This is a genomic window from Fredinandcohnia onubensis (assembly GCF_002734285.1).
Lineage (GTDB): Bacteria > Bacillota > Bacilli > Bacillales > Bacillaceae_L > Ferdinandcohnia > Ferdinandcohnia onubensis_A.
Map to the genome: position 1 here is coordinate 37,601 of NZ_NSEA01000013.1, position 57,671 is coordinate 95,271.

Here is a 57,671-nt window from a genome sequence, read left to right on the forward strand (position 1 = left end):
CAGTCAGAATAGGTTCGGGATTCTGACTGAAAGCTTGAAAACATAGATCTCTGAGTCAGAATAAGCCTGGGATTGCGACTAGCATTATAATCAAACGGTTCCCGCAGTCAGAATAGGTGGGGGATTCTGACTAAAGCATGTAAACATGGGGCTCAGAGTCAGAATAAGGCAGGGATTGCGACTAGCTTTATGATCAAACGGCTCTTGCAGTCAGAATAGGTGGGGGATTCTGACTGAAAGCTTGAAATCAGGGGTCTCTGAGTCAGAATAGGTTCGGGATTCTGACTGCAGGCATGAAAACATGGGTCTCAGAGTCAGTTCAGTGCAGAATTCGAGCAGATTGTTTAACACAGCTCAAATATAAAAAAAGCACCTAAACCACAATGGTTAGGTGCTAGTTATTGCTATATTTAACGAACTTCAGAAGGGCTTTTCCCTGTGTATTTTTTAAACTGTCGACTAAAAAAATGCAGATTATCATAGCCCAACGCTTGAGCCACTTCAGTTACCGTCATTCCTGTATAATGCAGGAGATGCTCCGCCCTTTTAATACGAGCTTCCACAATATAGGAGCGCACTGACTTACCAATAATCTCCTTAAACTTCAGCGAAAAATACCTTGGAGAAAAGTTCGCACGAGCAGCCAAGCTTTCAAGCGTATGGCCTTCGCTAGGATGTTGCTGTACGTAATTTGCCACTTCCCTAATCGCTGACAAGAGAGATGTTTGAGCTTGGTCGTTTCGTTCTTCAACCTGATGCTCCTCTCGTAAAAGCTGAATCATCAATTGTTTAAGGATTAGTTTGGCCTCCGTTTCTGCCCCAAATGTTTTGATTAAAAATAATCGAACATATCGTGTTAAGAGAGATTCAAAAGGAATTGCGTCTTGTATGGTGCGATAAGAATTTGGGATTAGGCTTGGTTCATTCTCTAAGTCAAAATGAATGTAGGTGATTGTAAGTGGATTCTGAGGATTCTGGGTGGCAGTCGTCCAATCACCCGGAAGGAATAAAAAGCAACTTCCGCGTTTTATTGAATAATCTTGACCGTTTAAAATCAAATTTCCTTCTCCACTCCAAACATAAAACAAATCATAGTTCGGAATAGGCTCTTTTCGCTTCCATTGCCAGTTTGGTTCACAGGTAATTGTCGCAAGAGATGGTTTCAAGATAAATTGCTCAGGATTAATGCTCAGCATGCCGCTCACCTTCCTCACACGTAAGGTTCCTTCGTATAATATATCTAGGGGCAGATCGAATTTAGACCTATATATGACTCATTTCCCCCTAGAAATATTGTATTACTTCCCAATTAATCTATCTAATATTATTTTTGTATGAAATTAATCTATTTTCGAGATTGTTCAAAGCCCTATAGTGCTTTTTTAAGATTATTAGAAACATTCGTGCGGTGTTCTTGAGTACTTTTACTATTTACAAACCAGATCCCTACCAGTACAAGGAGAATTCCCACCATTGTTAGGATACTTAAGCTTTCATCCAAAAATATGTAACCAGAAATAACACCCACGATGGGTACAAATAATAAAGAAACAGATGCTTTGCTAGCTTCTGTCCGCCTCAATATATGATTCCACATTACAAAAGCTAAGGCAGAGGCAATAACTCCAGAAAACAGAATATAAACAACCGGCATAAAGCCCCAGTGTGATTCTCCATTTTCAAATGAAAGAGTATAAATCAATAACCCCGCCGCTCCAATCGTCATTTGCCAGGTTGTAAACTGGACGGTATCACAATGTTTTAATTTTAGTTTAAAAAGCAAACTAGCTGTAGCCCAAGAAATAGCGGAGCTTAGTGCCAATAATAAAATCCAAATCGATCCTCCAAAATGGATATTCAAAGAAAGGAATAAACCTATTATGCCTATCACAATTCCAATTGTCTTCCTTGCCGTCAACTTTTCACCAGGTATCCACCTATGTGCCATGATTGAAAGAAAAAGCGGCATACTGTAGGTCAGAACAGAAGTAAGACCAGCACTTATGTAGTTTAGCGATATTTGAATAGCAATATTAAAATATGTTGTTTGGAGCAACCCACAAAGAACAAACCACTTGAAATCTGATTTATTCGGTAGTGGGATTTTTCTTATAAAACACAGGCTTAGCAGTGCGATGGAACCTGTTAAAAATCGCAAAGCAGCAAACTCGCCAGGAGGGAAAACGCCATTCCCTAATTTCATGATAACAAAATTAAATCCCCATATTAGACAGAGAATAGCAATATACAAAAGTCGAACCTCCTCTCCTTGTACCTTTTATGAGATTCTTCCCTCTACTCTTCTATTTTAAAATACTCAAGCTCCTCTTCATGTATATCCCCCACGTGCTGGATATCAACGCCACCCCCCCACGAAGCTCCACCTACATGAGTAGCACGAGCATGTTGCCTTACATGTTCGTGATTATAGGGGATCCAACCGAAGTACACATCCTGCATCACAGGAAACATGTTTTCAAAAATAGGCTCAGGTCGCTTTGCCTCTTCCAGTTTTATCGAAGCTTCCATCGCTTTTTGCCATTCTTTCGGAAGGTCTGTCATCCCATATGGTGCCTCTTTAAAATCAAGTATCGTTTTCATTTGCAATTGTGGGTAATAATGATCTATTCCTTCTGTAATATGATAGTTACGTTTTCTCAGTAAATAAAATTCGCCATAACTTACTTGGTCATCAGGGTGAATATTCCAAAAAACCTTATAGGAACCCGGGTCATTATTTTTTAGCTTGATAACCCTTGGCCCACCAGATGTGCTTTCAAACTCCATATGCCACTTATGATTCTTCCACACCCACAGGCTCATGCCATATTTATTTTCTTCTGTGACCACTGGTACAAAAATACGCCGTTCATCCAACTCAATAATGTCAAGAACCTCATATACTTCTGAATACCTTTTATAAGTATCAGTTTTAGCAAAGTCTGTAGGTTTAGCTAGGTAAAAATAATAAATGACGAAAAGAAGAGCAGCTAAACCGATCAAACTTAGGATCTTTCTTCGCTTCATTTACTTTCCACCCCTTCTAAAAAGACTTCTGCGGAGCGAAAATAATATTGTTTTTTAGGTGTTGCGATTAATAAACCTTTTCTATCTTCTTCAATAAATATGGTTGTGACAACCCCGCTTCCCCATTTTTCCTTTACACCCACCGCTTGATATGGAAACCGTTCTTTTCGAGTATTCGTATCCCCGCTCATATACGTTTCCTCATACCATTTATCACTAAAAAACTCAGTTTCTTTCATAGCTGGAAGTAGCTTTTTTAATCGATCTTTTTGTAATGTTACATTCTCTGCGGATGGGTGAGTGTTGATAATTGTTGCATTTTCCAGATTAGATATATAGGTTGATAGGTTACTAGGCGAATAAATAACATGCTGCAGACCTATCGAGGCCAAGGATAAGACTAAAAATAAAAAGTTTGCGAAAAAGCCGAGCCATGCATACTTCCGAAACCTATCCCAACGGCCTTCCTTTGATTTTAGAAAAGAATAAAGAATCCATAAACCTAACGGTAAAATGGGAATCTTAATCAATGTATCAAACAAATTCATATTAAAGGAAAAAGAAAAAAGCCCAATAATTAAAACAAGAATAATCTTCCATAAAGTTGGTTTTACTTCTTGTTTCCTAAAAATCCTAAAGGCTAAAAAACCAATCATGCCCCATCCGATTAATAACGTAAAAACCGAAACGAGGCCAATTTCAAAATCTAACTGAAACGTAATTGTTACCACCCCTAATTCTTTATATCCTCTTATATATTCGTAATGCTACATTGCATTCCCTTTTTAGGTAAAAGAAAATGTGCAAAACCAAGAAGGCTTTGCACATTTTTATTATTTATCTGTAGGAATTTAACAGCCTTCATCTGGGCAAACTGCACCTTGGTCACCTGAGAGGTCTTGGAGTTTTGGTGCTGGATGTTCTTCTTCCCAAACCTGTTGGAGTGCACCAAGGAATGTAGAAGTCGGCTGTGCACCAGAAATCGAATATTTTTGATTGATTACGAAAAATGGAACGCCGGTAACACCGATTTGTTGTGCAATCGCCTCATCAATTCGTACATCATTCGCATATTTCTTTTCGTCCTTTAACACATCTAACGCTTCCTGTCGCTCAATTCCCACAGATTCCGCAAGATCCGCTAGTACATCATTATCACTAATGAGTTTACCTTCTACGAAATACGATTGAAGAAGAAGCTCAGTGAGTTCTTTTTCTTTGCCGACGGTCGCTGCATACTTTGCAAGACGGTGGGCGTCAAAGGTATTTGTGTTTTTCATTTCATCAAAATTATAATTTAAACCGAGTTCAGAGGCTTGCTGACCAAGATTTTCGTTCATTTCCTTAGCTTGTGCCACTGGCATACCATATTTTGAAGCAAGTAATTCATGAATACTTTGACCTGAATACGGTTTTGCATTCGGATCTAGCTCGAAGCTTTTGAATTCCACTTCGACTTGTTCACGATTTGGAAATTGCTCAAGCGCCTGTTCCAAGCGTCGCTTTCCTATATAACAGAATGGACATACATAATCTGACCAAACCTCAATTTTCATTTTTACACCTCATATAGATTATTTTTCACCATGGTAACATATACTTTCGTTAAATGCTCTTGTCACGACCTAAACACTAAATAGTCTCGATGAAGTACTTAACTTTTAATAATGAGTCACTTCCTATGTTTTAATATTCACTATTTCTCCGTCCTCCCCGCCCAAAATACAACTTTTGAACATTTAGTGAATTATATTTGACAATTTTGTGAACAAGATTAATAATATATAGTAGGAGGATGAGGAAAAATGAAATCTACTATGCTTGAGGCTGTTAAGTATTTTGGGGGAACAGTGCTTATTGCCGGTATCATTATTTTTTGTCTTGGATTTTTCGGAAACGGTTCCAGCATATTAACACCAATTGGAATCGGAACGGTCATGGGAGCAATTTTTGTCTTTTTGATGGGGTTATTTTTAATCGCATCTGAAGAAATGTTACTTAAGGCACAAGGCGCAAACAAGATAAAATAAACAATTAACTATTTATAGGCTTAGCCATTCATTTGGCTAAGCTTTTTATTTTGTTTCCGAATTATGTCTAAATACAACAAAAAAGAGTGCCTATAAAAGACACTCTTAGTTTTGTTACATATCCCAGACAAGCAGGAATAATGTACCGAATATTGTAATTAACGCGATAAAAATCATGAAGTATACATTTCCGTAAATTGCCCATTTATCCTTTGATTCACCAGCATGCATGAATACAATTAGTTGCAACAATGCTTGCACAAATGCTGTTACAATCAGAATTGTTAGTCCTGCCGTAAAGGTTAAATCTAGGAAGTACACCGAAAGAGCAATAACCGTAAGAACTAATGAAAATACGAAGCCCATGACTTGTTTTGCTGGAAATAGTTCTCTCATATTACATCATTCCTTTCAAATAGATGAAGCTGAAGATGAAGATCCAGACTACATCTAGGAAGTGCCAATACAATGAAAAGATAAACGATTTACCAGCGGTTTGAGCAGTTAAGCCTCGTTTTCTTATTTGGAGAACAATCATCGTTCCCCAAAACAAACCAAATGTAACGTGAAGTCCATGTGTTCCCAATGTTGTTAACAACATCGCTGTAAACGCGCTTGTTTGTAGTCCAGCTCCGACATGGACATAGTGAACAAATTCATAGATTTCAACACCTAGGAAGGTTAAACCTAGAAGCAATGTTACTACGAAGAAACCTAACATCGCTTTTTGTCTGCCAAGGCGCATCGCATGAACCGCAAGACCGATTGTAAAACTACTCGTTAAAAGTAGAAGTGTTTCGATTAACACAGGTGTAATTTCAAAAATCTCTGCCCCTGATGGACCACTGCCAACGCGGTTCTCTAATGTAAAATATGATGTAAACAAGGTTGCGAAAAGCATGATTTCGGCACCAAGGAAAATCCAGAAACCAAAAATATTTAACTCATTTTCGTGCGTACTATATTCAAGAGGTTGCGAGTGATCTAGTTTCATAACTTAGCACCTCCTAATTTTTCTTCTGTTTCTTTTACTTCTTCAACAGAAATATATCGTCCATGATCTTGTTCAAATGAACGGTATGCCATACAAACAAAGATACCAATTGTTGAAATAATCAACAGTGGCCACATCGCAAATACGAATGAGAAGCCCCATACAAAGAAGATACTACTCATGATAAATGGAACACCACTATTGTTCGGCATGTGAATCTTTTCAACTTTACCTGGGAAGAGCTTGTGCTTTTTCTTCTTATCATCCCAGAATGGCTCACTTGAGTTCACACTTGGTGTTAGTGCAAAGTTGTACTCAGGAACAGGTGTGTGTGTTGCCCACTCTAAAGTACGTGCATCCCATGGGTCGCTTCCAATATCTCTTGGTGAATAACGAATGCTGTAATAAATGTTATACACAATTAAAATGAAGGCAATCGCCATGATTCCAGCACCAATGAATGAAAGCATGTTCAATGCACCAAAACCAGTCGATTCAGAGTATGTGTACATACGACGAGCCTGACCGTCTAACCCAGTAATATACATCGGGAAGAACGCTAGGACAAATCCGATTGATAGTGACCAGAATGCCCACTTTCCGATACGTTCATTTAACATAAAGCCAAACATTTTTGGCCAATAATATGTGAGTGCAGCAAGCATTGCGAATACTACACCAGGAATAATTGTGTTATGGAAATGTGCCACTAAGAACATTGTATTGTGATACTGATAGTCGGCTGCTGACATCGCAAGCATTACCCCGGTTACCCCACCGATTGTGAATAGTGGGATAAATCCAATTGAGTAAAGCATCGGTACTGTCATACGGATTTTACCTTTCCATAAGGTAAACAGCCAGTTAAAGATTTTCACACCTGTTGGTACTGCAATCATCATTGTTGTAATCGAGAAGAAGCTGTTTGATGCTGCCCCTTGCCCCATTGTAAAGAAATGGTGCGCCCAAACTAGACATGAAAGAACTGAGATAATGACCATTGAACCAACCATTGATTTGTAACCATATAGGTTTCTTCCTGAGAAGGTTGAAATGATCTCACTGTAAATACCAAACGCAGGTAGGATTAATATATACACTTCAGGGTGTCCCCATACCCAGAATAGGTTTGCCCAAAGCATATCCATTCCACCGTTTGTACTTGCAAAGAAATGTGTTCCAAAGAGACGATCCATTGTACCCATTGCTAATGCAACTGTTAATACAGGGAAAACTGTTACGATAATTAAGTTAGCAATTAAAGTAGACCATGTGAACATTGGCATTTTCATTAACGTCATACCAGGTGCTCTCATTTTAAGAATCGTGGTAATCATATTGATACCAGTCATCAATGTACCCAGACCCGAAATCTGTAACGAGAGCATATAATAGTTCGTTCCAACTGATTTACTGAACTCATTACCAGCAAGTGGGAAGTATGATGTCCAACCTGCATCAGGTGATCCCCCAATTACAAAGGAGATATTAAATAGCATTGCCCCCATAAAGAAGAGCCAGAAGCTAATCGCATTTAAGCGTGGAAATGCTACGTCGCGCGCACCAATTTGCAGTGGTACAACATAGTTCATGAATCCTATGATAAACGGCATCGCCATGAACATGATCATGACAACACCATGTGTTGTAAAAATTTCATTATAGTGCTGCGCATCTAATAGCTTTGCTTCAGGTGAAGCTAGCTGTGCACGCATCATAATCGCATCTACCCCACCGCGGAACAGCATGATTAATGCGGAGATTAAATACATAATACCAATTCGTTTGTGGTCAACAGTTGTTAACCATTCACGCCAGAGATAACCCCATTTTTTAAAATAGGTTAAGCCGGCGATAATTCCAATTACCGTAAGTCCAATTGCAACCATCGCTGCATAGATGGCGGGACTTGGATGTGGTATGGCAAAACGTTCGAAGAATTCCATCCGTTGTTACTCCTTTCAAATGAAGTATGATTTCGGCGTTCAAGTTATATTTGTTGATTAATGATTGTTATGTTCTGTTTGACCTTCATGCTCTGTATGTTCATCTTCATGAACCTCATGACCTTCTTCAGCATCATCTGATCCATGGTCATGCTCTGGAGGTGGAGCGAATTCTAAGTGCGTTCCGGTGAACGTCATTTGTCCAAGATGCCCTGGTTCTAAAATCTCACCAAACTTTTCTTCAGTGAGAGGTTTCGCAGTTTCTTTAACCTCATCTACCCATTCTTCAAAATCCTTTGGAGATACGGCATTTACACTAAACGCATTTTCCGCAAATCCTTTACCACTAAAGTTTGCGTTTCGCCCCATTAGTTCACCCGTCTCATCGGCTGCAAGATGCAAAGTCGTAATCATGTCGGCCATTGCATACTTTTGTCCACCAAGCTGTGGAATCCAAAAGCTTGTGATTGGACCGTATGAATAAAGTCTGAATTCAAGTGGACGATCGGTTGGGATGTATAGATAATTGACTGTTTCAATATCCTCTTCAGGGTAGCTAAAATGCCATTTCCAATCGGAGGATGAAGCATAGATAACCAATGGTTCTTGCTCTTCATAGCCTTCGGGAGCTGACTCGACAATGTAGTTACTTTGAACCGAAACAACTGAAAGATAGCCCACAATTAAAATTGGAATTCCGATACAAATCGCTTCAACCCAAGGATTTCCTTCTATATGTGGTGGCTCGTAATCCTCTGGCATTTTTGAAGCTCGATATTTAACAAGCATATAAACTAACAATACGAAAACGACAATAACTACAACTGCCATGATTCCAATGGAAAGTAAGATATCATGGGCTTGCCTCTCGGCTTGTGGACCCTTTGGATCAAGAACCATTACTGGTTCACAACCTGCAAGCACTGTGGCAATAGTAATAACCATCGATAAGAAAAACCATTTGATTTTCATAAGTGTACTCCTTTCCGAATGGATGCTCTTTATTCACAACTATGTGGCTTGTGACGAATTTGTGTACAACTTCACAAAGTTGTCAAAAAATTTTTAGCTACTTGTTTTTTTCGTAATATCTTGAAAAATTTGAAGCTAAATTTTATTTCGCAAAATTATTTTTTAAAGCTTATCACTGTGTAAATGATGATAACACGCGAGGTATCAAAAAGTTGTTACAGAAAAGAGAAGGAAGAATTTGTAAAAAGAAATTATCTTAACATAAACGCCTCAAACCTTGATGTGATGCAAATCACAGCACTTTTTTTGAATTTGAACAATTTGTTACAAATTTAAAAACGAAAAAAGTTCTCCTATTTTTAATGGAATTTGAAGGAACCATCCATACTATAAAAAAAGAGTTTCAAAAAGGTGGTGGGGACACTGAAAATATTGTGGGCACTAATGCTTTTCCTTTCTATACAACAATTCCATCCTCAGGATAATCTTTACATAACCTATAAAGGAGAACCGATTGCTACTGTAAATCGAGCTGAATACTCAGTACCATTGATTGGAGTTCCCACCTTGAATTTCAAAAAATATACGGAATTTCTTACCTATTTAGAGGAACAAGTTTACGAAGAGCCAAAAGATGCAAAAATTGGCAAGTCGAATGAAATTATTAAAGAACAAGTGGGAGTGAAATTAAATAAAGATAAATTCTCAAAGTTATTCTATTCTAGTTTTTTTGGTAAGGCAGATTACCTTGAAGTACCGATTCAGCGAATTTATCCGCGTGTAGATAGCGAACTATTATCAACGATTCGGGTAAGGCAGATTGGACAGTATGTCACGCATTTTAACTCTTCCAATAAAGAGCGATCCACGAATATTGCTCTTTCAGCAGCCGCAATCGATAGCTATGTTCTTTTTCAAAATGAAACCTTCTCTTTTAATAAAGTTGTTGGAAAACGAACCGCTGCCAGAGGATATCAGCCTGCGCCTGAAATCATTCGAGGTGAACTAATTGAAGGAATCGGGGGTGGCATATGCCAGACTTCCTCCACCCTCTTCAATGCCGTTGATCGTGCTGGTGTTGAAATTGTTAAGCGCTACTCCCATAGCAAACGTGTCGGCTATGTACCACCTGGGCGCGATGCAACTGTGAGTTGGTATGGACCTGACTTTCTTTTTAAAAATACATACAATCAGCCAATTTTAATTCGTGCAAAGGTTTATGGAGGAACACTTATCGTAACCGTTTATTCATCTGAGGATATCAATTTTACCCCTCGTAAGATTGTACCTAAAACAAAAACGGAATAGATATTGATTATAAAAAACTAATTCTACACCTTTATCAGTCTGGGTGAATATATTGGAAATGGGCTTAAAATAAGATACGAGATGATTTTATAGATGCACCGCGAACCTGCAATATCTGATTTTAGGTAAGGGGGGAGCTCATGGAAAGGGATAAAAGGGCTACCGTTATTGCTGCTGCTGCATCCCAAGACAGTGGAAATATTTCAAACTCAACTCAAGGTAACTTTCAATATAAACCTCCTAATAACAGCGGAACCATCTTAGGCATAATGGGGGGCGTATTAACGATTGCCGGTGACGCCTTAGCAACTATCGGGGCAATCATTCAGCTAAATACAGATACGGCTGCGGACTTTCAATCTCAAGTAGAAAGTTTTCAATCAGATCAAGAGAAGAATAAGATGCAGGAGGATATTGATAGTCTTCAGGAAAAAGTGAAACAGCTTGAAGAAATCATTAAAAAAAATCAAAGTCAAAACACGAACCAAAATCAAAGCCTAAATATGAACTATAGTCAAACTCAAAACATAAACCTTAGTCAAAGTCGAAACATGAACATTAGTCAACGTCAAAAAAACATGAACCATAGTCAAAGTCAAAACATGAACCAAGATCAAAGCCAAAACATGAATCATAGTCAAAGTCAAAACATGAACTATAGTCAAAAACAAAGGAAAAAGAAAAAAAGAGACCAAACATGATTACTTTGGTCTCTCAATTTCAAAAACGTCTCCAATTTTCGCATAATAATTTCCTGCCAAGCGGCTTACCGCCCCTAGTTTTTCTTGATTGATTCTTCCTTTACTATATAGGTCCTCATTGACATGAAACTGGACCACTTTTCCGATTAGTAAATCACAACCAGACATATCCTCCTTGCCACCTAATTCAATTGAGTGCTCTAAAATACATTCAAAACGAATTTTTGATTCCCTAATCCCCGGTACTTTTATATTCTTACTTTCTATTGGAGTTAGCCCGGCACGTTCAATTTCACTTTCATTCGGCGGAAGACTTGCTGCCGTCTTATTGATTTTTTCTACATTACTTTCGTCCACAATATGAACAACAAACTCTTTTCCTTCAATAATATTTCTAGCCGTGTCCTTCATTTCCCCGTCTTTTCTTTGGACCGATATTGAAATCAGGGGCGGATTTGAAGACACTATATTAAAATAACTAAAAGGTGCACCATTTAGCGTTCCTTCCTTTGAAATTGACGTCACAAATGCGATTGGCCTCGGGATGATACTTCCAATTAACAGCTTATAATTATCCCTTTCAGAAGCATTACTCGGATCAATTGAAATCAATTTTTTATCTCTCCTTTAATCAAGACTTCTTACTTCAAACGGTAGTAATACATTTTCTATCTTCTGACGGTGGGGTTCATATTGTGGAGGCAACTTTAGCTCCGAACCCATCTCCTTATACTCTTCATCGATCCCAAAGCCTGGCGGATCTGTTGCAATTTCAAAGAGAAGTTCTCCGTGTTCTCTAAAATAAATCGCATTAAAATAATTTCGATCACGCACGTCTGTAATGCGGTAACCATGATCGGTAATGAATTCCTGCCACTCTAGTTGGTCCTCATCATCCTTTGCTCGCCATGCAATATGGTGGACGGTTCCAACACCCATTTTACCTTTCTCACCAGGTGTGCGTTTTATATCGATGATATTCCCAATGTCCCCTTCAGATTTAAATCGTATAAAGTCTCCTTCAGAACCAATACGCTTAAGACCCATAAATGTTAAAAGCTTTTCTGTTTCTTCAGGCTGTGAGGAAAATAATATAGCACCACCAAAGCCTTTAATTGCTAAATCGGAGGTTATTTCGCCAAATTCCCACTTATTATTTGCTCCATCTTCTCGTTCTACAATTTCAAGCTGCAATCCGTGGATGTCTTTGAATTGTAGAAATTGTTCTCCGAAACGTTCTGTGCTCTGATAGGAAATTTCAAATTTTGATAATCTTGCTTCCCAAAAAGGCAGTGCTCCCTTTGGAACTACGTACGTTGTTACCCCAACTTGGCCATCACCAATTTTTCCTTGATACGCATTTGCCCACGGGAAAAATGTAATAATACTCCCTGGATTTCCAACATCATCGCCAAAATAAAAATGATAAGTACCTGGGTCATCAAAATTGACCGTTTGTTTTATAAGGCGAAGCCCTAATAGACCTGCATAAAAGTCAACATTCTCTTGGGGATGTCCAACAATAGCTGTAATATGATGAATGCCTGCTGTTTTCATAGTAATTATTCTCCTTTACTATTTATCTAACCTATTTTCCAACAAAATATGAAAGAATATTCGATGTGATTATCTTAAAATTATTTATCTTGAATTTAAGATAATTTTATAAAAAATAAGGGGGTGTTGTCAATTCTAATTGTTTCGGATATCGGACAAACTTTTGTATATTTCGGACAAAGGCGACGAAATATCGGACATAGCTTAAAATTTATCGGACCGAATGTAATTATATCGGACATAACCAACAATTTATCGGACATAACTCAGTTTTGAGCTATATATAAAAGCCTTCAGGTTCATTAACCGGAAGGCCAAGTTAGAAAAAAGATTTTAGGAAGCAAGTAGCTTTAGTGCAAATTGTCTACCAAATTCTTTGCAGATTAATTCGTCTTTTTCGTTTGGAGTGAGCTCGACTTTTAACGGTGAACAGATGAGTTCAGCTCCACGTTCTTTTAATTTTTCCGCAAGCAAATCAACCGCACCACCATAATTTGAGTAAAGTTTACTTCCTGAACCGAACACTGCGCTCTTTTTACAATGAAAATCCAGATGATCCAGCTCGTCATAAAAGTCTAAAAATTCATCAGGGAGCTCTCCATCTCCCCAAGTATAGCTTCCAAAGATAATCCCATCGTATTGGACGAGTTCCTCCGGGTCTATTTCAAAGCATTCCTTCACGTCCAACTGGATTCCTTTTTCCTTCATACCTTCTGCAATATACGTTGCCATTAACTCTGTATTTCCAGACATACTTGCGTATACAAGAATGGCATTATTCAACGTTATCACCTTTTCATTAGTTGTTTGCCTTTTTTCTAAGCTTTTCTAGCTGTTTAATGATGATTTTCCTTTGACCCTTAAGTTCAATTAAGCCTTGGTTTTGAAAGGCTGATAGCCTTCGACTAAGTGTTTCCTGTGAGGTTCCAAGATAGGATGCAACGTCGGCTTTGCGAATCGGCAATTGAATCGTCATTGATTCTCCATCCTGACCTTCTATCAACTCAACTAAGTAGCTTGCAACACGTTTTTCTACATCCTGTGAGTTCAATTTTTCAATATGTGATTCTGATTCATGAAGTCTACTAGTGATTTCCTCCAGAATCTTCAATGATATTGTAGGATAGCTTAAGAGTAATTGATGAATGTCCTTTTGGTGGATGGTACAAACCTCAGTATCTTCCATTGCCTCCGCAAAGCTTGTGGTCGTAGACTTTGAAAATAGCGAAAGCTCACCAATGAAGTCACCTTCTTCTACAAATCGGATAATTTGCTCTTTCCCATTTTCAGTGATTCGGTACATTTTTACCAAGCCTTTATGAACAATGAAAAGATGCTCAGAGAGCTCATCTGAATGGAATAAGAGCTCCCCTTTTTTCAGGCGTTTTCTTACCGCGACTTGTGAAATTTCAGCCATTTCATTTTCGTTTAAATGGTTAAAAATCGGAACCCTCGAAATACATGATGTTTTCATGTGGTTACAAGACTGACAAGACATTCATCTTCTCTCCTTTGTCTATAGTTCAGCCACCACCTTCTGTTGATAACCGTGGCTACTGTTTTTTGGTTGTTTTTCTTTGTAATGGACAAGTCTGAGTGCATTCAGAATGACTAGCAAGACACTTGCCTCATGAATAAACATACCAGATGCTAGGAAGACTGTCTTTGTTAAAACACCGATTAATAATATTGTCACAATTGCTACTGCGAAATACATATTTTGCTTCATGTTTTTAACGGTTGCTTTAGCGAGACCTGTTGCTAATGGGAGGCGATCAAGTCTGTCAGACATTAAGACGACATCAGCCGTTTCCATCGCCGCATCTGTTCCCGCTCCACCCATCGCAATTCCCACATGCGCAGCAGCGATTGCTGGGGCATCATTAATTCCATCACCGACCATCGCAACACGGTGTCCATTTTCCTTAAGCTCTTTCAAAATTGACACCTTTTGTTCAGGAAGTAACTCCGCGTAAAAGCCGTCTAACTGCAATTCCTCAGCAACTTTTTCTGCTGTGGCTTTATTATCTCCGGTTAACATAACAACCTTCTTGATTCCGGAGCGCTTCAAGTTTTGAATGGCCTTGACAGCATCTGGGCGAACCTTATCTGCGATTGAGATAACACCTATTACTTCTTGTTGTTGCGCAATTAACACGGCTGTGCGGCCTTTTTTCTCTTCTGCTTCAGCGTATGCAAGGATCTCTTTTGATAGAGTAATTTGATGATCTAGCATTAGTTTTCGGTTTCCGATCAGAACGAGTTTGCCATTCACTTTTGCCTGTAGCCCTTTTCCTTTAAAAATTTCAAAATCCTGTGGAACCGAAGTTATCGCTAGTTTTCTTTTTTTGGCTTCTTTTAAAATAGCTTTTCCTAAATGATGTTCTGAATATTGCTCTGCAGTTGCGGTAAGTTCCAGTAAGTTGAGATCTTCTATCCCGAAGCCTTTTATTGCGGTTACTTCAGGTGTCCCAACTGTTAAGGTACCAGTTTTATCAAACGCGACGATATCAACCTTCGCAAGCTGCTCCATGATTTCTCCACCTTTTATAAGGATGCCGTTTTTCGCTCCGTTTCCAACACCTGCCACGATTGAAACGGGAGCGGAGATAACAAGTGCGCCAGGACAAGAAATGACAAGGAAGGTTAAAGTAAGTTCGATATCCTTTGTAAAAAGATACACGAGGATGGCGAGCACAATAATGAGTGGTGTATAGTACCCTGCAAACTTCTCTAGGTATTTTTGCGTTTTTGCTTTTGTTTCCTGGGCTTCCTCCACGAGTTGGATAATTTTCGCGAAAGTGGTGTCATCACCGGTTCGTGTTGCTTCAAGCTCGAGGTAACCGGAATCAAGAATCGTACCACTGTATACGGTATCGTCCCTTTTCTTTGAAACAGGGACCGCCTCACCTGTAATGGTTGCCTCATTCACACTTGCATTCCCACTTAGGACTTTGCCGTCTACTGGAATTTTTTCACCTGGATGCACAAAGACGATATTCTCTTTTTCTACTTCCTCAGCAGCAACCATGACCTTTTCACCTTTTTTTAGGATTCTAGCTTGCAATGGCGCAAGGTCCAACAACGTTTTTAGAGAAGATCTTGTTTTTTCAAGTGTGCGAGATTCAAGGTAAGCACCTAGTAAAAATAGAAATGTCACTGCAGCTGATTCAATATATTCACCGATAATGACTGCTCCTATTACGGCAATTGTGACAAGGAGCTCGATGCTAATCATTTTTAGACGAAGGGATTGAATCGCCTTCGTCATGATTGGTATGCCGGCAACTAATGTAGCGAGTAATAGGAAGACATCTCTTGCTACTCCTACATCCATCCACCCTAAAATTAAGCCGGCTACCAACAGGAATCCCGTGAGAATAACGACTTGTTTTTTGCGAAACCTATTCATGTTAACCCCCCACCTTTGTTACTGAATTTTGGTAGATAAAACAGGATAGCCGAGTCTGGTAAGTAGTTCTTCATATGCTTTTGGGTTTCCCGCATCTTCCTGGTAAGAAACCTTTACTTTTCCTGAGTTAAATAAAACCTTAACGTCTTCAACTCCTTCTTGTTTTGTTAAAGCTTTTTCGATTTTCTTAATGCAACTTGGGCAACTAAGTTCTTCCATTTGATAAGTAGCTGTTTTCATCTTTTTTTCCTCCTTTTGTTTACATCTTTATTGTAAGCGGAGGAAAGACGAGAAACTTTGACGTGGGTCAAAAATGGGGATGTTTTGGGAATTGATTTTTAAGGGGAGGATGATTTTTACTTAAGGTGCTGATAAATTAGGGAATGTGTCAGAATTGTTGACTCTTTGTTACTCGGCTCACCCCAATTAATAGATTCTCTGTCAGAATCGAGGCCACTTTCTGACTCAAGGTGCTCATAATTTTTGGGGTGTGTCAGAATCAGTGGTTTTTTCCGACTTGGTTCAATGAAATAATAGATTCTCTGTCAGAATCAAGGCCACTTTCTGACTCAAGGTGCTCTTAAATTACGGATTGGGTCACAATCAGCGGCTTTTTGCGACACCGCTCAATCTAATAACAGATTCTCTGTCAGAATCAAGGCTACTTTCTGACTCAAAGTACTCAGTAATCACGGGGTAGGTCATAATCACCAGCTATTAGCGACACCGCTCAATCTAATAACAGATTCTCTGTCAGAATCAAGGCTACATTCTGACTCAAAGTGCCTAGTAATTAATGAGTGTGTCACAATCACCAGCTCATTGCGACTCGATTTATTAATAAAACTTCAAATTTGTCTCTATGAATGGAATTCCAAAACAAGAAAAAGAGGAGGTTCCCCCTCCCCTTAATTTTGTCGTGTATTTTTTGAATATCCATCACGTGCACGGTATTGCTGTGGTGCCCTTGTTGGATAGCGCAACGGGAAACTAAACATATGCACAAGCTTCGTAAATGGTATCGATGCAAATAAAAGAAAAGACAAAATCACATGCAATTTAAATAGTGAAGGAACTCCAAGCATTAATTCAGGCTGTGGATTTAATGTGAATAAACTGCGAAACCACGGCCCGATTGAAATTCTGTATTCATATGCTGCTACTGTCGTGTTGTAGATAACCGTCATATATGTACCTAAACCGGCTATAAGTAGCAATAAAATGATTGTGAAATAACTACCAGCTGAAGTATGAACTTGGACTCGTTCAATGACAAACTTTCGAATCAAAAATAAGATCAATCCGAGGACAACCATCAATCCAGCAAACCCACCGCCTACTATTGCAAATAAGTGGTATGTGTGGTCGTCCACTCCAATTGCGTTGTAGAACTCAAGCGGAATCAACATCCCCATCACATGACCGAAAAAGGCAAAGATGATTCCGTAGTGAAAGATAATGGAAGCGTAACGTAGCCACTTTTTCTCAAAAATTTCCGTTGATGGTGCTGTCCAGCTCTTCCCTCGAAACACGAATCGATAAAATGTTCCTACTACAAGGATCGCGATGCATATATAAGGATAGGCCGTCCACCAGAAGTGTAATTCCATCTAATAGCCCCCTTTCAAAATATTTTGATATAAACTTATCCACATAAGAACATTTGTTTTCCACAACCTGTGGATCCTTTTGTGGATAGTGATGAGCGTTTCACATTTTTCTTTTTCCACAATATCCACGTTATCCACAGAAAAGCAACATACTTATCCACATTATCCACAAGTTATGAACATTTTCCCCGCTTTAACTGGCAGTAAGACTCCTACCTTTATGACGTAATTGAAGTGCAAGAAGTGAAAGGGGGTGGTCAACTGCCAGTAAAAGCCCGATTGGTTCAACTAACATTCAGTGAGGGATGAAATAAACCCCCACTGAATGAAGTTTCACTTTATTGATAAAGCATTGGATAAGGAAGCTCTTCTAAATCCGCTTCCTCACGCTGATTTTCCAGCAATGTAATTTCTTCTGCTTCTGGTGCTTCAAAGACAAACATCATTAACAAATCCACAATTCGGTGGTATGGATTCGAATCGAATAGGTTCTTGTGGACTCGATCAACCGCAAACGCTAAACGGCGGTATAATCGTTCAAAATTCTCTCCCTCTGGTGCATGAGCTAATAGCTCGAATAACATCGGGATGTAATCCACAATTTCCTGTCCATGATATTCAAACCCACCTTCGACGATTAACTTTTGGAGCTTAATTAATGCAGCCCCACGTTTTCTACTGTCGCCTAATTCATGGGCTGTTAAATAAAGCCCTGTTTTATCCTTATAATCAAAGGTTTCTACATAAAGCTCCTGTAATTCTAATAACGGCATCTTAAAAAGTGGTGCAATTCTTTCTAAGATTTCGTTTCTCATTTTTACCGAGCCAACTTCTGTGTTCACATATTCCTCAATTTCCGGAAACCCTTCATAAAGGGTCTTGTCCGGATAATCGAGAATTCGTGACATAATCATTAATATAGCTTTTGCTTCATTGGTCATTGATTTCCACTTCTTTCAAATGGATAAGTCACCATTCCTTCGGGTGGTGCTAAATCCTCAATACTACATGCGCCTTGCTTGTAATGGAGGTCTTCATCCATTTCACGACGACCTGTTGGAATAACGAAGCGTTCATTGTATTTTGCTACACCTAATAAACGTTGCATTTCTTCAAGCTCTTCAACTGTTGTATTTGCTTCTTTTAAGAGCTTAGACTTCTCCACTTCGTCAATCCCTCCAACGGTTTTGGCACGCATATGAACACGCATTGCTGCCATTTTGAGTAACACTCGGCGAATGACATCGGTATCGTCTGCAGATAAAATCGACGCCAAGTACTCCATCGGAATTCTCATATCATCAACTGCTGGAATATATCCATCTGCACTTAATCCATTCTCATTTGTGATATGATTCATGATTGGACTAAGTGGTGGAACATACCACACCATAGGCATTGTGCGATATTCAGGATGCAACGGTAACGCAATTTTCCACTTCATTGCCATTTTATATACCGGTGATTCCTGGGCACTTCTAATCCAGCTAGCATTAATGCCTTGCTCTTGTGCTTTTTCAATTACTTCTGGATCAAATGGATCTAAAAAGACAGAGAGCTGTGATTCATATAAGTCTTTTGGGTCTTCAACGGATGCTGCTTCCTTTACACGGTCAGCATCATATAAAACGACCCCAATATAACGGATACGGCCAACGCATGTTTCTGAACAAATCGTTGGTAGTCCAGCTTCTGTTCGTGGGTAACAGAAATTACACTTCTCCGCTTTATGTGTGTTCCAGTTATAGTACACCTTATGATAAGGACAACCATTCATACAAAAACGCCAGCCACGGCAAGCATCTTGGTCAACAAGAACAATCCCATCTTCATCCCTTTTATACAGCGCACCTGATGGACAGGACGCAACACAGGATGGATTCAAACAGTGCTCACAAATCCGCGGCAAATACATCATGAATGTTTTTTCATATTCCATGGCAATATGCTCCTGAAGCTTTTGCACATTAGGGTCCATCGGGACGACCTCACTACCGCCAGCAAGGTCATCATCCCAGTTCGGCCCCCATTCCGGCTTATCAATGTATTTTCCAGTAATCATTGATTTTGGTCGTGCTACAGGGATGTTTTCTCCCTTTTTCGCATTATGCAGATGTTCAAAATCGTATGTCCATGGTTCATAAAAATCATCAAGCCCTGCCATGTTTGGATTGTAAAAAATGTTTGCAAGTTTGGAAATTGGACCACCGGCTCGTAGGTGTAGTTTTCCATTTCGTAATGTCCAACCACCTTTATAGCGATCCGTGTTTTCCCATTCTTTCGGATACCCTGGTCCTGGACGTGTTTCAACGTTGTTGTACCAGACGTACTCCATACCCGGTCGATTCGTCCATACATTTTTACATGTGACAGAACAAGTATGACAGCCGATACACTTATCTAAGTGCATGACCATTGCCACTTGTGCTTTAATTCTCAAGCCAGTCGACCTCCTTTAATGGGCGAACAATTGTCAACGTATCTCTTTGGCTACCTGTTGGTCCATAATAATTGAATCCATAGCTAAGCTGTGAATAACCACCAATCATATGTGTTGCCTTTGGATAAATTCTTGTCACGCTGTTATGTGTTCCACCACGATTTTTATTAATTGTATTTCCTGGTACGCCCATTGTACGATCCTGAGCATGGTGCATATAGACAGCACCGCGCGGCATTCTGTATGTTAAAACAGCTCTTGCCACTACAGCCCCATTACGATTGTATAATTCAATCCAGTCATTATCTTTTATGCCGATTTCTGCAGCATCCTCTTCATTCAACCAGACAACCTGCCAGCCTCTAAATAGCTGAACCATGTTTCGGGTATCTGTGAACATCGTGTGGATACCCCATTTTTGGTGAGGTGTCATATAACGAAGCGTTATCGACTTTCCACTATTCTCAACCTCTTTTTCTCCCTTTATAAAAGGACCTTTGTTAATCGGTGGAATATATAGTGGAAGACCTTCACCGTAATCGAGCATCACCTCATGATCTAAATAAAAGCTTTGTCGTCCAGTAAGTGTGTGCCACGGAATGTGGTACTCTTTGTTTACCGTAAACGGTGAATAACGACGACCATCACTTTCAAGGCCACTCCAAACCGGTGTTGAAAGGGTTTGTCTAGGCTGAATCGTAAGGGCATCTAATGTAAAGTCCTCTTCCTCACGCTCTTTAGCAATATGTTCAAGCTTCTTCCCTGTCTTTTGCTCCATTGATTTCCAGCCTTCAACAGCACGCTTACCATTCGTTGCTCCTGACATGAGAAGAATCGCATTAATTGCTTGAACATCTGTGTACAAGGATGGATAACCTTTTCCGACTCCTTCATGTTTGGATGGTCCTAGGCGATCAAGTAATGATTTGTATACTTTATCCCCAGGTATTTTTACACCTTTCGTTCCATAACCATTTTTAATATTCGGTCCGACTGTTATCCACATGTCATACACATTTGGATAATCACGTTGTACATAATTAAAGTTCGGCATTGTTTTTCCTGGAATTCCTTCTACTTCACCCTTACGCCAATCCTTGACTTTACCAAAAGGCTGAGCAATTTCATTAATCGTGTCATGGGCAAGTGGTGAAATGACAAGGTCCTCTTGGGCCGGCAAATGGTCTTTTGCAAGTTCAGAAAAAGCCTTTGCAATTTCCCGGAAGGCATCCCAGTCACTTCTTGTATCCCAAGGTGGACTAATCGCCGCGTTAAATGGATGTACGAATGGATGTAAATCCGTGGTACTGATATCCTGTTTTTCATACCAAGTCGCAGCAGGCAGGATGATGTCAGAGAACAATCCTGAGCTTGTCATCCGGAAATCCATACTAACGAAAAGATCTGTTTTTCCTTCAGGTGGTTTTTCGGAAATCTTAACATCCTTTGGCTGCCACGATTGTTCAGGGTCCGATAAAACCGTATCCTTTGAACCAATCAAGTGCTTTACAAAATACTCATGGCCTTTTCCGCTGTCCCCTAATAAGTTGGATCGCCAATTAAAGAAGACTCTTGGAAAATTCCGTGGATCGTTCGGATTTTCCATGGCAAACTCTAAGTTTCCATCGACTAACTGCTGCGCAATATAATCAGTAACAGCTTTGTCATCACTATGTTTTGCGCGAGCATCCTTCATGACATCCAGTGTGTTTTGTGACAAGGATGGGAAGCTAGGTAACCACCCCAAGCGTGCAGACAGCGCATTAAAATCAGCCGGATGCATATTTGAATACTGACTGCCCCAATCCGTTTCTCTTTCATCAAAATCATATTCATAACGGAACTGCTCAGTTGCAAAATAGAAAAATGATGTCCCGTTCATAAATTTTGGCGCTTTTACCCAGTCATTGGCAAAGGCAATTTGTGAGAAGCCTTCTAACGGACGGACCTTTTCCTGTCCAACATAGTGAGCCCATCCGCCACCATTCACACCTTGTGAGCCTGTAAGTAGAACCAGATTTAAAATGGAGCGATAGATTTGATCACTGTGGAACCAGTGGTTTGTTCCTCCACCCATTGCAATCATCGACTTACCTTGTGTTAATGCCGCATTTTCAGCAAATTCACGCGCAACTTGGATGACATGTTCCTTTTTCACACCAGTAATACTTTCTTGCCATGCAGGTGTGTAAGGTCTTGCCGCATCATTGTAGTCAGTCGGATAGTCTCCATTTAATCCGCGGTTAATGCCGGTATGTGCGAGCATCAAGTCATAAACAGTTGTAACAATCATCTCATTACCAGATTGGTCTTTCATGCGTTTGATTGGAACACCGCGCTCAATTTTCCCGCCCTCTTTTTCTGCAAAATACGGAAACTCTACCATCGCTACTTCATCAGAATCATTAATAAAGCTTAGCTTTGGATTAATACTTGTGCCGTCTTCTGTCGTCATATCGAGATTCCATTTCGTGCTGCTGTCCCATCTGAAACCTTGACTTCCATTTGGTACGGCGATTTGATTCGAGGTCTCGTCCCAAACCACAGTCTTCCATTCACCAAGCTCGTGATCAGTCGAAAAATCAGATGCACGCAGGAACCGGTCTGAACGGTAGTTCTCTCCCTTTTTAGAAAGGGTGATCAGGAACGGTAAATCTGTGTATTGCTTTGCATAATCACGGAAATAAGGTGTTTCTTTATCCACATAAAATTCTTTTAAAATGACATGAGTCATAGCCATTGCAAGTGCCCCATCTGTCCCTGCTTTTGCAGGCAACCAGATATCAGCGAACTTATCATACTCCGCATAGTCCGGACTTACTCCAACTACTTTCGTTCCGTTATAGCGCGCTTCAACCATAAAATGCGCGTCAGGGGTTCTTGTTTGCGGAATATTAGTACCCCAAATAATGAAATATTTTGTATTGTACCAGTCACCGCTTTCTGGCACGTCAGTTTGATCGCCCCAAACCTGCGGAGACGCTGGCGGCAAATCTGCATACCAATCATAGAAACTAAGAATGGTTCCGCCAATTAGAGATAAGAATCTTGTTCCACCTGCATAACTCACCATCGACATTGCCGGAATCGGGCTGAATCCTACTACCCGGTCTGGACCATATTTTTTAATTGTATAGATCGTCGATGCCGCAATCATTTGGCATATATCTTTCCAGTTTCCTCTTACGAAACCACCTCTACCGCGTGCGGATACGTATGATTGACGTTTTTCCGGATTGGTGACAATATTTTCCCAAGCTTGTACAGGGTTGTCCGCTTTCGCAAGCTCATCCTTCCAAAGAGCGAGAAGGTCACCTCGTACATATGGATATTTCACCCGAGTAGGGCTGTATGTATACCAAGAAAAGCTCGCACCACGTGGGCATCCGCGGGGCTCGTAATCTGGGAAATCGTCACCAGTAGACGGATAGTCTGTTTGCTGAGTTTCATAGGCAATGATTCCGTCCTTCACATGAATCTTCCAGCTACACGAACCTGTACAGTTCACCCCATGTGTGGAACGGACGACCTTATCATGGGCCCAGCGATTGCGATAAATTGATTCCCAGTCACGCGGGCGTGGATTTTCTTCTGTCCAACCATCGTTTATACGCTCTCCACGCACTAAATGCTTTAGCGAGTGGAAGAGACTATTCTGCTTTGCCAATGTCTCCATCCCTTCCCTTTAGAATATTTGCCAATGGATTAAAATCTTCACCCACTAACCTGAAGCTTTGCGTTCCTGCTTGGAATTCTTCGAGGAAGACTTTCCAGCTTGATGCATTTGCTGCGGCAAGAATTAGTCGCTGTAGCGTGCTCATATCCTGAATTTGATAGATTTCCTCAATCATTTTTCCAGGTATGTCACCAAATCTCATTCTTAGAACAGCAATTAAATCTTCCCGATCATCAATCAACATTGCGTCATTCTCCATTGAAAACAACAAATCAACCCCTTCCTTAGAAAAGTGCAAAGCGCCTGCTTATCGGCGACAAGCATAAGACGAGCGCTGACAGAAGGCGCTTTTTGCCTTCCGAAGCGATTGGCTTATGACCTCGAGCCGATGGCGCTTGGAACTAGACATGAAAAACTAAGTACGACATTTTTATAGTTTAATCATCTTGTAATAGTCGGAAATCAACTGATTCTTACATTTTTCTGCAGTTTCTTTAAAAAAGTTCGTAACCTCTTCATCCGGATTCTCTGCTTGTTCAAAGGTTACAAAGCCCGTGACAGCTTGTGAAAATGATTCTGAGAATCGCAAAGTAAGCTCAAACCCTTTTTCCTGCTTCACGACAGTGGCATAGATGTCATAGGAATGAATGTTATATGCTAAAAATGTTTCAACCATCTTCTGATATAAGTTTGGAGCCGCAAATCGCAGCATTTTTTCCTCAATTACCTCTTTTTTACCCATTTACATCCCCTTTCCTCTATTTCCTAATTTTTCATTTTATTATTCGTTAGTTGCTAGCAGTTTATTCATTTCATCATCATTATGGATTTCATCTATTATAATTAGGCTATCAAGTAGTGGTATCATCCGGTGATCCGCTTCTTGTGTCTCAAGGCTTTTCTTCATCGTTGCAACGATGCGACGCATTAAATCGTGGTCACGGGTTAATTGATTAACTAGTTTTTCAAGTTTTGGGTTTTGTTCAATTATTTCTTTGTACAAACCTTGCTCTTCTGAATCCGCATGCTTGAGTGTTCTCGATTCCCAATGATCAATTGCAATCTCCGCCACCTGTAATGCCTTTTCCTTATCTCCTTGGTCAATACATTTTCTAAATAAATTTCGAAGCTCCTTCGCCTCATGTAATGCAGCCTCGTGAATCGCTGAATGAGAATCTGTTTTTCGTAAACTTGGTCCTGTTGACATCAATATCATCCTTTCATCATTTACAAAAGTTTAATTTCTTCTTCCTTCATAATCCTTTCCATCTTAGGTCGCGTTAAACTTACTAGCTTACATTTTGCGAAAAATGTCATAAAATGGGTGTTTTCGAATCGGGGTTAATTTCTTAATACGTGGAATTGCGTTTTATTTTTGATATTTGCGCTATAAAGTGGTTTCCACCACCATAAAAAGAGCCGAGGTTTGCACCCCAGCTCTTCCCTACCTATGTGTCCTGTTTTTCAGTCAGGTCATTAAAGAGTCCAACATAATATTTAACTTCGCCGGCTTCATTTTTCACTTCACTAATGGTCAGCCATTCACGATAAAGCTCTTTGTTTTTTCGTCGATTCCAAATTTCTCCCTGCCAAAATCCCTTCGATCGAATTGAATCCCACATTTGTTCATAAAACGTTGTATCATGCTTTCCTGAACGGAGAATACTTGGAGATTTTCCGATTGCTTCATTCGGTTCGAATCCAGTAACAGTTGTGAATGCATGGTTAACTTTTTGAATAATACCCTTTGGATTCGTAACCATCATTCCTTGAGCAACATTCTCGATAAGCTTTGCTTCCAGTTGGATTTTTTCAGTATAGAACATCCACACAACGAAAACAGAGCTTAATAGTGCAAACATTGCGAGCGACATAAACCCAATCGCATAGTGTCCCGTCATACCAAACACGATTGAAAGAACGATTGGCGGGAAGAAACCACCTAACCCCCCCATTGCTGATACGATTCCGTTGACAATCCCAGCTTGCTTTGAAAAATAATACGGGACGAGCTTGAAGATTGTTCCATTGCCGATTCCTGCAAAAATAGAGATAAGTAAACAGCCAATCGTATATAAAACAATATCCGGTGTAAACGCCAAGAGCACACCTGCAAACGTGATCACATTAAAAACAATAAACAAAATGAGATACGGATTAAATTTATCACCTAGCCACCCACCTACTGGTCTTAAAAGGGTTGCTAGTGTAATAAACCCAGCTGTTCGCAATCCCGCGTCAACCGAAGTTAACCCAAAATGAGTGACTAAAAAGTTCGGTAAATACACAGTAAACGCAACAAAAGATCCAAACGTTACAAAATAAAATAAGCTGATGAACCAAAGCTTTTCATTTTTATAAACGCTCTTTATCTGTTCACTCAATGGTTTATTTACTTTAGGTTCATGACGGTCACCAAGCAAAAAGTTTAAAAGTGCAAATAAAATGACTGGTATTAAAAACAGGCGAACCGTACTTTGCCACCCAATGCTTATTGCAAGCGCTGGTGCTGCAAATGAAGTGATTGCAGTACCAATATTTCCTGCACCATAAATCCCGTTTACGAATCCATGACGTTCCTTCGGATAGTACTTCGGTAAGGATGTAACCCCAATCGAAAACAGGGCTCCCCCAATACCTAGAAGAAGTCCGCCTAGAATCAAATCAAACATGGAATCAGCGATACTGATATAGAAAATAGGAAGAACCAGGATGACAAATCCAAGGAAAAACAACCATCTAGCCCCAAATTTATTTGTCCAATATCCTAATAGTATTCGCAACAGTGAGCCCAAGATGACAGGAACGGCTGTAACCATTGCGGTTTGGTTATCGGTTAAAGGTATATCCTGCTTAATGCTCGACATTAGGGAAGATAGAATCACCCACACCATAAAACCTACAACCAAGCTCGAGGTTTGAAGTGGCAACTGCAACTTTTGCGTCTTCATACTTTGGTACTCCTCCTCCAAACAATCTGTATGTATTCTTCCTAGTTTACGGAATTTCAAGAAAATCAAACATACTTTTTTCTCGTAGGTTTAGGTGGGCAGAGGGACAGGTCCGTTGTCCCAGAAAAAAATGGGTGGACGCGGGACCTGTGTCCCAGATGACAAATGTCATTGAGGTTGATGACATTATCCACTAATTTTGGTGGTCGATCGGTTTTACAATGATGGTGGAGGTGTTTTTATGGAACCTATTATTGAATTAAACCAAGTTAGTAAGTTGTTTAAAAACAAGATGGCAGTTAATCAAGTATCTTTATCGATTCAAAAGGGTGAAGTTGTTGCTATTCTCGGTCCAAATGGGGCTGGAAAAACGACAACTATGATGATGATGCTTGGGCTGTTGGAGCCAACTGATGGAAGTGTTCAACTTTTCGGGAGTCATCCAAAGGCAAAAGCTGTACGTGAAAAAATCGGAGCTTTGTTGCAAGAGGTAAGTGTGATTGATGCACTAAAGGTACGAGAGGTTATCCAACTTTTTAGAAGTTATTATCCACAGCCTTTATCATATGAGGAACTGGTTGCTTTTACTGGATTTACAAAGGATGAGTTACAAAAACGTGCCAATAAGCTTTCAGGTGGTCAAAAACGACGCCTTGGTTTTGCGCTTGCGATGGCAGGTAATCCTGATGTGTTATTTTTTGATGAACCTACTGTTGGTATGGATGTAACCTCAAGAAAACTATTTTGGAGAACCGTTCGTGATTTGAGAGATCGTGGGAAAACGATTCTATTTACTACCCATTATTTACAAGAGGCCGATGATATTGCTGAAAGAGTCATTCTCTTTCATGAAGGAAACATCATTGGGGACGGAACCCCAAAAAGTATAAAAGCCAGGTTATTAAAACAGTCTGTTTCATTTACTCCAATTTCAGCAATTAGCCATGAAGAATTAAAAAACCTTCCATATGTAACAGATGTATATGAAAAGAATGGTCGGATATTTTTATTAACAGATCATACAGATGGAGTCCTAGCCTCCATTTTTGCTCAGAAACTTTCCGTTCAAAATATCGAAATTGAACGCGGGCGTCTCGAGGATGCGTTTGAACAGTTAGTTGAAAAAAGGGAGGTTATCTAATATGAACGGTTTTATAATGCAATGTAAGTTCGAGGTTCTGAGAATTTTCCGTAATCCCTACTATGTATTTTGGTCTTTGTTCATGCCAATCGTTTTTTACATCGTTTTTACGAGAATTTTTAATTCAGGAATGGACGATCAACAATTATGGCAAGCTCATTATTTAATGTCAATGGCTGCATTTAGTGTAATGGGATCTGCTATTATGACACTTGGAATCCGGTTGGTTGAGGAGAGAAAACAAGGCTGGTCAATGTTTATGAGAATTACCCCATTATCTGACCAAGCTTATTTCGCCGCAAAAATGATTGGGCAAACAGTCATTCATATTTTTTCGATTGTGATTATATTTACTTCAGGCGCACTTATTAATGGAATCTCCCTCACCCTTCTTGAGTGGCTAATATGTGGAATGTGGTTACTATTCGGCTCGTTGCCTTTTCTTGCTATAGGGACACTTGTGGGAACGATGAAAAGGGTGGATACAGCCTCTGGAATCTCGAATATGATTTATATGGTTCTTGCACTGTGTGGTGGTATGTGGATGCCGATGGAGATAATGCCTAATTTCGTTCAATCAATCGGAAAATGGCTCCCTTCCTATCACTTTGGCAGTGGTGCATGGGAAATTGTCCGCGGCGGCCAACCAGACTGGATTAATTTTACACTATTGGTTGGGTATCTCCTTCTGTTCATGGTAATATCAGGTTATACAAGGAGAAAACAAGAAGTGGCGGTGTAAGCTGAATGCTACAAAAAATAAAAGAGTTTCGGATCTTTCCTGCTAGGTATGGGTTCTTCCCCTATATCTTTTTAATCTATCTTGTCATGCCTGCCTACTATGTTTTATTGGAGCAGGGCTGGAAACAAGTTGCAGGGATTGGCCTGCTACTATTGTTTCTCGTAACCTATCGACAACTCTATAACTCTTCCGATAAAATGACCTATGCATATTGGTTAGTTGTCCAAATTATTTTGGTTATGATCCTTGCAATCTCTTATAATCTCTATAATTTATTCTTAGGGTTCTTTCCAGCTCATTTTATTGGCTGGTATAGCAAAAAGGTTTACTTTTATCGCGCATTAGGGTTCTTTACACTTTCAATTATCATTCCACTTCTCATTCATTGGAATTCGTTGATTCTAGAGTCCATGTACTTTTATGGAATTTTTATTATCATTATGATTGTTTCTCCATTCGGTATCCGTTCAATGAATAGCCGTATGGAGCTAGAAAAAAAACTTGAGGAAGCAAATGAACAAATTGAGGAGTTAGTGAAACGTGAAGAACGGTTAAGGATTGCCAGAGACCTTCATGATACGTTAGGACACACACTTTCAATGATTACCCTAAAAAGTCAGCTCGTTCACAAATTGATAAGTAAGGACATTGAAAAAGCTAAGCTTGAGACAAAAGAGATTGAAAGAACCTCTCGCACTGCTTTGACACAAGTAAGAGAATTAGTATCTGATATGAGAGCCGTCACTATTGCAGAAGAACTAATTGAAACCGAGAACATTTTAAAAGCTGCAGGCATTTCTTTTGAGTTTGATGGCGATTCAAAACTAGAAAATGTCCCACTGCTTACTCAGAATATCCTGAGTTTGTGTCTAAAAGAAGGGATTACAAACGTTGTTAAACATAGTGCTGCGAATAGTTGTACTGTACATTTATTGAAAAAACCGGGCGAAATCGAACTTTCCATCTCTGATAATGGTAAAGGTCTAGATGAAAAGACGGCTGACGGTAATGGGTTAAAAGGAATAAAGGAGCGATTACATTTAATCGACGGTTTCGGAGAAGCAATTTCTCAAAATGGAACTAAATTAATTATCACTGTACCTATAATTGCAAAGGAGAAAAAGGCTGGTGTTGGTTCTTGATTAGAGTAATGATTGCCGAGGATCAAGGTATGCTTAGAGGAGCTTTAGGCTCTTTACTCGATTTTGAGGAAGACATTGAAATCGTTGGGGAAGCATCCAATGGAAAAGAGGCATTGAAGCTGATTCTATCCCTTAAGCCCGATGTTTGTTTAATGGATATTGAAATGCCCTATATGAGCGGACTTAAAGTAGCCGAGGAGGCTAAAAATCATTTTTCTACATGTAAAATCATTATTTTGACCACTTTTGCCCGTCCAGGTTATTTTGAGCAAGCAGTAAAAATTGGCGTACACGGGTATATGCTAAAAGACGGGTCAGTTGATGAGCTTGCGGAATCCATTCGAAGTGTGATGAAAGGAAAACGTGAATTTGCTCCTGAACTGATTTTCGGCAGCATGAAAGATGACAATCCCTTAACAGAACGTGAACAGGCCGTACTTCGATTGGCCTCAGAGGGAAAAACCTCAAAAGAAATTTCATCACAATTATTTTTATCAGCTGGAACTGTCCGAAATTATATGTCCGAAATCATTAACAAACTAGGCGTAAAAAACCGTACCGAAGCTGTTACCGTCGCAAAAGAAAAAAGTTGGATCTAAATTTGGGTCAGAGGGACAGGTCCCTTGTCCCAGGAAAAAAATGGTGGGACGCGGGACCTGTCCCTGTGTCCCATAAAAAAAGGGAGTCTTCCCTACTTTTTAAAGGTTTTTTTAAAAAGTGAGAGGAGTCCTTTTTTTTCGGATTTATTCTCTTGTGGTAATATTGGTTTTCCTTTTTCCGTTATATAAATATCCTCTTTATCGATGGCATGATCGAATGCAAGTACTAGCCCGAGGTCCGAATTGTAGTCCTTGTTTGTGACAAGTGTGTACTCCATATTGTTTGTACTCGCCAGCTTTACATATTTGGATAAAAAGCGATAATTCATATGACCATTTAAGTACATATGTACCCCGGTGTTTTTTTTACAAGCATTCTGGACTTCTTGGAATACCTTGTTTTCTCTAACCTGTGATTGAGTTAACGCCAATAATACACGTTCCCTAATAGTTCCAAGAAATTGTTTGCGTTCTTCTGGTTTTATTTCCTTCGTCCCATGTATCCCCTGTTGAAGATAGTCATCTACATTCTGCTTCGTCATATCGTCCTCCCCTTTTCGCTCGCCTTTAGTATTTCCAATTATAACAATATCTTGCTCCTTTTATGAGTATTCTGTGCGGCACGTCTATGTTCATAGGAAATATACACAATATAAAATGGAGCATTCACCGATGCTCCATTACTTAAAACCATATTAGATAATAGATTACCCCAAAAAGGACCGCCACCATCATAATGAGGATGCCTCTTTTCCTATTTTCCTGCAATAATAAAATGCCTGATAATAGCCAACCGCCTGCTAGTAAAAAGGCACCAATATGTTTTACTAAGGAAATATCAGCAATTAGCCCTGAAATAAATAGGAGTATCCCTATGAGCCGCATGCTTTCTTCCCAGAACTCGAAATTTTTATAGTCAAAAATTTGATTGCGTTTTTCTTTTTTCCCTTTTTTATAAACTTTGACAATATTAACCCCAAATATTCCCCATATTAAGACTAGTATCGCGATCTCAACAAAATCCATAGGAACTCCCTTCTGCCTCTTACTATTTCAAGTTACTTAACTCTTCTATTAAATGTTGCTCTATTCGTTTTGTATCACTTGGATGAAAAGCATGCGCAGATTTCTCCGCCCAAATCATCCGTTTTCCTTTTGGTGCAACCATCTGATTAAAATACGATTCTACTAAGCTACCATTCACATGAAAATCATGTCGTCCGTGAATAAACGTAACACGTATAGGAAGTTCGGGCAATGACTCCATAAAGTTATTTGTAGCCAGTTCTTCTATAAATCTCTGTGAATAGATAAGCTTGAATCCTTTATAATATGTATGATATACATCCTTCAATGAGTACTCCTCAGACCTTACCATATCCATTGTGAGTGCAAATAGCCCAGGTGCATTTTCAGTTTGATAGACTAATGTATTAAAGATACGCTGCCATTTTCGAATGACACTCCACTGTTTGAAACTTTCAATATAAGGTGGTTCTCCTACATTTTCAAGTTCTGTGATTGCTTTCTTATTTCCACGTCTTTTCGCTTCTTCCTTTAGCCATCTAAGAGCCAATCGATCATTCTCTGTCCAACTAATAATCTGAGAAATTCCTACATATGAATTAAACTTTTCAGGATACCTTGACGCTAGGTTTAATCCAATTGTACTTCCCCATGAATGTGCAGCAAGGAAAATCTTTTCCTGCTTAAAGCGGTCCCGCAAATAGTCCACCAGTTCATTCGCATCCGAAATAAATTGTTCAATTGTCATAGAATCCTGTGGAATTTCCTGATGATATGATTTACCCGTTCCACGCTGATCCCAGAAGACAACTACAAATTTTTTCACTAGTTCCTTCGTATTCGTGATAATCGTATAATCCCTTCCCTTCGAAGAAATACCTAGCAACGGCATAGAAGGACCACCATGAATAAAAAGTAGAACCGGCTTTGTTACATCATCCGCTTGAATTAAAATCGATTGCTTTATACCACCAAGAGTAACTCCTTCAACCGACTGTATCCCACTTGAAGAAATCTCAAAATCAGGCTTACGCAAAAATATCCCCAAACCAACCAACCTCTCAGAAAACAAAAATAATATATAATACTCTATTCTCTCAACTTCCTCAAAATTCCTTTTCTATGATTCATCGATTTGGGTCACACGCGAGCTGGAAGTCGAACCGGTTGGGTCACAGGGACAGGTCCCTTGTCCCAGGAAAAAAATGGTATAACGAGAAACCTGTCCTCTGACCCTTTCCTATTTTGCAATATGTACTTTTAGTTGTTTTCCTTTGATGGTTATTTGTTTCATTGCTGTTAGAACATGCTGGCCTTTCCCGTTTAATATATCCACATAGGTGGCGTTTTCTTGGATGGTGATGATTCCAATATCATCTGCAGATACTCCGGGGATTTTAGCAATTGTTCCGACAAAATCGACCACCCGGAGCTTCTTTTTCTTTCCACCATTAAAATAAAGCTTTAAAATATCCTTGTTAACTTGCTTTGCTTTATCCTGTTTAAGTTGTGGCTTGGCGTTCATTTTTTCTACAAAGGCTGCTTTTGCACGAGCAACTTCTTCCTTACTTGGAGAGTCGATGTTCCGAATTTCCTCACCGATGTATTCTTCAATTTCTTTTACTAGATTTTCTTCTTGGGGTGTTGCGAGAGTAATTGCTTTTCCAGTTTTACCTGCGCGACCCGTTCTTCCAATTCGATGAACATACCGCTCTTTATCCTGAGGCACATCATAACTGATCACAAGCGAAATATCCTCAACATCTATCCCTCTTGCCGCAACATCTGTCGCTACTAAGTATCGAAACTTGCCCTTCTTAAAATCATCCATCGCAGCAAAACGCTCTTCTTGAACCATACCACCGTGAATTTTTCCACAGGAATAATTGGATTTTGACAGTTTTCGATGCAAATCGTCTACACCCTGCTGTGTTCCGCAAAAAATAATACAGCTATCTGGATTTTCAACACTCGTAATGTTCTTTAAAAGTGAGAGTTTATCTTCTTCTTCAACACTCATTAAAGAATGCTCAATTTTTCCTTTTGCAACAATTGGATTTTTAACCTCAATATATTCTGGCTTTTTCATATACTTGGCCGATAGAGCTTCAACATCTTCAGGTAATGTTGCTGAAAACAGCATCGTAACCCGCTCAGTCGGAAGGGCTTGGATGATCAACTCCACTTGTTCAATGAAGCCCATATTCAACATCTCGTCAGCTTCATCAATTACTAGAAATTTTATATGATCCACAAAAAGAGTTCCCTTTTGAATATGGTCCAGTACCCTTCCTGGTGTTCCCACAACTACATGTGTCTTTTGCTTTAGCTCTAACTTTTGTCGTTCATAGGATTGCTTTCCAAAAATAGCAGTTGCCTTAATCCGTTTAAATCGACCAATATGAATAACATCTTCCTTCACCTGTGCGGCCAGTTCTCTCGTTGGCGTTAAAATCAAGGCTTGTGGCTTATTTTCAACCCAATCAACCAATTCACAAATTGGAATCGCAAATGCTGCAGTCTTACCACTACCAGTTTGCGATTTTCCAACAATGTCATTTTTCTGCATCGCAACAGGTATCACCTTCGCTTGAATTTCTGTTGGAATTTGATAACGCAAACCCGAAAGTGCCTTCACAATTTCATCACTTAAATTAAATCTTTCAAAACCATTCATATAATTACCTCATCTATATTTATTATGGGACAGAGGGACAGGTCCATTGTCCCAGGAAAAATATGGTGGGACGTGGGACCTGTCCCTGTGACCCAGCGCGGAACTTATCCCAGTTTTTTTTCGTTGACAACTGGATAGGGATGTATTAACTTAGTATAGCTAATGAGAAATAGAATTAAAGTTTTTATATAAATATTCATGAAAAAAAGAGGTGTATTGATGTCAGCAGACCAACGTAAAAAAATGATCATTTTGATGATCAATATGTTTATCGCAATTGGGAGTTTTGGGATTATTATTCCCATTTTGCCTGCTTATTTAGAATCAATCAATGAGGGTGGAAAGGCAGCTGGCCTCATGATTGCTATATTTGCTGGTGCGCAATTTATTTTCTCACCGATCGCAGGTAAATGGACGGACCAATATGGTCGTAGAAAAATGATTATCTATGGACTATCCGGTTTAACGTTGTCCATGTTTATTTTTTATTTTGTAGATTCAATTTGGCTACTCTATGCATCCCGCGTTGTTGGTGGAATCGGTGCAGCACTTCTTATTCCAGCTATTTTTGCCTATGTTGCGGATATCACAACGATGGAACAACGTGCAAAAGGGAATAGTTATGTATCAGCGGCTATGTCTCTTGGAATTGTAGTGGGACCTGGTATTGGAGGATTTTTAGCTGACTTCGGATTAAAATTTCCCTTTTTAATTTCCGCATTGGTTTCGCTTGTATCGGTTATATTCTCGTTTGCGGTCCTAAAGGAAAGTCAACAAAAAGAAGATGGATTCACGCCTGTTGATGATGAAACAATGGCAAAAAAGCTAGTACGTTCTGTTCGAATGCCATTTTTCATTCCATTGATTATAACACTGGTGATGAGCTTTGGTTTAATGGCATTTGAATCAGTTATCGGACTTTTCGTTGATAACCAATACCAAGCCACACCTCAGGATATTGCAATCATGGTAACATCAACTGGACTTGTAAGTGTTATTGTTCAATTATTCGTTGTAGATCGTATGGTAACACGTTTTGGAGAAGGAAAAATTTTAAACATTTTTATTTCTGTAGCTGCATTAGGCTTCCTTCTTTCATTAGTTGCTAACAGTTTCGCAATGTTTTTCGCTATTTCACTACTTGTTTTCCTTGCAACTTCCATCCTACGACCTGTGCTTAACACACTAATATCTAAGCTTGCAGGCAACGAACAAGGATTTGCGATGGGAATGAATAACGCATATATGAGTATCGGAAACATATTAGGCCCAACACTTGGTGGATTATTATATGATGTTAATATTATCTATCCATTCATCCTAGGGCTAATCCTTCTCATTGTCACATTATTCATCACAATCATGTGGCAAAGAAATTCAAAAACAAAACCGCAAGTCAAAGCGATGATTTGATGGGACAGTGACTGCTCAAAAAAAGGTGACCAAATTCAGGTCACCTTTTTCTATGTTGGGACAAGGTCCACTTTCCTACATTACATTTTCGATTAGATAAATAATTAATGGTCCCATTAATACGATAAAGATGGACGGGAAGATAAATAGCATCATTGGAAAAATCATTTTGACTGGTGCCTTCATGGCCTGTTCACGAGCAAACTGAGTCCGTTGTTCCCTAATTCGTTGCGTTAGTTGGTGGAGAACCTTTGCCATACCGACACCCAACATGTCCGCTTGGATCAGTGAAGTTATGATACTTTGGAACTGTGGGATTGGAACCCTGGCGCGAAGATCTGCAAATGCTTCTCTCCTAGACTTTCCTAGCTTCATGTCCTCCATTGTTTGCACGAATTCCTCTGACAATGGCCCTTTCATTTGTTTGCAGACCTTTTGAATTGAGGCATCCAACCCCATTCCAGCCTCAATTGATAAATTGACCATATCAAAAAAGTCAGACATATTCTTTTGAATCTGATGTCTCCGCTTTTTAATAATTGTACTTAAATAAAAAGAAGGATAATAAATCCCAAATGCCGCAACCACACTCGCTAGTAGAATCCTTAAAAAAATGGCAGTACTACCTAATAACAAAAATACCGATAGAAACAGGACACCCCCAATTAACAGCTGTAAAAAACGAAAGTCGATGGCTGACATTTTCAACGGGTATCCCGCTTCACGTAGCCTTCTCTCGAGTTCTCTTTTTTTCGAACTCGCCATTTTTTTATCGACGACACCTTTGAGCCTGTCGCTATAATTCTTCATCACATGCAACTGTAATTTTTGTTTCTTCACCGGTATTTCTCTTTCTATGTCTGGACCAAAATAATGCTTGGTCCGTACCTCAATCGCAATATCCTTTTTATAAATTAGACTTAGCAGCCCACCAATGACCAACATAAAACAAAGAAAACTAGCGACAACAAAAAAGATTTGTATCATTGGAACCTACACCTCAATGTGTACAATTTTATTAATAAATAACCATCCTAAAATCATATTAATTCCACCCACGATAAGCATCCCCCAACCTAATGGATGTGAAAAGAGCATATTAAAATATTCTGGGTTTACTAAGGTTAAATACAATGCCAGCGCTGGCGGTAATAAAGTAATGATAACTGATGACATTTTACCTTGTGCGGTCAATGTCTTTACCTCATCTTGCACCCTTGAGCGGTCAATAATTGTTTCCTGCATCGTTTCGAGTAAATATGCTAGATTCCCTCCACTTGAGCGTTGGATTAACAACGTAGTTAAAACCATTTCGAGCTCTCGATCTGGCAATCTTTTTAGTAGATTATCAAAGGCATCCTCAATCTTAACACCATAATTGATTTCCTTCAGTGTATTCAAAAATTCCGGTCCTAATGGATCTTCGATTTCTTCGGCTACCATTTTCATGGCCTGCATGAAACTAAATCCAGCCCGTAATGCATTCGCCATTGTCCCTAATGCATTCCCTAGCTGTTCAGAGCATTTTTTCAAGCGAAGTTTTCGTTTTCGTTTGATATACAAAATCGGAAGATAGAATCCGATGATTCCACATAATATCAATAAAAGGAAATGGAACTCATATAAGTATCCAATTCCAACAACTACACACGCACCAATGACTCTCCAAATAAACAATTCACCTTGAGTCATTTTTAACCCTGATTGCGTAAGAATTGTTTCGTATTTTGAAAAATGAATCGCCCGCTCCATGCTTTCGCTGATTTTTTTTACGAAAACACCTTCTCGGTTCTTCTTTTTCTTTTCTTCCTCTTTTTTTATAGGTAAATATTTACTGACTCGTTTTTCGTACTTTCCTTTTTCCGTAATCATTGTAAGTACAATTCCGGTAAAAAAGGTAACTACCAAAAACGCAGATACAGCAATTAAAACGGAAGTGCTCATATCCACTCCTCCCTAATCATCGATCGCACATCAAAACCCGCATACTCAAGCTTTTCAGCACAATCCGGAAGAATTCCAGTAGAGGCAAACTCTTGTTTTTTACCCTCCTGATAAACGAAAAGATCCTGCAGGACAATCGTATCTCCTTCAAGTCCTAAAACTTCGGTAATTTTCGTGATTTTTCTGGTACCGTCTTTCATTCGGGATTGTTGGACAATTAAATTAAGGGCACCCGCAATTTGTTCACGAATAGCTCTAACAGGAAGATCGAATCCTGCCATTAACACCATTGTCTCTAGCCTTGCCAAAAGATCTCGAGGGGTGTTCGCGTGTCCCGTTCCTAAGCTGCCATCATGTCCAGTATTCATCGCTTGAAGCATATCAAGTGCTTCCGCACCACGGACTTCTCCGACAATAATTCGATCTGGGCGCATCCGAAGTGAATTTCGAACAAGATCACGAATAGTTATTTCACCTTGCCCCTCGATATTTCGTGGACGTGACTCCAGTGACACCACATGGTCTTGTGATAACCTGAGCTCGGCGGCGTCCTCGATTGTAACGATGCGTTCATTTCTCGGAATGAAGGATGACAACACATTCAATGTGCTCGTTTTCCCTGATCCTGTTCCCCCACTAATAAAAATATTTAGCTTTGATTCTACGGCAGCCTTTAAAAAATCGGCCATTTGTTCACTTAAGGTTCCCATACGCAACAAATCATAGATCGTAAAAGGAGTTGCAGAGAATTTACGAATTGTAATAGTTGGCCCATTTAAAGCAAGTGGCGGAATAATTGCATTTACACGCGATCCGTCCGGTAGTCTTGCATCTACTAATGGGGAACTCTCATCAATTCTTCGTCCTAAGGGAGCAACAATTTTTTCGATTATCCGTAAAACATGCAAATCATCGCGAAATTGTACATCTGTTTTTTCGATTTTCCCCCTCGATTCAATATATATATCCTTTGGACCATTAACCATGACTTCAGAAATTTCAGGGTCAGCAAGTAATGGAGATATTGGTCCAAAACCCGTTAGCTCGTAGGACATATCATATTTTAGCTGCTTCTTTTCTTCGTAAGCGAGCTGTTCACCCTCTGCTTCTAGAAAGCTTTCCGAAAGCTTATCAATTATTTCCTCTAGGTTTCGATCTTGATAGATTGGCTTTTTCAGTTCCTCAACAAGGTAATTATGTAGGCGAACTCCTAGTTCACTTGATTTAACGCTTGCTGTCTTTATTTTTGGAGGGTCCTTCTTTAGCTCCTTAACCGGAGTCTCACCACCAAGCCTCGCTAATAACGACATCAGACCATACCCCCTGCATGGATCACTCGTTTTGACTTAAGCTTTTTGCGGCCGGATGTACCAACTGGAGCAACAATGGTATCGGCCATTTGAAAAATTTTCTTCGCCACCTGTGACCTAGGATAGGAATAGACGAGTGGCTTACCTTCATTGACTGAAGTAACCATGACTTTTTCCATTGCTGGTAATGTGAAGGCAACCTTCTGTCCAATGATCTTTTCGACCGTTTCAATGGTTAGCCCTTTTACCTTAGCATGGCGGTTTAATACCATTTTTACCTTTTCAAGAAGCTGTAAGGTTTCTAATGTTTCAATTAATAATTTCGTATTTTTTAAGGTTGGTAGGTCCTGATGTGTGACGAGAAGAATTTCATCCGATTTTTCCAAAGCAACAATTGAATTTTCATCCAAATGTGGAGCTGTGTCGACGACGACAATATCATAGTTTTCCTTTAACGCTTTTATGGCCCTTTTCACATCGTCCCCTGTTATTACCTCTGCAAATTCAGGGCGCTGTGGTGCTGCTAAAATGGAAATTCCATTTTTGAATGGCGTCATAAAGTTTTCAATTTGCGCTCCAGTACGATCTTCTTTTACCCAGTCGTAAATCGTTCTTTTCGGCTTCACATCATAGAACATGGATACATCACCAAACTGAAGGTCCAAATCAAGAATCGCAACCTTTGCTAATCTCTTTCCATAAGATGCAGCTAGGTTTACAGAGATACTTGTTTTGCCAACTCCACCTTTTGTACTTCCAACCGTAATGACTTTTCCGTTCTTTTTAGGTTGGTCCATTTGATAGATGATCTGATTTTTCGTTTCTTGTATCGCATTTTGAATATCGTCACGAATTTTTGTTGGGCTTGACGATAGGAAAATTACATCTGTTGCTCCTGCACGAATTGCCTGTTTGGAATCTAGTTCTGTCTCATATTCGAAAACTAGCAATACCTTTGCATTCCGGTTCTCCTTTTTAATCTTTGAACATAGATTGTACATGTCATATGAAGTAGATTGTTGGAGTAATACAAGTGACTGTTCAGTTGGAAGCAATTTCTCGAAAAGTTCCTCATGAGTAGTCCACTCTATTTTTCTATCTACTTTTTTCGCTAAAGCATCAAGCATAGACTTCGTTTCTTCATTTTCAAAAATAGAAATTAGTTTAATCATCACTTAAACACTCCTTCGTGAAGTTGGTCCTCATGAACATGCGTATGTGTTGGTTCCACATCGTGGTCCCCTTCTTCTCTAAGCATTAAATACAATTCATATCTTGAAGCAAATCCTAATGCTAAACCTTGCTTTGGTGTTACTTCAACAGTTACCATTTGGTAGCGTTTCTTCTCTGTTTCAGGATTATCCGCTGCATGACCAATCTCTAATACTTTCACATTTTGTAAAAGGAGTGTTGCTGAGTCGTGCTGCCCTTCAGCTTTATATTCTTCTGGCACCGTCATTACTGCCACAACGTCGACAAATGAACCAGGTTTAACAAGTCCAGCTACCCCTTGAACATCAGTCACACCGAATGTCATCGCACGGTTTCCTTTTGTAATCTCTATTCCTGAAGATTCAGCGGAAGCCACTTCTGTTTCTTCCGGCTGTAGAGTTTCCTCTTTTTCTTCATCCTTATCTTCCTGTACAACCTCTTTGCTAGCAGTTTGTGCTTTCGTTGGCTGTTCAGCATTTAAAAGTATGTATAATAGCCCAGATGCAACTAGACCAAAAACCATTGCAGCTATCCAGATTTTCTTCGTGTTCATACGTCACCTGCTTTTTGATATTTTTTTACTAGTTAATGAGTTTGACTTTTCTAATTGTTTCAGGAAAACCCTGGTTAGGGGTGTAACTGTTTTTTAGCTTGTATTCAATGAATTTCCCTGTTATTACCGTGCTATTTCCATTCCCACTTGCTTCTGTTAATAAAAATGCTGCTAAACCCACAATTTCAATTTCTTTTCGCCCGTTTGGATATGTCTCAACGTCAACCAGTGGGATAGTTACTAGCCGTCGACATGTATTGTCCACAGTAGTCGGTTCATTACACTTTTCCTTTTTATTTGGGTCATTGTTATCCTCTTTAATTCTGTCATCAAATACATCGGTAACACTTGATATACTTCCTGGCTCGGTATCAGGCTTATCCCCAATATTAACTGTGACACCCTCTTTAATCCCTTTTGCAAGAACATCTGCCCCTTGCCCGCCGATCGCTAGAAATCCATAATTCCCGGTTTCGGATGAATCTGCTTTCAAACGAAATTCTTGACCAAAGCTCCCATCCTGAAGTAGCTGGCGTTTAAAAGCTACTGGTATCGCCCCATCTGGATTAATTAATGATTGTATTTCAGCCTTAGCATGTGCTTTTACATCTGTATCGGTTAGGTCTGGTGATAATATTCTTGCAAAATAGAGGTTTTCTTTAACAGTTTGCGTAACTTCTACAGAGTCTTGTGTAACTACTATTTTGTTATCCTCTGTACCAGCATCTACGATTGTAAGGCCATTTTCTTGCGCAATATCTATTGCAGACTGTTTTGCTTTTGCTTCTATTGTTCCATCAAAGACTACTCCTCTTAGTTCTTGGGCTCCGGCAAGTACAGCTGCATCCAATGCATTTTGAAGCTGACTTTTCTTCATATATAAAGCACCAGCATCCACTACGATTGCTGAAAAACCAAGTAACACTACCATTAGGAGAGCAACTAGAACCATTGATACACCACTTTGGTCGTTGTAAAAACGTTTAATAAATTGAAAGGTTCTTTTCATTTACTCCACCCTCATAACCGTTATATCTTTTAAATCGAACTCTCCTACTATTTGGCTTATAATCGGCGTTAAAAAGTCAACTTTGTAGGTTAGCTCTATTTTCACTTCATCACCACTTGTAGGCGTGGTTGTACTCTCAGTTACCACCGAAGTACCAAAATATATGGTTTGTCCGACCTTTTTGGGATCACCGGGAGTATTACTTTCTAATGTGTCTGTAGCATTCGTAATTTTAGTTTGGATTGTTCCTAAAGTGGAACCAACTGTTGCAACCCTAGCAGCTTCCCGCCCTGCATGATCAAGTGTTAAATACGCATGAAAGATACGGCCAAAATCTGTAATCCCAAATAAAATCATTAATATGATAGGTAGAATTAGTGCTGTCTCGACTAATGATTGACCTTTTTGTGATTTCATATGTAATACTCCACTATATACGTTAGGAGGCCTCCTATCGCTATTGGGATTGCGTATGGAATGGATACCGTTCCTTGATTACCAGGGTTGATCTCTAGTGAACCTTGAGTTCCTCTGAAAAACATAAGAGAAAATAACATACTTTTAAATGTGAAGCCTAGTTTCCTCTGTTTAATCAGAATGACAAAGGCAATTACTCCTCCGATTATCGCTGCATAAATACCCGTATAAAAAACGAACATTGCTCCCTTCCAGGAACCAATTGCGGCTAAAAGTTTAACGTCTCCGGCTCCTATACCTCCCATTGCAAATGGAATAAATAGTAATCCGAGTCCCACTAAAAACCCTTTTCCACTAAATAAAAAACCATCAAACCCTAAGAAAAGAGTAAAATAAATGAGGCCGCCTAGGATGGCTGGGAAGGTGACAATATTTAGGATTTTTCGATTTCGAAGATCTGTTAATACGGAGATGATTAGGATGAGGCAGATGATTAGGTTTTCCATTTGTATTCCTCCATTTTGTTAAAATGATAGCCCTGCCGTAGCAGGGCTAGTAACTATATCTATTACGAGATTGAGTTAATTAACTGGTGTTGCTGTTGGGTTTCTAAGTGCTCTAACAATATTTGAAAATGCAGTTTGTAATTCGGTTCCTAATGTTACAACTACGCCCACGACTACTAGCGCAATTAGCCCGACTAATAACCCATATTCCGTCATTGCTTGTCCTTCTTCTTCCTTAACTAATCTTCCTACTAAGTTTTTCATCATTTTTGTTTCCTCCTAAATTTTTTTGTTTTTGTTTGTTCTTTATATTGAACTTGATTTTAGTATATATCGAACGTTCTATATTGAAAACAGTCAAAATAGGCCATTTGTTCTATATAATGACCATCTTTCTCTATTAACCTCTCTTTTTCTCTCTTTTTCTTACTATTTTGTTTTTTATTTAGAACAAAATATACTATATAATGAACAATAACGAACAAACTAATAGGAGGAATGGATTATGCAACGTTCTTTAGACCTAAATCTACCAATTAGTAAGGCTGATACATTTATGAAGCGATTCAAGGGCTTGATGTTTGAAAGAAAACCATACGTAAATAAAGGGCTTCATTTAACACCGTGTGAATCTATACATATGTTCTTTATGAGATTTCCGCTGGATATTGTTTTCTTAGATAAGGAAAATAGAATAGTAGATGTACGCTATAATCTCCAGCCGTGGAGAATTGCGATTCCTAAAAGAAGAGCTTTCTCTACATTAGAGCTCCCAACGGGGACTATAAAAAAATACAATCTACAAATCGGCGATCAGCTTGTTCTCTAAAAAGGTCGCCCCGTCGTTCGCTAGATTGTTGTTTGATCCACCCCACATGACGTTCTCTATATAAAACAAAAAAGGTGACCTACAAAAATAGGTCACCTTTTTCTATATTGGGTCAGAGGGACAGGTCCACTGTCCCAGGAAAAATTGGGTGGGACAAGGTACCTGTCCCTGTGTCCCTAATGTACTCCACCCGAGTAGTCGCAAATTTCATATAGGCAATTGATTCGGTTGATTACAACTTTATGGTCGTACATTTCAACTATTCCTTCTCTTTTCCAGCTGTTTAAAATACGGTTGACACTTTCGCGAGTAGTGCCGATGAAATCACCTAAATCTTTGTTTGTTAGTTCAATCGCAATTAGGATCCCATCCTTACACTTCACACCATGTGTTGTGGTAAGTTTAATTAATGTAGATGCCAGTGCCCCTTGTTTGTCAAAAAACAGGAAATCGTATAATTTGTTCTGCATGATTCGCTGTGTCCAGCCAATCCAACTCATAAACTCAACTGCAAAATTTCCAAATTGATATAACAACTTTTTTAAATCATTAATGTGGATGATGCCAATCTCAGCCGCTTCTTCCACATCAGCACGGTAATTGTAGTATAGGCTTTCAGTGAAGCCGCCAAATTCTCCAATTAGACTTCCTTTTTCTTTAATAGATAATAAGAAATCTTTTCCTCCTTCTGAGGATGCACGGAGTTTCACTCTGCCAGATTTGATATAGTACATTTCTTTCGCTTCCTCACCATCCCAAAAGAGGTGAGTTCCCGCTCCTACTTTTCTAATACGCATAATACTTTGTAATTTATTTAAATTTTCTTCAGATAAGAATTGATCAATGCTTTCATTAATTGACTCTATATGAGGAATCTCGCTATTTAGTTCCTGTATACTCATTGCCATTTTTGGTTCCCCCCGCCATGACTTTATACTATAATCATACGGCCAATAGTGAAAAACCGGTATCAGGGGAACTCCTGAACTTTTGCTCCGAATTCCCCTATTTAATTTTCTGTGATTTTCCCCTAGACAAGTACATCCTCTAAGAACTCTCCCTATGACGAACATAAAATTCATCTTTAATGACCATAAAGATAAGGGAATTCCCTGACATACAATCTTGTTAAAAAGATTTACAATAGATAGGAAGATATAAAATTCTTATTACGTCTATATAAAGAAGAAATCACGAACAATATCGAGGAGAGATTACTCATGGAAGCAATACAAGTGGAAATTGAACAAAAACTTCATGATTTGTGTACAAATACCTCAAGTGATTTCTCTGCATATGCGAATGTCGATCAAGAAACTCATACAATCCGCTGGGAATATGCCTACGGTTTTACAAATAACCGTTTTAAGAATATGGTCATTCGTCCAGGCAAAGGGTTATCCGGCTCAGTCGTCCGTTTTGGTATAACCATGATCCTAGACATTGATACACCAAACCGACAGCAAACACGACTCCAATACCCAATCATGCTAGCAGAAAAACTAGTTTCAGCTGTTGCAGTCCCGGTCCATGTGAATGGTAAGGTTGCTGGGGTCCTTCTAATCGGCTCACGCACTGAAGTAAAATACACAACCGAACAAATAGAGCTATTAAAAAAGACAGCAAGTGAATTTGCTGAAATAAAAAAATGAATCCCATAAATAGGATTCATTTTTTTGTTTTAACCTTGTTTAACTTGTTTTCCGGTCATATCACTTAGCATACCCGCGTATTGTACGATATCTCCAGAATCATTTTTAATGGCACTGATCGTGAGCCATTGTAAGTAGTTCGATCCGTCCTTACGCTTGTTCCAGATTTGTCCTTGCCAGAAGCCTTCTGTTTCGATTTTTTGCCAGAGGTCCTCATAAAATTCTTTTGGCTGTTTACCAGATTTGAGAACACTTGGTGTCTTCCCAATAATTTCTTCCTCTGTAAAACCTGTAACCGTCGTAAAAGCTGGATTCACAGAAATGATTTTTCCATGTAAATCTGTAACCATGATTCCTTCTGCAGTATGGTCTATGACCTGTTTCGCAAGTTCCATTCTTCCATTATAGTACATCCACACCACAAGAATTAAGCTTGCTAATGCCACCTCAGATAAGGCCATAAATCCGATTGCGTAATGGCCGTTGACATGATATAGGATCCCAAGAAGAATAGGTGGGAAAAATCCTCCTAGTCCGCCGATTGCTGATACAATACCATTCACAATCCCCGCTTGCTTTTGGAAATACATTGGCACTAATTTAAAAACAACCCCATTTCCCATTCCCGCGCAGAAAGCAATTGTTAAGCATCCGATTGTATACCAACCGATTGAAGGCGCAAATGATAGGATCATGGCAGACACCGTATAGCACCCGAACACAAACATCAATAGTTTTAGAGAATGGAAACGGTCCGCTAGCCAACCACCTATTGGTCGCATCAAGGTTGCAAGAACAATAAAGCCTGCCGTTCTGATTCCCGCATCGATCTTATCTAAACCGAAATTCTCCACTAAAAAGTTCGGTAAATAGACTGTAAAAGCAACGAAAGACCCAAACGTAATAAAGTAGAATAAGCTTAGAAGCCATAGTTTTTCGTTTTTATAGACTCCTCTAATTTGCTCCATTAATGGAGTTTGAACCTTTACTTCTTTTTTATCACCCAATAAAAAGTTTGCTACGATAAAAATCGCTAGGACAATTAAATATAATTGAACGGTTAAAGACCAACCGATTTTTGTAGCAATCACTGGTGCTGCAAAGGTTGAAATCGCAGTTCCAAGATTCCCCGCACCATAGATTCCGTTAACAAACCCGTGTTTCTCTTTTGGGTAGTATTTAGGCAATGAAGTAACCCCTACTGAGAAAACAGCTCCACCAATACCCAGAAACAGCCCGCCAATCAATAGGTCAGTTACTGTGTCAGCTATACTAATATAGTAAACTGGGAACAACAATAAAATGAAACTTAGTAAAAAGATGATTCGTGCCCCAATTTGATTTGCGTAATATCCAAGTGGAATTCGCAAAATGGAACCAAGGACAACGGGTATTGCAGTTACCAATGCTAGTTGATTTGCTGGAATATGAATATCCTCTTTCATAAAAGGTAAGAGGGATGAAATTAGCACCCAGACCATAAAACCAACAACAAGGTTTAATGTTTGAAGGGGAAGTTGAATTTTCCTAACCATCCTGTCCACTCACCTTTTTTACGACATAGGTTAATCCCGCTTGCTCGTCAAAAGCCGACCAAATATCATCACTTATCGCTACCTCTGCAGTTAAAGGGACCGCAAAGAACTGCAATCGGTCAAAGTAAATGCGGAGGTGGGTCCGATCCGGACAAAGCTCTGTTTTAATAATTTCCTTTTTGACGAATGGGGCTTTATCATCCCCATCTTCATCCAAAATGGATACTTCCACATTTCCCAAAATAAAAGATTCCAAGCTACTAATTTCAGTTAACTCCACAGCTGCCACACCCTCTCTTAACAGGATAGATGAACATTTTATACCCTTGAAGGTAGGACCAAAAGGCATCGTCTGCATGTGTTTCGATGTAATCGATGGTTTCATCCTCAGATTGCCATCTACTCATTCCTTTGACCTCAGCAATCACGATTTCAATGCCTTCCTCCGTCTTTTCCTCCAAGTACCAACTCAATCGTATGCCCTTAAACAGCTTTGTTAAGAGCTCATTAATTTCTTCTGTAAAATTACCGGTTGCCTCTCTAATAAAACAAAAATCAAGATAGGTTTCACTATTCATGTACGTCACGCCTTTTTCAACTTTTTATATACAACCCATGCGACTGGAAATAACACCATGTTTAAGCCGCAATAGATCAGCGTATTTACATAGTTTTCATAAAAGTATTGATGCACCATTTTTTGTGTAAAAATGATATTAAATAACAAGATGACAGATAGAAGGAGCACACCTTGGTAACTACGCTTCATATCGTTTCACCCTCACCGCATAAACTGCACCATTTTCCACCTTGACTTGAATTTCCGGCAATGGACGGCGTGGTGGACCTGCAGTTGGTGCACCCGTTTCTACATCAAAGAATCCGTGGTGGCAAGGACAAACCATTTGTCCCTCCTCCTTCACCCAAAAAACAGGGCAACGTAGATGGGTACATGCATTTTGATACGCCACATATTTGTTTTCGGAAAGTCTAATTAAAATGGCATCATCATGGTCACCAGGAAAAGTAAAATCAATAGAATCACCCACAGCCAATTTACTCACATCGGTGATTTTTTTATGGGAATATTCTTTTTCTCCAAGTCCCATTAATTCCTTAGCAGCAACAGCCCCCCATGGCAGGGATGAAATTGCAAACACTCCAGCTGCTCCAACTAAAGTCTTCATGAAGCCACGGCGGTCAAGGCTTCTTTCATTTTTTCGGTTAATATTATGCGTGTAATTATCCTCACTAAAAGGGATTTTATTATTTTTATCAGACGGCATTCCCATCACTCCTTAGCGGATGCTTCCTTTTTGAACAACTTTCTAAAATAACTTCTGAATACCCTGTAAAATACCAGGTAAACTTATCTTTACGTTCGTTTCTCCTTCAAGCGGCATGCTTGTAACCCATTTTCCATTATCAAGATTATGGTGCTTCTTCTTATTTTCGATTTCTTCATCTGTTAACCACTGGATGGTGTTAGACGGACAAACACTTGCACACATTGGTGGAATGCCATCTTTTGAGCGATCAATACAGAGGTCACATTTGTACATTAAGTTTTGCTCTTCATCGAATTTCGGAATTCCATATGGGCACGCAATCGTACAGTTTTGGCAGCCAATGCATTTTTCCACGAGTGCAGATAACACGGCACCTGACTCATGGATTTGAATCGCCTGTGCCGGACAGCTTCTAGCACAGGCAGGGTTTACACAGTGAAGGCACATAAGTGGCATGGTCTGCCTGTTCACTAGCGGATTCACATCATATACGTAGTTTCGGTTTCGTTGTTCATGCCCACCGCATTGTGTACATGCCGCGAGACACGAGCGGCAACCGATACAGTTCTCAAGTTCTAAGTAGAGCCGTTTTTGCATTTACTGCACCTTCTTTGCAACTAATTTTTCAATCTGTGCAGCACATGCCTTGAACTCTGGCATTTTTGAAATTGGATCAAGCGCTGCAATTGTCAGTAGATTAATAGATTCCTCATGACCGAAATGATATGGAACAAACACTGTATCTTTTCGGATCGCTTCCGTGATTTTCACTTTATAAATACTTTCGCCCCTTCTTGTAAAAAGGCGAACACGTTCTTCATGCTGAATATCATATTTTGCCGCCAATTCTGGATGGACCTCGACATATGGTTCTGGGCACATATCATGGAGAAACGAAATACGTCTTGTTTGGTTTCCAGATAAGTAGTGGTACACGACACGTCCTGTTGTTAAGCGAAGTGGATAGTTTTCATCCGGTTCTTCTGCTGGTGGACGATATGGCAATGCACAAATTTTTGCTTTTCCATCTGGATGATAAAATTTCTTATCAAGGAACATATGTGGTGTTCCCTTGTCTTCCTCATCACGGCACGGCCAGAATACGCCATCTTGTTTTTCGATTTTATCCCATGTCGCCCCGTAATAATCGGCATATCCACCTTTACTTGCGAGTCGGAACTCGTCGGCAACATCTCTAGCTGTTTTTAAGTGTGAAAAATATTCCCCTCTACCTAGACGCTCTGCAAGTTCAACCTGCATTTGCCAGTCCGGCTTAGATTCACCAATTGGTTCTTGCGCTTTATTGATTTTAATAATACGTCCTTCAATATTTGTAACCGTTCCTTCATCTTCTGACCATGTCACAGACGGAAGAACGACATCTGCAAACTCTGCTGACTCTGATAGGTAAAAGTCTGCACACACCATGAAGTCTAGTGATTTAAGTGCCTTTCTGACGAAGTTTAAGTTTGGCGCAGATACTGCTGGATTTGAGCAAAGGAGATAAAGTCCACGAATTGTCTTTTGCTCCATTAGTTCAAACATTTCATATGCAGAAACACCTGGCTTTGGCATTTCTTCAGGAGTAATCCCCCAAACACTGCAAACTTCTTTAACATGCTCTGGATTCGTCAGTTTACGATAGCCTGGCAACAGGTCTGATTTTTGACCATGTTCGCGGCCACCTTGCCCATTTCCTTGACCTGTAAAAGTGGCTACGCCTGATTTTGGACGGCCAATTTTTCCTGTAATAAGGGCCATATTTGTATATCCAGATACATTATCAACGCCTTTATGTTGTTGCTCAATACCACGTGCAAACATCACAACCGCATTCGGTGCCTTACCATAAATCTCAGCAGCGCGGATAATCCTTTCTGGCGCGATACCTGTTAGCTCGCTTGTGTATTCAGGTGTGAATTCCTTCACAAGTTCCTTCGTCTCTTCAAAGCCATTTGTGTGATTGGCAATAAATTCTTCATCTGTGTAGCCATTTTCAATAAGCAAATGTAAAATCCCGTTTGCTAGGGCTAAATCTGTACCTGGTTTTAAATCAAGGTGCACATCCGCTCTTCTTGCTATCGGTGTTTCGCGCGGATCCACGACAATGATGTAGCCTCCTCGCTCCTGTACATTCCAAATACGGAACATGGAAGTTGGATGACACTCCGCTGTGTTGCTTCCTGCGATAAATAAACAATCTGTTTCATGGATATCCGTCCATGGTAATGTCGATCCACGGTCAACTCCAAAGGAGCGAAGGAATCCACCAGCAGCACTAGACATACAGAAACGTCCATTGTAATCAATGTAGCGAGTACCTAATGCGACTCGAGCAAATTTTCCTGTTAAATAGCATTTTTCATTTGTCATCGATACTCCACTGAAGACAGATAATGAATCCTTCCCATATTCCGCTTGCAAGCCCTTGAACTTTTTAGCAATTAAATCATATGCTTCATCCCAACTTGCTTCCCGAAAGCCTTCTTTCGTTCCTTTTAAGGAAGCATCATCACGAATAAGTGGTTTTAAGATTCGGTCTTTATGGTTCGTTTGCTGGTATGCCGTTACCCCTTTCGGACACATTTTTCCGACGGTTACCGGCCAATCATAGCGCGGCTCGACCCCTACAATTTTGTTTGTGGTTGTATTGACGCGTAAATTCATTCCACATTGCATTCCGCAATAGCTACAATGTGTTTTAATTAATTTTTCGTTCGGATGAATGACATTTTTAACTTCTTTAAAAAACTTATCCCTTTGCATTCTGATTTGCCTCCTTGACTTTAACCTCGTGGGTTGGGAAGCCGGAAAATTGTGCAATCCGGTATTTTCTGCGACATGGAAGACACATTTCTGCTAAATGATGGCCTTCTCTTGTTTTAAAATATATATCGTTTACATCAAGTACATTGATGACATCTTGTGACTGTTCAGTTGATACAAACCCTTCACCGCAAACCTTACATTTCTTCGTTTCTTTTTCTGCATAATGCTCACGATAGTTTCTTGCCAACACACTCATCGGGCGGAATGGAATATGAGCAAGCTTTCCAAATGGCAAGTAAATCAATGTGATAATCACTGACCATTGGTGGATAAGTGACATCACTGGTTGACCTGCACCATGTAAGAAAATGTTCATGAAGGTTAAAAGTAAACCGGTAATGCTGACTAATAACAGCATATAAAGTGGCAGCAAGTCATACATAAATTTTTGTTCAGCTCTAGCCTGTAGATTTTTCATACGGCGGTACAATGCCATACAAACCCCTGCAATTACCATTACTGCGGTAATATTTAAGGCATTATAAGATAGATTCGCGATGATACCATCTGCAGGTACCGTCATGACTTGTATCCCCATCGCAATGATGTTGTAATAGCCATTCTCGTCCATCGTAAAATACATCCAACCGAAGACTAGGGGAAATGTAACAAAACAAGAAAGGATGCAACCCCAACCGATTAAAATATGTTGGGTCCATCGGTAAATTCCCCTATTCCAAATGAAATTGTAGGTAGCTAAATGCTCAACAGATGTTTTTGGGGTTGATTTTCGAAATAAAAGTTTTATACCTTTTTTAATAATGATCTTCGTTGGCGGTCTTTCCCCCCAAGCAATGAAGCGGTAAAAGAAACCTCCAATGAAAACAATGGTTCCTACCATATAGCCATATAGATTTAAGTCAACATGTGTAAACATTCTCGTTCCAATAAATGATAAAACCGCCAGCCCTAGCACAGATAAAAACATGGACTTGGCAAACTTTGATGCAAACGCGTTATTATAAGTCGATGTTTGCTTTTTTTGGATTGCTGCAGCTTTTGCCTGCATACGAACTCCTCCTCAAATCAATTAACATAAACCTATTGTAGAAGAAGTGTGATTTAAAACATATCAGGGAACCCCCCTATCTTTGGAAGAAAAACCCCTTATTTGTAACAATTCCTTGAACGATTGATTTTAAAAAAAACTGCCTGAACATGCTATAATGGAACTATTGTAAATGGAAAACGTCTGATTCGTTTTAGGGGGAGGAATATCGTGGTTAAATTATTGATTGTGGACGACCATGCCGTTGTCCGTTCGGGACTGATGATGCTATTGAACGGGAAAAATAATATAGAAGTAATTGGGGAAGCATCTGAAGGTGACGAAGCGATTAAAAAAGCAAAGGAATTAAACCCTGATGTCGTATTAATGGATTTAAGCATGCCTCATGGAAAAGATGGATTAACTGCAACTCAGGAACTTCACGAGCTCATGCCAGACATCGCAATCCTCATTTTAACCATGCACGATGATGAGGAATACTTATTTAGAGCGATCCAATCTGGAGCTTCAGGCTATATTTTAAAAAATGCTCCACACGAGGATTTGCTGGGAGCAATACAATCCGTTTCAACAGGCAATGCCTATTTAACACCCTCTGCAACAAAGGTTTTGATGAGTGGATATTTGGACCGCGTCAAAAAGGGAGATAATGCGGACACATTCGCTTTGCTATCAGAACGGGAGAAAGAAGTGCTCGAATGGATTGCAAAGGGTTATTCAAATAAAGAAATCGCTGAACGATTAGTGATTAGTGTAAAAACCGTTGAATCACATAAAAGCAATTTAATGGAGAAACTAGGTTTGAAATCTCGACCAGAGCTTGTGAAATACGCAATGAAGAAAGGATTATTGCATTTTGAATAAAATTGACCGACTCAAATACCAATCTGAAATTGGCGGCCCAAATGTCATGAAGCTATTGGCCGATCTAGATAAACACATTGAGGACCCTGCTTTTCGCGAAGATGTGGAGAAATCATTACGTCATCTTGCCGATTTAACCTTTGCACTTGATGAATCCTCGATTGTTGCCATTACAGATCGACAAGGAAAAATTCAATATATCAATAATAAATTCTGCGAAATCTCAAAGTTTTCAAGGAAAGAATTAATGGGGCAGGACCACCGAATCATTAATTCCGGCCATCATGACAAGGAATTCTGGAAGGAAATGTGGCGTACGATTGGGTCCGGTCATGTCTGGAAAGGTGAAATTAAGAACAAAGCGAAGGACGGCTCATTTTATTGGGTCGATACAACGATTGTTCCCATTTTATCTGAAAATGGACGCCCCAATCAGTATTTAGCCGTACGACATGAGGTGACCGCCTTAAAAGAAACACAGGAAGAGCTAAAAAGCATGATGACCCGCGTCATCAGCATCCAAGAAGAAGAACGTAAACGTTTTTCACGCGAACTTCATGATGGCATTGGTCAGAGTATGTTTTCATTATTGATCCAACTCGATCAATTGCTTAGTGAAAAGCCAGATGAGCGCCTTGGCCGTTTGCGTCAGGATGTTTCCTTTATGATGGAAGACATCCGCAGTCTTGCCTGGGAGCTTCGCCCTTCAGTGTTGGACGACCTCGGTGTGGTTCCAGCACTTCGAAAATATATTGAACACTACTCCCAGCACTACGGAATTGATGTGGAGTTCGAATGTACATTAATGACACGCCTTGATATCCATAAGGAAACAACCATTTATCGCGTTGTCCAGGAAGCGTTAACCAATATCGCCAAATACGCCAATGTAGCAGAAGCGGTTGTTAAGATTCATGAAGGCGATTCGGACGTTACCGTTGAAATAATCGACAAAGGCCAAGGCTTTACAGTTGATGAAAAAGGAAACGGTGTTGGCCTCTTCAGTATGGAAGAGCGAGCTCGAGGAATTAGTGGTACCATTACCTTGGAATCCGAGGTTGGTAAAGGTACTTCGTTAGTGTTAGTGGTACCAAAATAACGGTTGGCCTGCTCTGATGCAGGCCATTTTTTAATGCCACATTTCTGATTCTCCTTTGAATCTACTAAATTTTCAAATATAATGTAGGTAATTACTAGAAAGGATGTATGCTATGATCTTAAAACACCGAACAAAACCGGATGAACTAATTGTTCTCGAGTTATTAGACAAGAGAAGCGAATTGTCTAGCAAAGATATGCAGTACTTATCTAATCTAAAAAAAGGTTACGAGGGCGAATTACAATTCGATATCTTGACGGAACAACTTCAATGCGAATGCTTAATCTTAAATGATTTGTTATTGGAAGTGAATAACACTATCTTTCAAATTGACACCCTTATTTTGATCGACGGGAAAATTCACTATTACGAGATTAAAACTTTTGAAGGTAACTACTATTATGAGGCAAATAAATTATTCAAGAAACCCAAACAAGAAGTGAGCAACCCCCTACTTCAATTAAGTAGAAGCGAAACTTTGTTAAATCAATTGCTTCGCAACCATGGATGTCACCTCCCAATTCATGCTTCTGTTGTTTTTATCAATCCCTCATTCACTCTTTACCAAGCACCCCTAAATCTACCGGCGATATTACCAACTCAAATCAATAAATACATGAAGACATTGGACGCGACCCCTGTAAAAATAAACGAAAAACAGAAAAGAATAGCGGATTTATTAATGTCATTGCATATCACCAAATCGCCATTTACTAAGGTTCCAAATTATACTTACCAGCAATTTCGCAAAGGGATTACTTGTGAGAAATGTGATTCGTTTTCTGTAGTGGTTGAAGGTAAAAAATGCAAATGTAAAGAATGCGAGCATAAAGAATCGGTGACAAACGCTGTATTAAGATCTGTTAAAGAGTATCAGATACTGTTCCCCGAGGAAAAAATAACGACCAATCTTATTTATGATTGGTGTCAAGTAGTTCCTACAAAGAAGTGGATTCGGCAAATATTAAAGAAAAATTACAATTTAGTTGGCGTTCACCAGTGGGCATACTTTGAATAAAAATATCGATACTAATTAGTCGGGTGCTTAATTAGTCCTTCATCCAATTGATGAAGGGCTTTTCTTATGCTCTCATGCTTCGTCCGAGACTTCATCCACTCTATGAAGGACTTTATGAGCGTGCTCCAGCTCCGGGCGGAACTTCATCCACTCTATGAAGGACTTTACGCGACTGCTCTGGCCTCGTGCGGGACTTCATCTGCTCTATGAAGGACTTTACGCGGCTGCTCTAGCTCCGTCCGGGACTTCATCTGCTCTATGAAGGACTTTACGCGGCTGCTCTGGCCTCGTGCGGGACTTCATCTGCTCTATGAAGGACTTTGCGCGGGGGCGCTGGCTGCGTGCGGGACTTCATCCACTCTATGAAGGACTTTACGCGACTGCTCTGGCATCGTGCGGGACTTCATCCACTCTATGAAGGACTTTACGCGTCGTGCGGGACTTCATCAGCTCTATGAAGGACTTTACGCGGCTGCTCTAGCTGCGTGCGGGACTTCATCAGCTTTATGAAGGACTTTACGCGGCTGCTCTGGCCTCGTGCGGGACTTCATCTGCTCTATGAAGGACTTTACGCGGCTGCTCTAGCTCCGCGCGGGACTTCATCCACTCTATGAAGGACTTTACGCGACTGCTCCAGCTCCGGGCGGAACTTCATCCACTCTATGAAGGACTTTACGCGGCTGCTCTCGCTTCGTCCGAGACTTCATCCACTCTATGAAGGACTTTACGCGGCTGCTCTGGCCTCGTCCGGGACTTCATCCACTCTATGAAGGACTTTACACGGCTGCTCTAGCTCCGTGCGGGACTTCATCAGCTCTATGAAGGACTTTACGCGACTGCTCTGGCCTCGTGCGGGACTTCATCTGCTCTATGAAGGGCTTTACGCGACTGCTCTGGCCTCGTGCAGGACTTCATTCACTCTATGAAGGACTTTACGCGACTGCTCTGGCCTCGTCCGGGCCTTCATCTGCTCTATGAAGGACTTTACGCGGCTGCTCTGGCCTCGTGCGGGACTTCATCCACTCTATGAAGGACTTTACGCGGTTTCTCTAGCTCCGCGTGGGACTTCATCAACAAAAATACTGATCGAGCTCAGACCAAATCCGCTACTCCAACACACCAAATCGATCTTCACCCCTTCACACTAATTATCCCCAAAACAAAAAACCCCAATCCGCATCAACAACACTTGCGAATCGGGGTTCCCCATATAAAAACTAATTTTCGATTATTTTACTGCTTTAACCCAGTCAGCTGCGAATTTTTCAAGTCCTTGGTCTGTAAGTGGGTGCTTAGTAAGTTGCTCAATTACAGAGTATGGAATTGTTGCAATATGCGCACCAGCTAGAGCTACGCGAGTAACGTGGTCTGGGTGTCTTACAGATGCAGCGATGATTTGAGAGTCTAAGTTGTGAACACGGAATAGCTCAGCAATTTTTGCTACAAGCTGTACGCCATCTTCAGAGATGTCGTCTAGACGACCTAAGAATGGAGATACATAAGTTGCACCAGCGCGAGCTGCTAAAAGAGCTTGGTTCATAGTGAAAATTAAAGTAACGTTAGTTTTAACGCCTTTTTTAGATAAGTAACGAGTTGCTTCTAATCCAGCTACTGTCATTGGAACTTTGATAGTGATGTTTTTGTCGCCACCGTTGATTTTTAGAAGCTCTTCAGCTTCTGCGATCATTTGTTCAGCAGTTTCCGCATCTGGAGATACTTCAGCAGATACACTTTCTACTTCTGGTACAGTTTGAAGAATTTCAGCAATGCGGTCTTCGAATTTAACGCCTTCTTTTACAACAAGTGATGGGTTTGTTGTAACACCAGATAGTACGCCCATTTTATACGCTTTTTTAATATCATCTAAGTTAGCTGTATCGATAAAAAATTTCATTTCTTTTTCCCTCCAGTATCTTATCTTCCATATTGTTAGAAACATTTGACTCACCTATACTTATTGGTGGGTCAAATGACTTAGTAAAAACTTACAGTACTTCTTTAAAGTTCTTTACAACATTCTCAACTGTAAAGCCGTATTCTTGTAGAAGTTTACCAGCTGGTGCAGATGCTCCAAAAGTGTTAACAGCAAGAACTTTACCTTCGTCACCAACGAATTCTTTCCAACCTAGTGGAGAAGCCATTTCGATTCCAAGACGAGCCTTAACAGCTTTCGGAAGAACTGTTTCTTTGTATTCAGCAGATTGCTTTTCGAAGCGATCCCAGCTTGGCATACTTACTACTGATACGAAAATGCCTTCTTTTTCAAGCTCTTTTTGAGCTTCAATTGCTAATGAAACTTCAGAACCTGTTGCAAGTAATAGACCCGCAACTTCTCCTTTTGCTTCAGAAACAACGTAAGCACCTTTTTTAACACCTTCATATACAACTTCTTGATCAAGCTCTAAAGTAGGTAAACCTTGACGAGTTAATACAAGTGCTGTTGGTGTGTCAGTACTTTCAATTGCTAAGCGCCATGCTGCAGCTGTTTCTTTTGCGTCAGCTGGACGTAGAATAGAAAGACCTGGCATTGCACGTAATGCAGCTAATTGTTCAACAGGCTCATGAGTTGGGCCGTCTTCTCCTACTGCAATTGAATCATGTGTAAACACATATGTTACAGGTAACTTCATTAAAGCTGCTAGACGAATTGCTGGACGTAGGTAATCAGAGAATACGAAGAAAGTTGCTCCGAATACTTTTACACCACCGTGAAGTGCCATACCGTTGATAGCCGCACCCATTGCAAATTCTCTAACACCAAACCAGATGTTACGAGCAGCAAAGCTGTCGATTGCATAGTTCTTTTCAGAAGTGATAAGTGTTTTATTTGATCCTGCTAAGTCTGCTGAACCACCGATTAATTGTGGGATTGCAGTAGCAGCAGCATTTAATGCTTTACCTGAAGCATCACGAGTTGCAACTGAAGATCCAGCTTCAAAGCTTGGAAGAGAAGCTTCCCAGTTTTCAGGTAGCTCGCCATTTAATGCCATTTCAAATTGATTTGCTAATTCAGGGTATGCTTTTTTATATTCTGCAAATAATTCATTCCATACACTTTCTTTTTGCTTGCCAGCTTCAACAAATTGGCTGTAGTGTTCTTTAACTTCTTCTGGTACGAAGAATGGCTCTTCATAAGTCCAGCCGTATGATTCTTTTGTTAAAGTCACTTCATCTTTACCAAGTGGAGCACCGTGTGAAGCAGATTTTCCACCTTTGTTTGGAGAACCGAAGC

60 protein-coding genes (1 of these 60 cut by a window edge) are annotated in these 57,671 nt (G+C 39.8%); 13 read left to right on the forward strand and 47 right to left on the reverse strand.

The window, feature by feature from the left end:
- Window positions 1-410: 410 nt before the first annotated feature.
- The 5 genes from CKJ95_RS13430 to CKJ95_RS13450 form a co-directional block, all read right to left on the reverse strand.
- A complete protein-coding gene (locus CKJ95_RS13430) occupies window positions 411-1,196 on the reverse strand; it encodes a helix-turn-helix domain-containing protein (RefSeq protein WP_099353948.1) in 786 nt (261 codons plus the stop codon).
- Window positions 1,197-1,369: 173 nt separating this feature from the next.
- The gene (locus CKJ95_RS13435; RefSeq protein WP_218962752.1) at window positions 1,370-2,251 is read right to left on the reverse strand and encodes a DMT family transporter; all 882 of its coding nucleotides are present in this window, start codon (window positions 2,249-2,251) and stop codon (window positions 1,370-1,372) included.
- A 44-nt stretch (window positions 2,252-2,295) separates the two neighbouring features.
- Window positions 2,296-3,027 carry a hypothetical protein gene (locus CKJ95_RS13440; protein WP_099353949.1) on the reverse strand — a complete coding sequence of 244 codons (732 nt, stop codon included), beginning with the start codon at window positions 3,025-3,027 and terminating at the stop codon, window positions 2,296-2,298.
- Entirely contained in the window at window positions 3,024-3,758 is a 735-nt protein-coding gene (locus tag CKJ95_RS13445) for a hypothetical protein (RefSeq protein ID WP_099353950.1), read from the reverse strand. Before CKJ95_RS13445 ends, CKJ95_RS13440 begins: the two co-directional genes overlap by 4 nt.
- 120 nt (window positions 3,759-3,878) lie before the next feature.
- On the reverse strand, window positions 3,879-4,583 hold the full coding sequence (locus CKJ95_RS13450; protein WP_099353951.1) for a DsbA family oxidoreductase: 705 nt from the start codon (window positions 4,581-4,583) through the stop codon (window positions 3,879-3,881).
- A gap of 249 nt (window positions 4,584-4,832) precedes the next feature.
- Between CKJ95_RS13450 and CKJ95_RS13455 the strand changes: the two genes are divergently transcribed.
- The gene (locus tag CKJ95_RS13455; RefSeq protein WP_099353952.1) at window positions 4,833-5,057 is read left to right on the forward strand and encodes a hypothetical protein; all 225 of its coding nucleotides are present in this window, start codon (window positions 4,833-4,835) and stop codon (window positions 5,055-5,057) included.
- A 114-nt stretch (window positions 5,058-5,171) separates the two neighbouring features.
- Here CKJ95_RS13455 and qoxD read toward each other — a convergent pair whose 3' ends face one another.
- From qoxD to qoxA, 4 genes are read right to left on the reverse strand one after another with little or no spacing between them, the layout of a single operon-like run.
- Window positions 5,172-5,453 carry a cytochrome aa3 quinol oxidase subunit IV gene (gene qoxD, locus CKJ95_RS13460; RefSeq protein ID WP_099353953.1) on the reverse strand — a complete coding sequence of 94 codons (282 nt, stop codon included), beginning with the start codon at window positions 5,451-5,453 and terminating at the stop codon, window positions 5,172-5,174.
- A 1-nt stretch (window position 5,454) separates the two neighbouring features.
- Window positions 5,455-6,051, reverse strand: a complete 597-nt coding sequence (gene qoxC, locus CKJ95_RS13465) for a cytochrome aa3 quinol oxidase subunit III (RefSeq protein ID WP_099353954.1) — start codon at window positions 6,049-6,051, stop codon at window positions 5,455-5,457.
- Window positions 6,048-7,997 carry a cytochrome aa3 quinol oxidase subunit I gene (gene qoxB, locus CKJ95_RS13470; protein ID WP_099353955.1) on the reverse strand — a complete coding sequence of 650 codons (1,950 nt, stop codon included), beginning with the start codon at window positions 7,995-7,997 and terminating at the stop codon, window positions 6,048-6,050. Before qoxB ends, qoxC begins: the two co-directional genes overlap by 4 nt.
- Window positions 7,998-8,054: 57 nt before the next feature.
- The gene (gene qoxA, locus CKJ95_RS13475) at window positions 8,055-8,969 is read right to left on the reverse strand and encodes a cytochrome aa3 quinol oxidase subunit II (RefSeq protein ID WP_099353956.1); all 915 of its coding nucleotides are present in this window, start codon (window positions 8,967-8,969) and stop codon (window positions 8,055-8,057) included.
- Window positions 8,970-9,413: 444 nt separating this feature from the next.
- Between qoxA and CKJ95_RS13480 the strand changes: the two genes are divergently transcribed.
- Window positions 9,414-10,277, forward strand: coding sequence for a VanW family protein (locus CKJ95_RS13480; RefSeq protein WP_180271516.1), 864 nt, complete (start codon window positions 9,414-9,416; stop codon window positions 10,275-10,277).
- Window positions 10,278-10,417: 140 nt separating this feature from the next.
- On the forward strand, window positions 10,418-10,978 hold the full coding sequence (locus tag CKJ95_RS13485; RefSeq protein ID WP_099353957.1) for a hypothetical protein: 561 nt from the start codon (window positions 10,418-10,420) through the stop codon (window positions 10,976-10,978).
- Here CKJ95_RS13485 and CKJ95_RS13490 read toward each other — a convergent pair whose 3' ends face one another.
- The 14 genes from CKJ95_RS13490 to CKJ95_RS13555 form a co-directional block, all read right to left on the reverse strand.
- Window positions 10,979-11,590 carry a flavin reductase family protein gene (locus CKJ95_RS13490; RefSeq protein ID WP_099353958.1) on the reverse strand — a complete coding sequence of 204 codons (612 nt, stop codon included), beginning with the start codon at window positions 11,588-11,590 and terminating at the stop codon, window positions 10,979-10,981.
- 15 nt (window positions 11,591-11,605) lie between these two features.
- Complete coding sequence (locus CKJ95_RS13495; RefSeq protein ID WP_180271517.1) at window positions 11,606-12,541, reverse strand: ring-cleaving dioxygenase; 936 nt, start codon at window positions 12,539-12,541, stop codon at window positions 11,606-11,608.
- 327 nt (window positions 12,542-12,868) lie between these two features.
- On the reverse strand, window positions 12,869-13,318 hold the full coding sequence (locus CKJ95_RS13500; RefSeq protein ID WP_099353960.1) for a flavodoxin: 450 nt from the start codon (window positions 13,316-13,318) through the stop codon (window positions 12,869-12,871).
- Between the two features lie 16 nt (window positions 13,319-13,334).
- Entirely contained in the window at window positions 13,335-14,033 is a 699-nt protein-coding gene (locus CKJ95_RS13505) for a Crp/Fnr family transcriptional regulator (RefSeq protein WP_099353961.1), read from the reverse strand.
- Window positions 14,034-14,051: 18 nt separating this feature from the next.
- A complete protein-coding gene (locus tag CKJ95_RS13510; protein WP_099353962.1) occupies window positions 14,052-15,947 on the reverse strand; it encodes a heavy metal translocating P-type ATPase in 1,896 nt (631 codons plus the stop codon).
- An 18-nt stretch (window positions 15,948-15,965) separates the two neighbouring features.
- Complete coding sequence (locus CKJ95_RS13515; protein WP_099353963.1) at window positions 15,966-16,187, reverse strand: heavy-metal-associated domain-containing protein; 222 nt, start codon at window positions 16,185-16,187, stop codon at window positions 15,966-15,968.
- A 668-nt stretch (window positions 16,188-16,855) separates the two neighbouring features.
- Entirely contained in the window at window positions 16,856-17,557 is a 702-nt protein-coding gene (gene narI, locus CKJ95_RS13520) for a respiratory nitrate reductase subunit gamma (RefSeq protein ID WP_099353964.1), read from the reverse strand.
- A gap of 338 nt (window positions 17,558-17,895) precedes the next feature.
- A complete protein-coding gene (gene narJ, locus CKJ95_RS13525) occupies window positions 17,896-18,498 on the reverse strand; it encodes a nitrate reductase molybdenum cofactor assembly chaperone (RefSeq protein ID WP_099353965.1) in 603 nt (200 codons plus the stop codon).
- On the reverse strand, window positions 18,495-19,997 hold the full coding sequence (gene narH, locus CKJ95_RS13530) for a nitrate reductase subunit beta (RefSeq protein WP_099353966.1): 1,503 nt from the start codon (window positions 19,995-19,997) through the stop codon (window positions 18,495-18,497). The genes narJ and narH overlap by 4 nt, the downstream gene beginning before the upstream one ends.
- Window positions 19,987-23,664 (reverse strand): nitrate reductase subunit alpha, encoded by a 3,678-nt coding sequence (locus tag CKJ95_RS13535; RefSeq protein WP_099353967.1) that lies wholly within the window; start codon window positions 23,662-23,664, stop codon window positions 19,987-19,989. The genes narH and CKJ95_RS13535 overlap by 11 nt, the downstream gene beginning before the upstream one ends.
- Entirely contained in the window at window positions 23,648-23,932 is a 285-nt protein-coding gene (locus CKJ95_RS13540; RefSeq protein WP_373604853.1) for a hypothetical protein, read from the reverse strand. Before CKJ95_RS13540 ends, CKJ95_RS13535 begins: the two co-directional genes overlap by 17 nt.
- 171 nt (window positions 23,933-24,103) lie before the next feature.
- Window positions 24,104-24,415, reverse strand: coding sequence for a hypothetical protein (locus tag CKJ95_RS13545; RefSeq protein WP_099353969.1), 312 nt, complete (start codon window positions 24,413-24,415; stop codon window positions 24,104-24,106).
- A 39-nt stretch (window positions 24,416-24,454) separates the two neighbouring features.
- On the reverse strand, window positions 24,455-24,880 hold the full coding sequence (locus tag CKJ95_RS13550) for a hemerythrin domain-containing protein (protein ID WP_099353970.1): 426 nt from the start codon (window positions 24,878-24,880) through the stop codon (window positions 24,455-24,457).
- A gap of 241 nt (window positions 24,881-25,121) precedes the next feature.
- Entirely contained in the window at window positions 25,122-26,624 is a 1,503-nt protein-coding gene (locus CKJ95_RS13555) for a nitrate/nitrite transporter (protein WP_099353971.1), read from the reverse strand.
- A gap of 241 nt (window positions 26,625-26,865) precedes the next feature.
- Here CKJ95_RS13555 and CKJ95_RS13560 point away from each other — a divergent pair, with 241 nt between their 5' ends.
- Genes CKJ95_RS13560 through CKJ95_RS13575 form a run of 4 tightly spaced genes read left to right on the forward strand, consistent with a single transcriptional unit; the run spans window position 26,866 to window position 30,248 of the window.
- The gene (locus CKJ95_RS13560; protein WP_099353972.1) at window positions 26,866-27,765 is read left to right on the forward strand and encodes an ABC transporter ATP-binding protein; all 900 of its coding nucleotides are present in this window, start codon (window positions 26,866-26,868) and stop codon (window positions 27,763-27,765) included.
- A gap of 1 nt (window position 27,766) precedes the next feature.
- Entirely contained in the window at window positions 27,767-28,507 is a 741-nt protein-coding gene (locus CKJ95_RS13565) for an ABC transporter permease (protein WP_099353973.1), read from the forward strand.
- A gap of 5 nt (window positions 28,508-28,512) precedes the next feature.
- Complete coding sequence (locus tag CKJ95_RS13570; protein WP_099353974.1) at window positions 28,513-29,649, forward strand: sensor histidine kinase; 1,137 nt, start codon at window positions 28,513-28,515, stop codon at window positions 29,647-29,649.
- Window positions 29,646-30,248, forward strand: a complete 603-nt coding sequence (locus CKJ95_RS13575) for a response regulator transcription factor (protein WP_099353975.1) — start codon at window positions 29,646-29,648, stop codon at window positions 30,246-30,248. The genes CKJ95_RS13570 and CKJ95_RS13575 overlap by 4 nt, the downstream gene beginning before the upstream one ends.
- A 92-nt stretch (window positions 30,249-30,340) precedes the next feature.
- Here the strand turns inward: CKJ95_RS13575 and CKJ95_RS13580 are convergent, their stop codons facing one another.
- From CKJ95_RS13580 to CKJ95_RS13595, 4 genes are all read right to left on the reverse strand, one after another.
- A complete protein-coding gene (locus CKJ95_RS13580; protein ID WP_099353976.1) occupies window positions 30,341-30,790 on the reverse strand; it encodes a YueI family protein in 450 nt (149 codons plus the stop codon).
- A 142-nt stretch (window positions 30,791-30,932) separates the two neighbouring features.
- Window positions 30,933-31,274 (reverse strand): hypothetical protein, encoded by a 342-nt coding sequence (locus CKJ95_RS13585; protein WP_099353977.1) that lies wholly within the window; start codon window positions 31,272-31,274, stop codon window positions 30,933-30,935.
- Window positions 31,275-31,296: 22 nt separating this feature from the next.
- Complete coding sequence (locus CKJ95_RS13590) at window positions 31,297-32,310, reverse strand: alpha/beta fold hydrolase (RefSeq protein WP_257215796.1); 1,014 nt, start codon at window positions 32,308-32,310, stop codon at window positions 31,297-31,299.
- Window positions 32,311-32,514: 204 nt separating this feature from the next.
- Window positions 32,515-33,951 carry a DEAD/DEAH box helicase gene (locus CKJ95_RS13595; RefSeq protein ID WP_099353979.1) on the reverse strand — a complete coding sequence of 479 codons (1,437 nt, stop codon included), beginning with the start codon at window positions 33,949-33,951 and terminating at the stop codon, window positions 32,515-32,517.
- Between the two features lie 219 nt (window positions 33,952-34,170).
- Here CKJ95_RS13595 and CKJ95_RS13600 point away from each other — a divergent pair, with 219 nt between their 5' ends.
- Entirely contained in the window at window positions 34,171-35,364 is a 1,194-nt protein-coding gene (locus CKJ95_RS13600) for an MFS transporter (RefSeq protein ID WP_099353980.1), read from the forward strand.
- Between the two features lie 75 nt (window positions 35,365-35,439).
- Here CKJ95_RS13600 and CKJ95_RS13605 read toward each other — a convergent pair whose 3' ends face one another.
- The 9 genes from CKJ95_RS13605 to CKJ95_RS13645 all read right to left on the reverse strand — a co-directional run bounded on the left by CKJ95_RS13605 (window position 35,440) and on the right by CKJ95_RS13645 (window position 42,582).
- Complete coding sequence (locus tag CKJ95_RS13605; RefSeq protein WP_099353981.1) at window positions 35,440-36,351, reverse strand: type II secretion system F family protein; 912 nt, start codon at window positions 36,349-36,351, stop codon at window positions 35,440-35,442.
- 6 nt (window positions 36,352-36,357) lie between these two features.
- Complete coding sequence (locus tag CKJ95_RS13610) at window positions 36,358-37,308, reverse strand: type II secretion system F family protein (RefSeq protein ID WP_099353982.1); 951 nt, start codon at window positions 37,306-37,308, stop codon at window positions 36,358-36,360.
- Complete coding sequence (locus CKJ95_RS13615) at window positions 37,305-38,618, reverse strand: CpaF family protein (protein WP_099353983.1); 1,314 nt, start codon at window positions 38,616-38,618, stop codon at window positions 37,305-37,307. The genes CKJ95_RS13610 and CKJ95_RS13615 overlap by 4 nt, the downstream gene beginning before the upstream one ends.
- Window positions 38,618-39,790 carry an AAA family ATPase gene (locus CKJ95_RS13620; RefSeq protein ID WP_099353984.1) on the reverse strand — a complete coding sequence of 391 codons (1,173 nt, stop codon included), beginning with the start codon at window positions 39,788-39,790 and terminating at the stop codon, window positions 38,618-38,620. Before CKJ95_RS13620 ends, CKJ95_RS13615 begins: the two co-directional genes overlap by 1 nt.
- On the reverse strand, window positions 39,790-40,383 hold the full coding sequence (gene cpaB, locus CKJ95_RS13625) for a Flp pilus assembly protein CpaB (protein WP_099353985.1): 594 nt from the start codon (window positions 40,381-40,383) through the stop codon (window positions 39,790-39,792). The genes CKJ95_RS13620 and cpaB overlap by 1 nt, the downstream gene beginning before the upstream one ends.
- Before the next feature lie 28 nt (window positions 40,384-40,411).
- On the reverse strand, window positions 40,412-41,392 hold the full coding sequence (locus CKJ95_RS13630; protein ID WP_099353986.1) for a Tad domain-containing protein: 981 nt from the start codon (window positions 41,390-41,392) through the stop codon (window positions 40,412-40,414).
- Window positions 41,393-41,809 (reverse strand): TadE family protein, encoded by a 417-nt coding sequence (locus CKJ95_RS13635; protein WP_099353987.1) that lies wholly within the window; start codon window positions 41,807-41,809, stop codon window positions 41,393-41,395.
- Window positions 41,806-42,315: an A24 family peptidase gene (locus CKJ95_RS13640; RefSeq protein ID WP_099353988.1), complete on the reverse strand. Its 510-nt coding sequence runs from the start codon at window positions 42,313-42,315 to the stop codon at window positions 41,806-41,808. The genes CKJ95_RS13635 and CKJ95_RS13640 overlap by 4 nt, the downstream gene beginning before the upstream one ends.
- Before the next feature lie 75 nt (window positions 42,316-42,390).
- Entirely contained in the window at window positions 42,391-42,582 is a 192-nt protein-coding gene (locus CKJ95_RS13645) for a Flp family type IVb pilin (protein WP_218962753.1), read from the reverse strand.
- A gap of 238 nt (window positions 42,583-42,820) precedes the next feature.
- Here CKJ95_RS13645 and CKJ95_RS13650 point away from each other — a divergent pair, with 238 nt between their 5' ends.
- Window positions 42,821-43,144 carry a DUF192 domain-containing protein gene (locus tag CKJ95_RS13650; RefSeq protein ID WP_099353989.1) on the forward strand — a complete coding sequence of 108 codons (324 nt, stop codon included), beginning with the start codon at window positions 42,821-42,823 and terminating at the stop codon, window positions 43,142-43,144.
- Between the two features lie 176 nt (window positions 43,145-43,320).
- Here the strand turns inward: CKJ95_RS13650 and CKJ95_RS13655 are convergent, their stop codons facing one another.
- On the reverse strand, window positions 43,321-44,052 hold the full coding sequence (locus CKJ95_RS13655; RefSeq protein ID WP_180271511.1) for a Crp/Fnr family transcriptional regulator: 732 nt from the start codon (window positions 44,050-44,052) through the stop codon (window positions 43,321-43,323).
- Between the two features lie 312 nt (window positions 44,053-44,364).
- Between CKJ95_RS13655 and CKJ95_RS13660 the strand changes: the two genes are divergently transcribed.
- Complete coding sequence (locus CKJ95_RS13660; protein WP_099353991.1) at window positions 44,365-44,796, forward strand: GAF domain-containing protein; 432 nt, start codon at window positions 44,365-44,367, stop codon at window positions 44,794-44,796.
- Window positions 44,797-44,825: 29 nt separating this feature from the next.
- Here CKJ95_RS13660 and CKJ95_RS13665 read toward each other — a convergent pair whose 3' ends face one another.
- From CKJ95_RS13665 to CKJ95_RS13700, 8 genes are read right to left on the reverse strand one after another with little or no spacing between them, the layout of a single operon-like run.
- Window positions 44,826-46,331, reverse strand: coding sequence for a nitrate/nitrite transporter (locus CKJ95_RS13665; RefSeq protein ID WP_099353992.1), 1,506 nt, complete (start codon window positions 46,329-46,331; stop codon window positions 44,826-44,828).
- Window positions 46,324-46,611, reverse strand: coding sequence for a hypothetical protein (locus tag CKJ95_RS13670; protein ID WP_099353993.1), 288 nt, complete (start codon window positions 46,609-46,611; stop codon window positions 46,324-46,326). The genes CKJ95_RS13665 and CKJ95_RS13670 overlap by 8 nt, the downstream gene beginning before the upstream one ends.
- Window positions 46,598-46,909: a hypothetical protein gene (locus tag CKJ95_RS13675; RefSeq protein ID WP_099353994.1), complete on the reverse strand. Its 312-nt coding sequence runs from the start codon at window positions 46,907-46,909 to the stop codon at window positions 46,598-46,600. Before CKJ95_RS13675 ends, CKJ95_RS13670 begins: the two co-directional genes overlap by 14 nt.
- A 5-nt stretch (window positions 46,910-46,914) precedes the next feature.
- Window positions 46,915-47,100, reverse strand: coding sequence for a hypothetical protein (locus CKJ95_RS13680; protein WP_099353995.1), 186 nt, complete (start codon window positions 47,098-47,100; stop codon window positions 46,915-46,917).
- Entirely contained in the window at window positions 47,090-47,617 is a 528-nt protein-coding gene (locus CKJ95_RS13685; RefSeq protein WP_099353996.1) for a Rieske (2Fe-2S) protein, read from the reverse strand. Before CKJ95_RS13685 ends, CKJ95_RS13680 begins: the two co-directional genes overlap by 11 nt.
- Before the next feature lie 42 nt (window positions 47,618-47,659).
- Complete coding sequence (locus tag CKJ95_RS13690) at window positions 47,660-48,217, reverse strand: 4Fe-4S dicluster domain-containing protein (protein ID WP_099353997.1); 558 nt, start codon at window positions 48,215-48,217, stop codon at window positions 47,660-47,662.
- On the reverse strand, window positions 48,218-50,386 hold the full coding sequence (locus CKJ95_RS13695) for a molybdopterin oxidoreductase family protein (protein WP_099353998.1): 2,169 nt from the start codon (window positions 50,384-50,386) through the stop codon (window positions 48,218-48,220).
- On the reverse strand, window positions 50,373-51,458 hold the full coding sequence (locus tag CKJ95_RS13700; protein ID WP_099353999.1) for a hypothetical protein: 1,086 nt from the start codon (window positions 51,456-51,458) through the stop codon (window positions 50,373-50,375). The genes CKJ95_RS13695 and CKJ95_RS13700 overlap by 14 nt, the downstream gene beginning before the upstream one ends.
- A 210-nt stretch (window positions 51,459-51,668) precedes the next feature.
- Between CKJ95_RS13700 and CKJ95_RS13705 the strand changes: the two genes are divergently transcribed.
- The 3 genes from CKJ95_RS13705 (at window position 51,669) to CKJ95_RS13715 (ending at window position 54,439) form a co-directional block, all read left to right on the forward strand.
- Window positions 51,669-52,322 carry a response regulator gene (locus CKJ95_RS13705; protein WP_099354000.1) on the forward strand — a complete coding sequence of 218 codons (654 nt, stop codon included), beginning with the start codon at window positions 51,669-51,671 and terminating at the stop codon, window positions 52,320-52,322.
- Window positions 52,323-52,368: 46 nt separating this feature from the next.
- On the forward strand, window positions 52,369-53,421 hold the full coding sequence (locus tag CKJ95_RS13710; protein WP_180271518.1) for a PAS domain-containing sensor histidine kinase: 1,053 nt from the start codon (window positions 52,369-52,371) through the stop codon (window positions 53,419-53,421).
- A gap of 112 nt (window positions 53,422-53,533) precedes the next feature.
- Window positions 53,534-54,439 carry a nuclease-related domain-containing protein gene (locus CKJ95_RS13715; RefSeq protein WP_099354002.1) on the forward strand — a complete coding sequence of 302 codons (906 nt, stop codon included), beginning with the start codon at window positions 53,534-53,536 and terminating at the stop codon, window positions 54,437-54,439.
- 1,228 nt (window positions 54,440-55,667) lie between these two features.
- Here CKJ95_RS13715 and fsa read toward each other — a convergent pair.
- Both fsa and tkt read right to left on the reverse strand, forming a co-directional pair.
- On the reverse strand, window positions 55,668-56,333 hold the full coding sequence (gene fsa / locus CKJ95_RS13720; RefSeq protein WP_099354003.1) for a fructose-6-phosphate aldolase: 666 nt from the start codon (window positions 56,331-56,333) through the stop codon (window positions 55,668-55,670).
- 91 nt (window positions 56,334-56,424) lie between these two features.
- A protein-coding gene (gene tkt, locus CKJ95_RS13725; RefSeq protein ID WP_099354004.1) for a transketolase crosses the window boundary here: on the reverse strand, window positions 56,425-57,671 show its 3' portion. It continues 763 nt past the right edge of the window; the window shows 1,247 of its 2,010 coding nt (coding positions 764-2,010); its start codon lies off the right edge, out of view; it ends in the stop codon at window positions 56,425-56,427.

Excerpts from the sequence above, each read along its gene's own strand:
- CKJ95_RS13450 (WP_099353951.1), bottom strand. The coding sequence starts at position 4,583 with ATGAAAATTGAGGTTTGGTCAGATTATGTATGTCCATTCTGTTATATA.
- CKJ95_RS13550 (WP_099353970.1), bottom strand. The coding sequence starts at position 24,880 with ATGTCAACAGGACCAAGTTTACGAAAAACAGATTCTCATTCAGCGATT.
- CKJ95_RS13685 (WP_099353996.1), bottom strand. The coding sequence starts at position 47,617 with ATGCCGTCTGATAAAAATAATAAAATCCCTTTTAGTGAGGATAATTAC.
- fsa (WP_099354003.1), bottom strand. The coding sequence starts at position 56,333 with ATGAAATTTTTTATCGATACAGCTAACTTAGATGATATTAAAAAAGCG.
- CKJ95_RS13715 (WP_099354002.1), top strand. The coding sequence starts at position 53,534 with ATGATCTTAAAACACCGAACAAAACCGGATGAACTAATTGTTCTCGAG.
- CKJ95_RS13455 (WP_099353952.1), top strand. The coding sequence starts at position 4,833 with ATGAAATCTACTATGCTTGAGGCTGTTAAGTATTTTGGGGGAACAGTG.
- CKJ95_RS13665 (WP_099353992.1), bottom strand. The coding sequence starts at position 46,331 with ATGGTTAGGAAAATTCAACTTCCCCTTCAAACATTAAACCTTGTTGTT.
- CKJ95_RS13545 (WP_099353969.1), bottom strand. The coding sequence starts at position 24,415 with ATGGGTAAAAAAGAGGTAATTGAGGAAAAAATGCTGCGATTTGCGGCT.
- narI (WP_099353964.1), bottom strand. The coding sequence starts at position 17,557 with ATGGAATTACACTTCTGGTGGACGGCCTATCCTTATATATGCATCGCG.
- CKJ95_RS13680 (WP_099353995.1), bottom strand. The coding sequence starts at position 47,100 with ATGAAGCGTAGTTACCAAGGTGTGCTCCTTCTATCTGTCATCTTGTTA.
- qoxA (WP_099353956.1), bottom strand. The coding sequence starts at position 8,969 with ATGAAAATCAAATGGTTTTTCTTATCGATGGTTATTACTATTGCCACA.
- CKJ95_RS13580 (WP_099353976.1), bottom strand. The coding sequence starts at position 30,790 with ATGACGAAGCAGAATGTAGATGACTATCTTCAACAGGGGATACATGGG.
- cpaB (WP_099353985.1), bottom strand. The coding sequence starts at position 40,383 with ATGAACACGAAGAAAATCTGGATAGCTGCAATGGTTTTTGGTCTAGTT.
- CKJ95_RS13695 (WP_099353998.1), bottom strand. The coding sequence starts at position 50,386 with ATGCAAAGGGATAAGTTTTTTAAAGAAGTTAAAAATGTCATTCATCCG.
- CKJ95_RS13485 (WP_099353957.1), top strand. The coding sequence starts at position 10,418 with ATGGAAAGGGATAAAAGGGCTACCGTTATTGCTGCTGCTGCATCCCAA.
- CKJ95_RS13660 (WP_099353991.1), top strand. The coding sequence starts at position 44,365 with ATGGAAGCAATACAAGTGGAAATTGAACAAAAACTTCATGATTTGTGT.
- CKJ95_RS13630 (WP_099353986.1), bottom strand. The coding sequence starts at position 41,392 with ATGAAAAGAACCTTTCAATTTATTAAACGTTTTTACAACGACCAAAGT.
- CKJ95_RS13635 (WP_099353987.1), bottom strand. The coding sequence starts at position 41,809 with ATGAAATCACAAAAAGGTCAATCATTAGTCGAGACAGCACTAATTCTA.
- CKJ95_RS13620 (WP_099353984.1), bottom strand. The coding sequence starts at position 39,790 with ATGATTAAACTAATTTCTATTTTTGAAAATGAAGAAACGAAGTCTATG.
- CKJ95_RS13585 (WP_099353977.1), bottom strand. The coding sequence starts at position 31,274 with ATGGATTTTGTTGAGATCGCGATACTAGTCTTAATATGGGGAATATTT.
- CKJ95_RS13510 (WP_099353962.1), bottom strand. The coding sequence starts at position 15,947 with ATGAATAGGTTTCGCAAAAAACAAGTCGTTATTCTCACGGGATTCCTG.
- CKJ95_RS13505 (WP_099353961.1), bottom strand. The coding sequence starts at position 14,033 with ATGTCTTGTCAGTCTTGTAACCACATGAAAACATCATGTATTTCGAGG.
- CKJ95_RS13480 (WP_180271516.1), top strand. The coding sequence starts at position 9,414 with ATGCTTTTCCTTTCTATACAACAATTCCATCCTCAGGATAATCTTTAC.
- qoxC (WP_099353954.1), bottom strand. The coding sequence starts at position 6,051 with ATGAAACTAGATCACTCGCAACCTCTTGAATATAGTACGCACGAAAAT.
- CKJ95_RS13615 (WP_099353983.1), bottom strand. The coding sequence starts at position 38,618 with ATGTCGTTATTAGCGAGGCTTGGTGGTGAGACTCCGGTTAAGGAGCTA.
- CKJ95_RS13655 (WP_180271511.1), bottom strand. The coding sequence starts at position 44,052 with ATGGCAATGAGTATACAGGAACTAAATAGCGAGATTCCTCATATAGAG.
- narJ (WP_099353965.1), bottom strand. The coding sequence starts at position 18,498 with ATGACCAATGAAGCAAAAGCTATATTAATGATTATGTCACGAATTCTC.
- CKJ95_RS13610 (WP_099353982.1), bottom strand. The coding sequence starts at position 37,308 with ATGAGCACTTCCGTTTTAATTGCTGTATCTGCGTTTTTGGTAGTTACC.
- CKJ95_RS13700 (WP_099353999.1), bottom strand. The coding sequence starts at position 51,458 with ATGCAGGCAAAAGCTGCAGCAATCCAAAAAAAGCAAACATCGACTTAT.
- CKJ95_RS13710 (WP_180271518.1), top strand. The coding sequence starts at position 52,369 with ATGAAGCTATTGGCCGATCTAGATAAACACATTGAGGACCCTGCTTTT.
- CKJ95_RS13605 (WP_099353981.1), bottom strand. The coding sequence starts at position 36,351 with ATGATACAAATCTTTTTTGTTGTCGCTAGTTTTCTTTGTTTTATGTTG.
- CKJ95_RS13640 (WP_099353988.1), bottom strand. The coding sequence starts at position 42,315 with ATGGAAAACCTAATCATCTGCCTCATCCTAATCATCTCCGTATTAACA.
- CKJ95_RS13560 (WP_099353972.1), top strand. The coding sequence starts at position 26,866 with ATGGAACCTATTATTGAATTAAACCAAGTTAGTAAGTTGTTTAAAAAC.
- qoxD (WP_099353953.1), bottom strand. The coding sequence starts at position 5,453 with ATGAGAGAACTATTTCCAGCAAAACAAGTCATGGGCTTCGTATTTTCA.
- CKJ95_RS13540 (WP_373604853.1), bottom strand. The coding sequence starts at position 23,932 with ATGGAGAATGACGCAATGTTGATTGATGATCGGGAAGATTTAATTGCT.
- qoxB (WP_099353955.1), bottom strand. The coding sequence starts at position 7,997 with ATGGAATTCTTCGAACGTTTTGCCATACCACATCCAAGTCCCGCCATC.
- CKJ95_RS13645 (WP_218962753.1), bottom strand. The coding sequence starts at position 42,582 with ATGATGAAAAACTTAGTAGGAAGATTAGTTAAGGAAGAAGAAGGACAA.
- CKJ95_RS13675 (WP_099353994.1), bottom strand. The coding sequence starts at position 46,909 with ATGAATAGTGAAACCTATCTTGATTTTTGTTTTATTAGAGAGGCAACC.
- CKJ95_RS13600 (WP_099353980.1), top strand. The coding sequence starts at position 34,171 with ATGTCAGCAGACCAACGTAAAAAAATGATCATTTTGATGATCAATATG.
- CKJ95_RS13430 (WP_099353948.1), bottom strand. The coding sequence starts at position 1,196 with ATGCTGAGCATTAATCCTGAGCAATTTATCTTGAAACCATCTCTTGCG.
- CKJ95_RS13565 (WP_099353973.1), top strand. The coding sequence starts at position 27,767 with ATGAACGGTTTTATAATGCAATGTAAGTTCGAGGTTCTGAGAATTTTC.
- CKJ95_RS13570 (WP_099353974.1), top strand. The coding sequence starts at position 28,513 with ATGCTACAAAAAATAAAAGAGTTTCGGATCTTTCCTGCTAGGTATGGG.
- CKJ95_RS13555 (WP_099353971.1), bottom strand. The coding sequence starts at position 26,624 with ATGAAGACGCAAAAGTTGCAGTTGCCACTTCAAACCTCGAGCTTGGTT.
- CKJ95_RS13690 (WP_099353997.1), bottom strand. The coding sequence starts at position 48,217 with ATGCAAAAACGGCTCTACTTAGAACTTGAGAACTGTATCGGTTGCCGC.
- CKJ95_RS13440 (WP_099353949.1), bottom strand. The coding sequence starts at position 3,027 with ATGAAGCGAAGAAAGATCCTAAGTTTGATCGGTTTAGCTGCTCTTCTT.
- CKJ95_RS13515 (WP_099353963.1), bottom strand. The coding sequence starts at position 16,187 with ATGAAAACAGCTACTTATCAAATGGAAGAACTTAGTTGCCCAAGTTGC.
- CKJ95_RS13595 (WP_099353979.1), bottom strand. The coding sequence starts at position 33,951 with ATGAATGGTTTTGAAAGATTTAATTTAAGTGATGAAATTGTGAAGGCA.
- CKJ95_RS13650 (WP_099353989.1), top strand. The coding sequence starts at position 42,821 with ATGCAACGTTCTTTAGACCTAAATCTACCAATTAGTAAGGCTGATACA.